This window comes from Psychrobacter sp. HII-4 (assembly GCF_904846595.1).
Taxonomy (GTDB): domain Bacteria; phylum Pseudomonadota; class Gammaproteobacteria; order Pseudomonadales; family Moraxellaceae; genus Psychrobacter; species Psychrobacter celer.
The window spans coordinates 57,672-115,342 of the sequence record NZ_CAJHBJ010000006.1 but is presented as its reverse complement, the minus strand read 5'-3'; the positions used below and the strand labels follow the sequence as shown (position 1 = coordinate 115,342).

Sequence of the window (57,671 nt, the reverse complement as noted above, 5' to 3'; positions counted from 1 at the left end):
TTGGTTAGCGGGCCAAGAAAGCCGATATCACCAGTCTCAGCACGACGCAAATCCATCCAGACGATAGCGGGACGTAGCGGCTGCTTGTCTTTATCAAGGCAAATCATGGTATAGCGCTGGGTGGCGAGACTGACGCCAGCGATTTGTTCAGGTTTAATGTCGCAGCTTTGCCACAGCTTTTGACAGGCCTCACATAGCTTTTGCCAGTAGTAGTCGGCGTGCTGCTCGGCGTAATTGGGCTGCTCGGAGAAATACGGCTCGATAGGCACGCGGGCTTTGGCAATCTCGCTGCCGAATTGATCAAAGATAAGCGCGCGCACGCTTTGGGTGCCGTTGTCGATGGCTAAGAAATAGATGGGGTCGTGAGAGGTGGTCATAGTAGTCCTTTACTATGGGGGATATTTATCAAAATCAGAACGTGCTATTGGTACAAGTTTTCCTTGCTTGCGACCGTCAGAGTTCTCGAGGCTACGCAGCTTTTGTTTTAAAAAAAAGTGCCCTAGCAGCTCTAATCCTTATAATAACTCGATAAGAAGCTAAGCTGCAGGCAGATGATAATAACGCTGCCATAACTCAGTATAGCGAGCGACTTCTTGCTGCCATTTTTGCTCATTCCAGCCCAGCTCCTGCTGGCAAATTTGCTTCAGTCTGGCGCTAATCAGTGGTGTCATCGCACCGTGCGGTAGGATTAAGCCTAAGCGCGTCCGCCGCAGTAGTAAATCATCTAAATGTATGACTTGTTCAAAGCGCGCGGCAAAGCGAATCTCCGCCCAAATAGTGTTGCTATCGGTGACATAAGCTAAGTCTTCTTCATGCGCCAGCTCAAGTAAAGTATCGAGCTGCAGACCATAGAATCCTTGCAAGCGCTGTTGTAGATCAGAGGGTAGCGTCGCAAACTTAGGATGGATGGGTGCTACTTTACTAAAGACCTGATCGCCATTTATCGCTTGGTTTTGAGTAGCAGAGTCATCAAGGTCGAGCACTTCTTGACATTTTGCCAGCACATCAAGCGCAATCAGGCGAAAGGTGGTCAGTTTGCCGCCACTGACGGTCACCAGATTATTATCGAGCCAAACGCTATGATCGCGCTTTTCTTTACTGGGGCTGACGCGTTTACCATTGCCGCTATCTGCTATCAGCGGTCGTACGCCGGCCCACGTGCTGATGATATCTTTGCGATTCAAGTCAGTCTCATTAAATAGCGAATTAGTCGCGTCTAATAAATAGTCGACCTCTTCATTGGTAATGCCGACCTCTTCGTCATTAAGTGGTGGATGATCTAAGTCGGTGGTGCCAAGTACCGTACGGTTCTCCCACGGGAAGACAAACACCGCTCGTTTATCAGCAGGATGCAAAAAGGTATAGGCTTGCGAGGTGGGTAAGCGCTCTTGACTGACGACTAAGTGACTACCGCGTGAGGGACGGATTTGCTGATGAAAGCTGTGCTCGCTCTGGGCGCGCGCCTGCCTACGCAGAGTATCGGCCCAAGCGCCGGTGGCACTGACCACCACTTTGGCGTGAACCTTATAGGCTTGCTCTTTATCTTTAGAAGCGGTGTCTTTTAAAGTTGCACCGACGACTAAGCCTTGCTCATTGGTAATTAATGACTCGGCTTTAAGATAATTAATAGCGTGCGCGCCGTCATGAGTGGCTTCGTCAAGTACGCGCATCACTAAGCGCGAATCATCGGTGACCGCATCGCTAAACTGGCTGGCACCCAAAAATTTATCTTGCTTGATATTAGGATTTAGACGTAAAAAAGCGTCTTTCTTAAAGTATTTAAAATAGCGCTTACCCGCTATTCTGTCATAGACGCGTAGCAAGGTATTAAATATCCAAGGCGGCGGAAACTTGCCTTTGTAGTGTGGCATGACGTAATGCATCTCGTTAACTAGACCGTCTGCTTCGCTTAGCATACGTTCACGCTCACGCACGCTAAGTAAAGTAGTCTTATAATCGCCTGAAGCTATGTAGCGCAGGCCGCCATGCACCATTTTGCTCGAGCGGCTGGAGGTGCCCCAAGCAAAGTCTTTTTGCTCGATAAGTAATACGGCAATGCCACGCCTTGCTGCCTCGCGGGCAATGCCGGCACCCGTGATACCGCCGCCGATGATAAGCATATCCCAAGGTTTAGATCGTGCTAGGGGCGCGAGTGCTTGCTGGCGTTGTGTGCTTTGGTTCATATATTACTCTTCTTAAATGACGTCATTCATTTAACGAACATAAATAGTTAAGCCATTTTGAAATCGGTTCGATATAGTGCTGCTGATATTGATTTTGTGCAGCCTCTGGAGTGACGAAGTCGCACAGCAAGCAAGGAAAATTTATATCAGTAGTACGGGATAGACAATCTATCTCTCATATCTATCTCTCATATTTTCAATTTCTATTCCTCAAGCAACACACCTGGATTCATACGCTGCTCAGGATCTAAGCTTTTGATCATATCATGAGTCACTTGAATCCCAAGCTCCCCTTTTTCAGCGGCAAGGTAAGGGGCATGATCGCGGCCAACGCCATGCTGATGTGAAATGGTGGCTTTACCATGGGCAAGGCTCATACTGGCCGCGTGTTTGATTTTTTGCCAGCGCTGTAAGGTAGTCGCGTGGTCTTTGGCGGCGCGGAAGAAATAAGTGGTATATAGACTTGCGCCTTGCTTATAGACATGCGAGATATGGGTAAAGGCCATCACCTCATCTCCTTCGTCCGCTAAGGCCGTTTTTACCGCGTCTTGCATTTGCGCCATTTGCTCGTCAATACGGCTCCAGTTGGTAGCGGTCTCAAAGGTATCGACCATGATGCCGCGCTCCCAAAGCGTGCCGCGCAGATATGGGAATTTAAAGCGCCCATGTGCCCATACGCTACCCATGATATTGGTGATCTTACCGGTGACACTACCGTGCTGTTTTAATAACTTATTAAATTGCATCAGCGCCAGTTTATTTTGCGCTTTATCGCCTGAGACGCCGTAAGTGAGCATCACTTTATCTGAGCTGAGTCCGCGCGCTTTTAGATAGGTACTAATCGCTAAAAACTGGCTTGGCGTCGTACCTAGATGCAAATGTGCATCAGTCTCGACGGCATTGCTTAGGCGTAGCATAGAGAGGCGAACATTGTTTTGCACCGCTTGTTTGAGTACCGCTTTGCCCGCTGCCCAGTTGGGTAAAAACGCCACTTTAAATAGCTCTTCTTCAGGTTGTGATTGCACGCGCATCTTGACTTCGGTAAAGATACCGGCGCGGCCCTCAGTACCCATCATCATCTCACGCAAATCAGGCCCTGCTGAGGATGCAGGAATGTCAGCAATCTCTAGCACGCCTTGCGGGGTGACTAAAGTACCGCCTGCAAACATTTGCTCGATGCGCCCGTAGCCCAAGGACTGCTGACCACTAGAGCGCGCGGCAATCCAGCCGCCAAGCGTCGATAGCTCCCACGACTGCGGATAATGACCTAGACGATAACCGTGCTCGCCTAATTGCGCCTCGACCGCTGGCCCTTGCGTACCGGCACCAAAAGTAGCAATCTGGCTCTCGGTATCCAAATCCATCAGCCGATCCATCTGACTCATAGCGATAGTCAATACCGGGCGCGCGCCCTGTTGCGGATTGATATGTCCGACTACGGAAGTACCACCGCCAAAAGGAATAACAATCAGATCGTGCTCTTGGGCAAGTTTTAATAACTGCTCGACCTCACTAGTCGATTCGGGGAAAGCCACGCCATCAGGGAAGGTCTCAAAGTCGCCGCTATGCATCGCAATCCAATCAGGGAAGCTCTGCCCACGGGCGTGTCTGAGTCTGATCTCTTGATCGGTCGAGACTATGTTTAGCTTGGTAATAGCTGCTGGCAGGCGCGATTTGGGCACCGTTTTTAGTACTTGCTGTAAGCTAACTGATTTGAGTTTTTTGGTTTTGCCGATATGCGATTTGATCAGTTTTGCGCCATGCGGCGAGACTCTTTTATTAATATTGACGTTACCCCAGCCATTCCAACGCGTTTGCTCGATGGGGGTGTTAAGAGAGGTATTGGTTTTTGCAGTTATGTCTAGATTGGCGTTATCGTTGTTGTCGCTATCAGAGATTTGCAGAGTAGAGGAGGGTTTAGCGTGTTTACGGGTAGGGAGTTTGAGTTTGCGCATAGAGACATACCTGTCGATTGTAATCACTGTACTTGTGGTTAGAGTGTAGCGGCTAGTTGGGTTAAATAGCTCAGCATAAATAGTGTTTATTAATCACCATACTAATGTTTTTGAATGATAGCAACAAAAAAAACTATTGTTTATAAGTTATAACTAGACATGCCCTTTTTGTGTTTGGATAACCCTTTAAACTTTACCCAAATCTTCTAAATCGACAAATTCCTTTTTACCATGAATAGTATACATTTTTCGATTGATATCTGGGTAATTGCAAATATCAATCGGCGGTCTGCTGCCGCCCATCAGGTAAACTGCGTCCATATCGCTATCGTTAATCATAGAATGCGCAGCACCATGCGCGGGGAAACCTACAAAATCACCAGCAGCTAATTGATAGCGCTCCTCTCCATAACGCAGTGAAAGCTGTCCAGATAATACATAAATGAACTCGTCTGATTCTTCATGATAATGATGCTGTGTGGTCTCATCACCCGGCTCAACACGCACAAGATGCAAACCAAATTTGGTCAGACCAGCGATATCACTCAACGAAACCGTGTGCCGAATAGCACGCTCATTGAACTGATGAACATGCTTGGTCTCAGGTATATTTTCGATATCAGATTTGGTTAGGATGTAGTCTTGAGTACTTTTGAGCGTCTCTTGCGGTAGCTCTTGGGATAACCCTTTTAATGGTTTAGTCATGGTTTGTCTCCGTTGTTTTATTTTATGCTTCACTTTATAGTAGCTATAAATGCATGGTTTTATTTGCTTAATTACGTATAAAATGCGATTAGTAAGCGCCCAGCTTCCTTATTATCGATATTGCTGCTTGTTCTTTTCTCACATTCGATACCGTCAAATCCAAATAACTGCGAATAACTGGCAAAACGACTAATAATCGTCAATAACTGCGAATAATTCATCATCTAATAGCCATTAATGGGCGCAAACTTGTTAAAATAGGGCACTAATTTTTCTTGATGGACATCGATTTATGACCACTACCGCTGCTATCCCTACTATCAAAGAAGATCGCATTTTAATCCTTGATTTTGGCTCGCAATATAGCCAGCTCATCGCTCGCCGTGTGCGCGACTCTGGCGTTTTTTGTGAGATGTTCCCTTATGATATCGACACTCAGCGTATCCATGACTTTGGTGCCAAAGGTGTCATCCTATCGGGCGGCCCTGAGAGTGTGCATGCGGAAAACAGCCCGCGTATCAATGACGCGGTATTTGATTTGGGCGTACCAGTACTTGGCATTTGCTACGGCATGCAGGCGATGGCAGATCGTTTCGGCGGTAAGGTACATGCCAGTGATATCCATGAATTTGGCGCAGCGACCATCAATGTCAATGGCCACTCAAAGCTTACTGATGGCATAGAAGATAGCGTCAGTGAAGACAAATCGACCACGCTAAACGTCTGGATGAGCCATGGTGACAAGGTCATCGAAGCGCCGCAAGGCTTTGATATTATCGCTAGTACGCCTAGCTGTCCGATTGCCATTATGGCCAATGATGATAAGCACTATTATGGTCTGCAGTTTCATCCCGAAGTCACTCATACCCTACAAGGTCAGGCGCTGCTAGGCCGCTTTGTGCATCAAATCTGCGACTGTGCTGGTGAGTGGACACCAGACAACATTGTCGATATGCGCGTGGCACAATTAAAAGAGCAAATCGGTAATAAACAAGTGCTGCTTGGGCTCTCAGGCGGCGTCGATAGCTCAGTGGTTGCGGCGCTACTGCATAAAGCCATTGGCGATCAGCTCACCTGTGTGTTTGTCGATAATGGCCTCTTGCGTCTGCACGAAGGTGATCAAGTGATGCAAGTGTTCGCCGAAAACATGGGCGTCAAAGTCATCCGTGTCGATGCTGAAGACTTGTTCCTAGACGCGCTAGCGGGCGAGTCTGACCCTGAAGCCAAACGTAAAATCATCGGTAAAACCTTTATCGATGTGTTTGCCAATAGCGCTCGTGAAATCAGCGCACAAAGCGATGGCAAAACCATTGAGTTCCTAGCACAAGGGACGATTTACCCTGACGTGATTGAGTCCGCCAAATCGCACCAAGGTAAGGCGCACGTGATTAAGAGCCACCATAACGTTGGTGGTCTACCAGATGACTTGGCGTTTGAATTGGTTGAGCCATTACGCGATCTATTTAAAGATGAAGTGCGTAAACTGGGTATTACCCTTGGTCTACCAGAGAAGATGATCTATCGTCATCCGTTCCCAGGCCCAGGTCTAGGCGTGCGTATCCTTGGCGAAGTGAAAAAAGAATATGCTGATATCCTGCGTCTTGCCGATGCGATCTTTATGCAGGAGCTGGAGCGCTCTGGCTGGTATGACAAAACCGCGCAAGCCTTTGCGGTATTTCAACCGATCAAGTCTGTCGGCGTGGTCGGTGATGGCCGCCGCTATGCGTGGGTGATTGCGCTACGCGCGGTTGAAACTGTCGACTTTATGACCGCGCGCTTTGCCCATCTGCCGTATGATTTGATTGAGACAGTATCGAATCGCATCATGAATGAAATCGCTGATGTCTCACGCGTGACTTATGATGTGTCGAGTAAGCCGCCTGCGACGATTGAGTGGGAATAATTATTCATATGCTATGATTGTAATATCAACGCAAAGGAGTGATGGACTATGAAACTGGTTCATGTGGGACAAAACGAGTGGATGTTTGAAGATGACGTTAGCGATAAGTCGGCTGACAATAGATCAAATGCGCTTGGCGCTGGTAGAGCGCTTAATCTTAAAATAAAAGCCTTTGTAGATGCCGAGGTAAAAAGAGGTCGTGATATCAACGATATTATGAATGAAGTCATGACCAAATTTCAGCATGAAATTGTGCAAGACTTTGATGAGCAGCCGCCAACCTCATTCCAAGTGATACAGATGACGCTGGAGAAAGACGGTTATGAAGTGGCTCGTGATATTGCTCAGTTTTTAGTATTAGAGAATATGAATGACCCTGATGCTTACTTTAACTTAGCATTTTTGTGTGAGCAGCATGATGACAGCTTTTTAGCACTATTGAGTAGCCGCGAATGTATGCGCCTATACTTAGAGTATTTCCCCAAAAACTTTAATTGGCAAAAAAGTAAGCTGCCATGGGGCATCATGGAGAACCGTCCCTTTTTGCGAGCGCTGTTTCAGCTGGCAAATGTCTATGCTGACAATATGAGCTTTGATGAAGCCTGCGAGCAGGGAGAAAGGCTGCTACAAGTTTGCCCTAATGACAACCTAGGTATGCGTGAAGCGCTGATAGAATGGTACATGTTTACCGAAGAGTATCAGAAAATAATTCGAATTTGCGACAACTATCCAGAGGATATGCTTGCAAATATCGCTTTCGGTAAGGTGCTGGCTTACTGTTATCAAGATAAATTAGATAAGGCTGAAAAAGAGTGGGATATCGCAAAAGATAACTTGCCTGAAGTGGCGCATGAAATTCTTAAAAAGCGTCATCCTAGACCACGCGGTATGGGTATCAATAGTTATGGTATCGAAATTGGTGGTAAAGAGCAGGCTTATCTCTACTGGCAAGATATGGGCGATTGGTGGGAAGAAAATACTACCGCTCAAACCCTGATTGAGAAAAAACGTACTGAGAAAAAGAAGAAAAAATAATTTGATTTAGCGGCACTTCTCTTTAGTTAAAACACTCAACTTGGTTGGGTGTTTTTTATTTTAAACATAAAAGTTTTACTCGATAAGTTTTGCTTCGATAGCAGCAACTTTGTTTATTAACTTATTATTAAATTCTAAATGGCCTAAAGAGTAGTGAGCTTTTCGATGACAGGTAGGACATAACGCAATAACGTTTTGAGGTAAGTCCGCACCACCATCTGCCAATCTAGTTAGATGATGAACTTCCAGATAAGGTCCAGATTTAGTTTCAAATGGCGCTGTCTCATTACATCCCTCGCATAAACCATTAGCTCTTTTTTTAGCATACAGCTTAATTGCTGTACTACGGTTTTGAATAGACTAAATTTTTTCTTGAGTGCTTGCGTGGGTTGGTGTTGAACTTAAGGCAATTTCTCGTAATTGCTGTAATGATTTACCTTTACTAGGCTTGTTGCAGTGCGCATAGAAATATCCTTTTTATTATTTATCAGTTTGAGTACTTAAGGAGATTAAGTTTAATAATTTGCTTTTTATAAAAGATAACAACTCAGACTAAGCGTTCTCAACTTGATTTTAGTTACTTAACGTTGTGGCTGACTTAGAATTGTAAGGGAGTCGAGATTAAGCATAAGGCTTTATTAACGAGTGCTACTTTTGCACCAGAATTAACATTCTGCATAAAAAAACAGCGCTTCTATCATAAGAAGCACTGTTTTGAGTGAACTGTTAAAGGACTTTAGATCAGGTAATTTACGCGTAGCAAATTCCTATGGTTAGCTGAATGTAAAACTGTTATGGATTTAAACGCGCTACTGGTATAAATTTTACTTGCGTGCTGCGTTCCCAGAGGCTGCGCAAAATTCATCCCAGTAGCGCTATGACATTTTTAGAGTGTATCGACTATATGGTTTTAATAGCCCTTATGGCTTTACTAGCACCTTACCGTTTTTACCTGATTGTAGTTTGCCATCGACGGCCTTTGTGATATCTGCCAAATCAAACACAGCCTCCACAGGCAGATGGAGCTTGCCACTGGTCGCGCGTTCGATTAGTTCATCGATTAAGCGCTGTTTATTATCCACGCTCATCTCTTGGCTGATTTTACTGCCCCAAAATCCTTTTACGATGGCTTGTTTAAAGATAAGATGCGTCGGATTGAGCGTCATGGGCTGGCCTGACATGATGCCAAAGGATGCCAAGGTGCCACCATGACCGAGCAGTGATAATAAGTCGCCACTGGCGTCGCCGCCGACTGAATCGACCGCTGCGCTGATTTTATTCTCGCCAAGGATGGCTTTGACTTGCTCTTTCCAGTCCTCATTATCAGTGCTGACGTTATTTTCTGCGCCGATTGCTTCTAGCTCTTTTATGGCATCGCTGCTACGTACCACATTGATAGTGTTGACGCCGCGCGCCGCTGCTAGCATGGCAAGCGATTTACCGACTGCGCCGTTCGCCGCGTTATGGATAATCCATTGTCCGCTTTTTACTTCTAAGAACTCTAATAGCATCAAGGCACTAAGCGGCATGGCGATTAATTGCGCGGCCATCTCATCATCCAGGCTCTCAGGGATGGCAAACACCATGTCCTCGTCAGCGACAAAATACTCCGCCCATGTCGCTTGCACGCTAGCGGCAGCAACGCGTTGCCCGACTTTTAACCCTTTAACGTCACTACCAACGGCGTCAATAATGCCCAGCGCTTCACTACCGCCGATCGCCGGCAGCTCGGGTTTAAAGCCATACTGACCGCGCACGGTGAGCAAGTCATGGTTGTGGATAGAGGCGAGCACGGTTTTTACACGCACCTCGGTGGGCTTAGGTTCTGGGATAGGGCGATCGCCGAGGCTGAGGACTTCGGTGGGTTTGCCAAATTCGTTATAAGTTGCGCTACGCATAGTAAATCCTTTTTGTCATTTATAAGGGTTTATAAGTGTTATTAGAGTGGGGCATGTCTTCAATTCACTCGATAGTCATCTAAATGGGCTAAAACTGGCTAAATCTTGCCAAACATCGTCAAATAGCTGATTAATATCCCGATATTGTCTACGCTATTTTTCTTGTTTGACGACAATTTATCACATTTTTATCGCCATTTTTGCAATGAAGACACGCCCTAGTATTTATTAAGAAAACAATTTAGAACTACCTTAACAAGGGGGTTGGATCACTGACAAGGCAACTTTGGTTACCTGATGTTGTGAGTGGTTTTAGCTATGAATTTTTTGAAAAATTACAAGGATTAATTATCAATACTCGCTTCATTGTCAAGGCTATTAGTTTCAGGGTTACTCATCTTAGGATCGATTACCTTAAACTTCTCATCGACCATATTAGTCAGTAAAGGCTCACCGTCATCATTAACCCGGAATAAGCCATATTCAGCCGCCTCAAAAGCCTCGGCATGACCTTCTTGAAAGAAAAAAGCGTTGGTCGCCAGTTTGAGTACACCATTACGGAGACGATAATAAATCGCCCTCTCATTTGTGCTTAAGTTGTCAGGCTTACTCTCTGCCAAGCGCTCAAACTGTCCGACATTATTATTATCCAAAGCGACGATGACATAGCCTTCCTCATGAGTAGGATGGCTGTCCGGATCTGTATTTAAGGCGGCAAATACCTCATTCTCTAGCGCATAACGTAGCGTCATATAGTCGCCCTGCATAAAGCCGCGTGGATCAACGGGCGCAAGCTCAAGCAGTACGGTATCACCAGTGGCTAAATGGGTCTCGTATTTGGCGACATTGAGAGTCATGACTACTAAGATAACGATTAAGCCAAACAGCGCAATAGTAATTCTAACCGCTCGTTTTTCAAGCCAGCCAATCGAGCTAAGCAGGGATAGGGATGAATTTTGAGCCATAGTCTTATTATTCATGACAAGCGCTCCTTATCAGTACTCGTTGCTAATGCCACGTTACTGACAAAGTAACGTTTGATCAGTAGCCAGCGCATCAGCAATAAGCCAACTCCGATAATAAGCATAGAAGCGGCTTTGAGTAATAATGACGTATCGAGCTGATAGTAATACCAAAATATATAGCTGACTAAGGCGATAATACCAAGCGCTAATAGCACTCGCTGACTATTGGCAAACGCTATGACAATAATAAGGCTAGTGGCGAGCAACCCTGAAACGTAAATCGATACCACTCCAAGCACGGCGGTAGCGCCGACTATAGTCAGTCCCGTTGCTGAGAGCAGTTGGATACGGTAGCGCTTCAAGATTAAGTAAGCGGCACATAAGCTAGCAAGGGCCAATAATCCTTGCGCTAAATAGTAGTTATAACGAAAAGGGTTACCGTCATTATCGAAGCTGCCACCATATTCAGCAACGATAAAATAGACCGAAACGCCAAGCAACACAAGGGCGCCTGCATAGCCAAACGCGCTAATAATAGATTGTGCATAGACTTGATGTGGACGAGGAACGCGCCGTAATAGCGGATAGCGTTGCAATTGCGTCACGATAGTCAAGAGCGCTAATACGCCTAAACTTAGCTCAGGGAACTGATAATAATTGAACAAATAGACCATAAGCCCAAGCACGAGGCTAGCACCTAGCAGTCGATATACCACATTGGGCATGATAAAAGTCAAATAGCTTTGAATAATCAAAAATAGCCAGACTGATAAGGGGCGCTCTACGGCATAAAAGAACAATCCAGCGGCGACATACAACTGTCCTGTGATACTGATAGCAAAGGCTGAATATTCAACGAATAGATTGCGATGTTTGCTTGCGGTATTAAAAAGCCAAAAGGCAAGAGCGCTTAAAGATAGACCTACTATAATAAGGCCTATAGCGCTTTTTAACACATTACTTTGAGCCAAAAATAAAGTCAAAAAACCTGTAAAAAACAAACTGGCTAACAAGCCACCGAAACCAATAAAAAGTTGCAGATACCAAGGGGTATGTTTCTGTGAGTCGTCATCTAAATGGTCGTTATATACGCTAAAATCCTTAGCGATTAGACCGATATTTTGCAGCGATGCCAGCGCTTGTTGGTCGTTTTTATTCATGATCGGCTCCTTTTTTATTCAAAGGAGTATTCATCGCTTGTAAGATTTTAAGGTCTTCAGAAGGAGAGTTATCTGATTTTATAACTTCAAATAACCACTTGATAGCATAAGTAACCATGCCAATCAGTAAAAGGGTTAAGACGAGTAGGCTGCCTGTATCAAAGTCACTAGGTAGTATGTTAACTGCCCAAGACATCACTACAATAATGAGAGAAAAGCAAAGGTAGGTCAGCATCAGTAGATCACTGCGCTGTCGATAAAAACGCCAATACATAAAGGCGCACCAGCCCGCCCAAAGCGATAAAGACAGGAGCGTCGCCAAAACACTATCCACATCAAAAACAGTAATAATAGCGAGGAAAGTGATAGCGATAGTGCTGATTAAACCGACAAGATAAGTACTCCAGTGCAAACCTGCTTGAGCTTGCAAGAGTATATCGTCGTAAGTCGTTTTGGAGCTTGAAAGGTTAGGACTAGCAATAGAAGTATCTGAACCAACAATCTCGCTATTAACTTGGCTAGCCATCGCACGTTTTTGACCCAAAAAGATAAGCCAAAGATTTAGGGCAACCAGATTGATCAGTGCCAATATCGCCACTCTTATAACATCTTGATAGCTACTATCAACGAACGATAGATCTACCACCTCCAAATAAAGCAATAGAAAAGTATTAAGCAGCCCAAGCCACAATAGCCACAGTGCCGGAAAGCGGGCAATAATGACCCAAGGGGTAATCAATACTGCCCAAGCAAAAAACAGCTGCCAAGTATCCGCGCCGGTCTGATATACCTGCCCAAATAGCGCCAGCAAACTACCCGTAATGATACTAGCGACCAGCAATAATAGCTGGCGAATAAAATGAAACCTGCGCCGAAAAGAGAGAGCCACGTAGAGCGCAATAGTGATAACCAGAGCGCCCTCGACCAAAGCGAATTTGCCTAGCTTACCCAAATTTTGCCAGTTATAAGCAATAAAAAACACCAGTGATAATACCAATGCCAGCGCACCGATAATCAGCAAGGCTTTATCAAAGAAGCTAAGCCATGTGCTTTTGCTGGGATAGACTTCTAGGTGTTTGGCAGCAGCCTCTGCATGCTTGAGAGGAAGTTTGTGTTGTTCAATCAGTTGTTCGATAGCACGCCGCGTTTGACTCATAGCGCCCTCTGTTTAACAGAATATTTAGCTTATCTTAGCGGTTTTTTTTAGGCGGCATTTATAGAGTTGAGTAAACAGAGGTAGGCGGGTGCAGCTAGAGGGTTTGAGGGTTTTAAGAGTAAACTAATAAAACTCAATACGGCTCAGCACGTGCTCTTGGATAAAGTAAGCGCAGATATACGCACTTGGCCATGCAAAAACAAAGGCCAACCCCCAAGAGTGTAGTAGCTCGCCAAAAAAGCCATCGACCAAGCCAACTTTTACTAGTAATAGGGCAGTTGAGATAATAAGCGACATCAGTAATGCCATCAGGCCGGTAAATATCAGACGGTAGTATTTGCGCCGTGTGCGTATTCTGATGATAGGAAAGTTTGTCATAGTGTTGGGTGTCCTACGCGATGTCGATAACAGTCAAAAACGCGATGACGCTACGACACTGAATTTTTAGCAGATTATATCGCGTGTTCAAATGTGGGTAAAATCGTTGTTACTAATGACCAAGTTCGTTATATCGTAATGAGTGTGCGCCATAAAAAACATTATTTGTAATAAGTCCGTTCGAAATAAAATCGATGTGCTCATATGAGTGGGCAACTGGTATAAATTTTCCTCGCTTGCTGTGTCTACGCTGACAGATGCGGCGCAAAATTCATACCAGCGGCACTGTATCGTCTTTAAAGTGAATTAACTATCAGTGCGAGCGATTCACGACAAAGCCTAGCGGCACTGATTACACTTATCCTACTGCTATGAGGCGCTCTAATAATGCAATTGTGCTTTCTTGTCTGACCTGCGCCACTCCTTGCCCTGCCCATAACGACAGATGCTCGGCGTCCAAACGCTTGGCTGCATCCGCCCGCATAAACTTGGTCATGGCATTGAGTTGCGGGTAGGGCGGTAGCGCATCTACACACTCAAATTGAGCAAAATCACGCAAATAATCGTTTAATAAACCACGTGCAAGCTTGCCTGAGAACAATCTGGTCAAGCGCGTCTCAGTACTGCGTAACCCTTGACTGGCATCAATGAGCGCTTGTTTATACGTATCATTAATACCGCATTGATCTGTGGTCAAAAATGCCGTTCCCATTTGCGCAAGTTCGGCTCCTGCCGCTTGTACTGCCTTGATATCCTGTCCCGTCATAATGCCACCTGCGGCAATCAACGGAATATCTGTGCACGCGCGCGTTTGGCTAATCAGCGTCAATAATCCTAGAGGATCGGTTTCACTTTGTGGCAACCAACCACCGCGATGACCGCCAGCTTCTGCTCCTTGTACACAAACTGCGTCTGCCCCAATCTCGCTCCATGCTTTCGCTTCTAATGGATGGTTTGCCGTACCGATGACGCGCGTGCCGACACGTTGCAGACGCTGAACTTGCTCGGCACTGATAATACCAAAGGTAAAGCTAGCGACAGGCACGGGGTTGTCATAGAGCACTTGTAACTGGTCTGCAAACCTCAGCGCTGGTCGCTCAGGCAATGAGATGTCTATCTGGTTTTTTTGATAATATTCGTCTAACCAAGCAGGAATGTCGCTAGTAAAGGTATTAGACTCATGCTCAGACAACACCATTAAATTAATCATAAAAGGACGGTCGGTGCGCGATTTGATGGTATTGATTTGCTCGTTTAACACCTCAGGCGATGTGGTGCCAGCACCCAATGAGCCAAGCCCACCAAAATCACTCACTGTCAGCGCCAGCTCAGGCGTAGTCGCTCCTGCCATTGGTGCTTGGATGATTGGATGGGTCAACTGCAGAGTATCTAGTAAGGACATGACGGGTCTCCTGTTGATTTTATACTAAACCAAAAAAGCACGATAAATGGCGGCAAATCGTCCAGCTACCTAGCCAGCCACCTAATAAAGTAACTGCGCTCGTTTGCTCGGCCATTTCGGCTTTTTTGGTGGTGTGGTTATGAGATAGCATGACTTACTGTAGCAAAGCTGGGTGCTCGGTGGGTGAGATAGTGCTTATTTAGTTGCTAAATAAGGATAGCAGAGGCACCGTAAATCGTCGTCAAACAAGCTCAAGAAAAAACGATATAAAACATAAAGCTTAATGCAAAAAAAGGTCAGATTTTAAACCTCGGTTGGACTCTGCGTTATCAAATAACGTGCCCACGTAGTCCGTGCGATAGTCCGTATTATTTGCCATGTTATTCTTCTTATGGACGATGTTGAGTAGTAATCTATGATTAGATATCACTATAGCACTTACTATACTTATTTATATAATGTCGTGTTGGCAAATAGTAGTCATAAGGTTACTCTATGGTGACTTACGCTACCGCTTAGATATAGTTAAGAAGGTGTTGAATATTCACAAACAGTTATCGCGCGATTGGTATTTCTTTGTCTTGCGTGCTGTGCTGACGCCGACAGATGCTACGCAACATAAACACCAGTAGCAGGTGGCACCACGTAACACCATGTCATACAGAGTATCTTGCATGCCCGTTTTATTGAGGATTGTCTATCTGGGCGCTATGCTTGCGGTGGCCATGGACGATCGGCATCACTGATGATCCACTCTGCCACGTAGCCTGTCGGCGGTAGCTGCCAGTCTGATTGTCCCATCACCTCTAGGATGCGCGCGGTTTTTATTACCTTGCCGCCTTCGGTGACGCCAGTACGCAGTAGGGCGGAGGAGCAGGGTTTGCCCTTGACCCACATTGACTGCTCGATATAGATCCAGCGCTCATCAAACCCCACCACTGTGGTCTTGAGCGTGACTTTATCAAAGGCGCGAATACGCTTGCGGTATTGGATGGTACTGCCAGCGACCACCAAGCCCCAACGCTGCTTGAGCAGCTGACGACCCAGCCCGCTTCGTACTGCAAAGTCCGTACGACCCAAGTCATACAGAGTGAGGACGCGGCCATTATTCATCTCAAGGAAGTTGTCGATATCTGACAGACGACAGCGAAAATGGATTTCGCTGGTATCTTTAAACGTTAAGGTATGGCCTCTTTTTGCTTGTAGCGCAGCATGCGCGATGGTGCTGGCATAACGAATAAATGGATACATAGGACAGTCTCAAAGGGTCAGTAGTCTTAAAAGACCAGTAGTCTCAAAAGACAGGGAGTCAGGTAAAAGGTAACGCTGGCGGGATACGATAAAATGCCGCCCGCTCGATTATCACGCCGCAGAGGGCACGCCAATGTGTTTAAAGTACGCACAGACGGTTTCGGGTAACCAATTGATATCAAATCGGGACTGTGTATACAGAGGCGTCGATTTGTCTTTGCTCGTGCGATAACGAATAAAGCCCACGTGCCCGCCGTGCTCGGTGTCCAAGATAGTGACAGTGTCTGATACGTCATTTTCTGTGGCGGTAAAGCCCAAGAAAGGATCGTCTTTGGCGCTGATGAGCAATAGTGGGCGGGTGACATTGATAAGGTGCGGCAGAGCGGAGGCACTATAGTAATAGTGATTGTTTGAGCGGTAGCCATGACGCGGCGCGGTAAAGATATGATCAAAGTCGCTGATACGATTGACGGCTTTGATGGAGTCAATCTCTTCCTTGGTGATATCGTTGGCCAGTGCTTTTTTGATAATGGGGTTGAGTAGATATGGCGTATAAATGCGATGGCTCAAAAAACTGTGCATACTAAGCGCCGCTGAGGACATATCGACAGGAGCTGAGATAACGGCGGCACCTTTGCAGAGTGCTTTATCACCATATTCACCCAAATATTTGGCGAGCGCGTTGCCGCCAAGCGATACGCCAACCGCATAAATATGAGCATAATGCGCTTGCAAGTTCTCTAACATATGATGCAGCTCTTCGGTGTCACCTGCATTATAAAACACCCGCCCATTGGCCGGGATACCGCCGCAGCTACGGAAGTGCGCGACGACGAAATGCCAGCCTTGCGCATGTATCTGATAGGCCAAAGCCCGTGCGTAATGACTATCACTGCTGCCTTCCATGCCATGAAATAGCACGATGAGTGGTGTTTTTTCTAGCGCGTCATCAGTATTCGCGTTTATAGGATGCGCATCGTAGAAGTCATAAGCGATATCGGTTTCACCCAGTGAGTCTTGTTTGATCACACGCCGATAAGTGGGCGTTTTGGGGGCAAAAAACTTGGGTAAGATACTTTGCAGATGTGGGTTGGTCAGCCAAAACGGTGGCTTAAAAGGGGCAGGCTTGAAGTCTTTGGGTAAATTGGCAGTCAGCATAATCGGTATCTTTTGGTAGCAGAGAGTAAGTGGGGAGAAAATATGAATGAATCATACCGATAGCTGCGCTCAAAACCAATCATTTTCAGTGAACGGTTGGTTACTCAAAATAATAAGTTGCTGCAATACTCATTCGTCTAACACCCGCCCATCCATTACTAGACGCGCTTTTAACGTCTCAATATCCGCCTCGGCAAGGGTGACAGTCAGCGTCACTTGCTTGCTATAAGTCACATCATCAATCTGGCCATTCAAATCTTCTATCACGTAGCGACACTGCGCTTCGGTAGCGAAGGTGGCGAGTATCTGCACTTGGGTTAGCGGCACATAAGGTAGCAATACCATCTCATCGACTGCCGCTTGCGCTGATCCGGCATAAGCGCGAGTGAGACCGCCCGCACCGAGCTTGATACCGCCAAAATAACGCACCACTATAATGATGACATTGCCGATAGACTTGTGCTGCAAGACATTCAATATGGGTCGTCCTGCGGTACCGCTAGGCTCGCCATCGTCGTCGAACCCTGCACTAGTCGTGTTATCAGGGTCGCCGATGATATAGGCCCAGCACCAATGGCGCGCATCAGGATATTGCTCGCGCAGTTGTTCCACGTGAAACATCGCTTGCTCACGCGTAGTCACGGGATAAGCGTAAGCAATAAAGTCGGATTTTTTGATGTGCAGGCGAGCGCTGACCGCACGTTTTAGCGTTTGATAGCTCATATTGTTTTTATGATATGCCTTTTGATGAACAACCTTAGTTTGGGTGGGATATGTTAAACTTGACTCATAAATACGGCTGCCACTATTTTCTATATTTGGCGTGCCCTGTACTTTTATTTCACTATAACAAAACCTCATAATATCAAAGGTAGCAAATAGTATGCGTTTAGATAAATTTATTAGTAAGGCCACGGAGCTGTCGCGTAAAGAGTCCAAAAAGATTCTGCACGCGGGTGAAGTGACGGTCAATGACGCTGTGATTAAAGACCCCGGCTTACATGTCGATATCGTCAATGATGATGTCATGTGGGCAGGCGAGCCTTTATCGGTGGCGACGGGCAATCGTTATATTTTATTGCATAAGCCTGAGGGCTTTGAATGTACCTTAAAGGTCAAGGAGTATCCCATTGTCACCGAGTTGATTGCCGTACCTGAGCTGGGCAGCTTACGTATCGCAGGACGCCTCGATGTCGATACCACAGGTGCGCTACTGATAAGCGATGATGGTGGTTGGATGCACCGCGTTACCAGTCCTAAGCACGAACATGCCAAAGTCTATGAGCTGACGTTGGCTGATCCTATGGATGAAGACGCACAACAAAATGCGATAAAAAAGGTCGCTGAAGGTATCTTGCTAGAAGGCGATTATGAGCCGACCAAACCGGCTATCCTTGAGTTTATCGATGAGACCCATGCGCGTCTAACGCTAGAGCAAGGTAAGTATCATCAAGTGAAACGTATGATGGGTTACTTTGGCAACAGGGTCACAGAGCTGCATCGCGCTAGCATCGGTCATATCACGTTAGAGGGCTTAGAGAAGGGCGATAGTCGCTTTTTGACTCCCGAGGAAGTTGAGAAGTTTTAATGTTTTTAGGCATCAACAAATAGTATCTAAGCATTAAACAGTAACTATGTTAAAACAGTATCTATGTTAAAACAGTATCTATGTTAAATAGTTGATAAATATAAAGCAGTTACTTATAGCAGTCACTTTTATAAAGTAGGCTGCTTTTTTTGGTCTGCAGTTTGCCATAATTTTTTATGGAGCTGTCTGTGTTGCCTATCTCTTAAAGTTGAGTAGCAGTTTTGCAAAATTGACCGCTTAAAGCTTTGCAACATCATTCTTTGTGCTAAAGTCTTGTGATTACTTTAATATACATATTTATATAATATAGTTATTTTATTAAAATCAATTGACCAAAGAAACCAATAGGTTGTAATAAATAGGATGCCTTCTGTGAAACTATCTGTATTAAAATCTGCTAGCTTGATTACCGCTATGTTATGGGCCACCACCGCTTGCGCGCAGTCTGACGCTACGGACGCTGTCAAGAGTGACACCAGCCCACAAGCGACTCAAATCACGCAAGCACATGGCACGCAAGCGAAGGGCACCGTCAAAGAGTCTATAGATAGTCAGTTGCGGCAACTGCTGACCCAAGCGGGTATCAAAACGCAAATTGACTCTATTGTGCCCTCCAAACTTCCCAATATGTATCAGGTCAACTTAGTAGGACAACTGCCCCTGCATATTACCGAAGATGGCAAATATGTGATTCAGGGTGAGCTACAAAAAAACCCAAGTCAGCGAGTAGTGACTACAACTCCCGCGCGTAGTAGCAGTACGCAAGTTGGTAAGCCTGCCAGTGCTAGCGTTAAGTCCGCTATCCTCGCCAATATGGATGCATTGAAAAACATGAGTGCCAAGACACCGTTCTTTTATACAGCAGTGCCGGGCGTGATTTGGGGTGCTACATTAGAAGGCGTGCCTTTTTTGCTGTCAGATGATGCGCAGTACATCACCGATGGCGAGATTTCAGTGATTGAGAATGGTCAGTTCATGGGTTTGGATGATGACTTTGAAAAAATAAAGAACCAGTCTGTTTTTACGAGTTTAGATGACAACCAACTGATTCATTATCCTGCCACCGCTCCTGAAAGGGCAATCATCTATGTCGCCACTGATGTCAATTGTCCATATTGCAGAAGATTTCATCAGCAATTGCCGATGCTGAATGCGAAGGGTGTAACGGTAAAAACCATCGGTTATCCGATATACGAAGAATCCCCTGAGCAAATGCGTGCCGTCTGGTGCCAGGAAGATGTTGATAGCCGTCGCACAGCTTTGGATCGAGCCATGCTACAGGGTGAGATAACGTCTGCCCCAGCCAGTTGTCAGGTCGATCATGTGACTCCTAACCGCGAAAAAGCGGCAGGGCTTGCGGTGATGGCGACCCCTGCGATATATCGTGAAGACGGTGTCCTTTACCAAGCTAGCTTTGAGAACCCTGAGTTTTTAGAGTTTTTGGGCGTAGAGTAATTATTTGCTCTTAAGTGGCTGTTAAGTGGCTTTGAGTATTTAGACGGCTACAATCCAAAGCGCGCTATAAATCATCGACTTATAGCGCGCTTTTTATGCGAATTAGTTTAGAGTCAGAGAGTTTTTTATAGAGGTCTGTATATAAATTAGATAGGGCGCTACTGACGTAAATTTTGCGTAGTCTCTGTCGGCGCAGGCACAGCAAACAAGGAAAATTAATGTCAGTAGAGCTTAATAAGTCCAGTAGCTATGGACAGTACTCATGGCACGCCCTTTAAGGTAACACCACATCGACGATTTTCCAATCAATCAGACCCTGACGCTGCATCTCGATAGTGAGTGGATAGCCTTTGACTTGTCCACTAATGGTAAAGCAATCGATACCGCAGTAGCTTAAGGTTGGTTGGTCACTGTCAGAGCCTTGCGTGGCTTGTTGTTCAAGTTCAGCCGCTTGTTTGTCCATGATCTGTTGCATTTGGTTTTTGACCACTGCATTGACATCGCCGCGCTGAATGATGAGATCTTGTATGAGATATTTTAGATCGACTTGATTGCTTGCAATAGCCCAAGCCGCTGCCAGCTCTTTGGTCGCGGTATTGGCTTGACCTTGGGTGTTGATGACGGTTTCGATGTTTTGTGCGGTAATGGCACCATTGACGGCCTTTATGATAAAGGTGTTGGCCGCTTGTATTAATGGCTCGCCGCCGAGCTCGGCCACCAACGGGTAGCTGCGTATGGTGGTCGCAAATTGATTGGTGAGCTGGGTTTGTAAGCTTGGCCTGACTTGCTCGTAGTCGATGGCGGCCGCAATCGCCGCACCGTCGTTGGCATCATAGGCGTTTTTGAGCTGATAGGCACTGTAGTAAGGCGAGCCTGCATAAACTGTCACCGCAATGACGATCAATAAAACCAACAGCTTTTTCATAAAAAATACTACCTTATCGCCAATCTAAAAGCCTAAATTTAAATGCGTACGAATATGGCGATAAATACTAGCATGAAGGCCTGCCAAAAAGGTATAAAAACCTTTGTGCTATTCTTAACGAACTCTGTTTTGGGAGCCCATCATCTTCTGTCCGACAATTTCGCCTCTAATGCGCTTGATAAATCACCTTGCCATCTCCATAAATAGCGCAAACTTTTAATAATTGATTTGGCTAAGCAGCACCCCGCCGCATTCGCTTGTACGATTCAGATGATTCTCTTCTTTGCTTTTTATTGTCTCGCCATGTTTCATGTGAAACAGCATTGCGAGTCTGAATAGCAACAGACGATAATTTCTATGGGTTGATGAATCGATCGATCGGCGGCCCTGCGAAGACGATAGGAGAGCCCATGAGTAAGCGCGATTTTTATGAAGTATTAGGTATCAGTAAAACCGCTGACAGCAAAGAAATTAAGCGAGCCTACCGCAAGCTGGCTATGAAATACCATCCAGATCGCAACTCTGATGACCCTGATGCCGAAGAAAAGTTCAAAGAAGCATCGATGGCGTATGAGGTGTTGAGCGATGAAGAAAAGCGCTCAGCCTATGATCGTATGGGTCATGCGGCGTTTGAAAACGGCATGGGCGGCGGCGGTTTTGGTGGCGGCGGCAACTTCCAAGACATCTTCGGTGATATCTTTGGCAATTTTGGCGATATCTTTGGTCAGTCGCGCGGCGGCGGTGGTCGCTCACGTCGCGGCTCGGACTTGCGTTATGTGATCGAGCTCACCCTCGAAGAAGCGGTACGCGGTACTAAAAAAGAAATCAGCTTTACCGCGCCTGCGCCTTGCGACACTTGTGACGGTAAAGGCGCAAAAGACGCCTCTGACGTGGTGACGTGTGAGATGTGTCATGGTCAAGGCCAAGTACGTATGCAGCAAGGCTTTTTTGCTGTACAGCAGTCCTGCCCGCAGTGTGGCGGCTCAGGTAAGCAAATCAAAAACCCATGCCCTGACTGTCATGGTAACGGCGTCAAGGACAAGTCACGCACGCTTGAAGTCTCTATCCCAGCCGGCGTCGATGATGGCGACCGAGTTCGTCTCGCAGGTGAAGGCGAAGCGGGTGGCGCTGGCGTACAAAATGGCGACCTGTATGTCGAGGTACGCGTCAAACCTCATGACGTCTTTACTCGCCAAGGCGCGGATCTGTATATGGACGTGCCCGTCAGCATCACTGATGCCGCTTTGGGTAAAGAAGTGGAAATCCCAACCTTGGATGGTAAAGTCAAAATCAAGGTCGCTGAAGGTACGCAAAGTGGCAAGCTATTACGCGTGCGCGGTAAAGGTGTAACGCCAGTACGCACTACCATGAAAGGTGATCTGATCTGCCGTGTGGTCATTGAGACGCCCGTGAACCTAACGCGTGAGCAAAAAGACCTATTGCGTCAATTCCAAGACACACTAGATGGTGATAGCAAGCATCAGCAGTCGCCGCACAAAAAATCTTTCTTTAAAAAGATCGGCGATCTATTTGATTGATCAAAGGGTTTTCATCACGTTGATCACGCATGTGGCTTAATGAATCAATAACAGACCCCTAGTGTTTCACGTGAAACGCTAGGGGTTTTTAATGGGTGTATAAAAAACCACCCATGCAGGGATATTTGCTAAACTTAGGATAAATGATCTATAAGCAACACCGTGCTAAAAACATAAATATCTAGGACAAAACATGACTCAACAAACCAAAAAACAAACGCAAGAACAAACCATCAAAGTCGGCGTCATCGGTGCTGGTGGCCGTATGGGGCGCATGCTCATCGAAGCGGTACAAGACAACCCACAAACGACACTGAGCGCCGCGATTGAACGTCAAGGCTCAAGCCTTGTCGGTGCAGATGCGGGCGAGGTCGCGGCGATTGGGCATTTAGAGGTGCAAATCGTCGATGATTTAAAGGCAGTGATTCATGACATCGATGTGCTGATTGATTTTAGCTTGCCCGATGCCACTGAGCAAAACATGCAAGTTTGTGCGGCAAATGACGTTGCGATGGTGATCGGCACCACAGGTTTTAATGAGCAGCAAGAGCAAGTGCTAAAAACTGCCAGCGAGCAAATCGCTATCGTCTACGCAGGCAACTATTCAACGGGCGTTAATTTATCGCTAAAGCTGCTCGGTATGGCAGCCAAAGCCTTTGGTGATGACGCCGATGTTGAGGTCATCGAAGCCCATCATAAGCACAAAATCGATGCACCATCGGGCACCGCCTACATGATGGCAGAAGCAGTGGCCGACGCGCGCGGACAGAGATTAAAAGACGTCGCTGTCTATGGCCGTGAAGGGCAGACCGGCGAGCGCGAAGCGGGTAGCATTGGCATTCATGCGATACGCGGCGGTGAGATCATCGGTGATCATACGGTGATGTTTATCGCTGATGGTGAAGTGGTCGAGATTACCCACCGCGCCCGTGCACGTATGACCTTTGCCGCTGGTGCAGTACGCGCCGCAACTTGGGTAATTGAGCAGGGCGCTGGGCAATATAATATGCAAGATGTACTGGGTCTGAATGACCAGTATTAGACCATTTAACGTGAGTGAGGTTGTTATGGAAAACAATGCCAGTATTACCATCAAAAATTTTAAAAGCTATAAAGATGCAACCTTACCTTTATCACCTTTGACTCTATTGATAGGGGCGAATGCGTCAGGCAAAAGTAACGCTATCGAGGCATTTCGCTTTTTAAGTTGGGTCGCTGGTGGTGAGCGTTTATCGACACTCAAAAATAGAGTTAATGATAGTGATAAAGTCGTTCGAGGCAGTATTAAAGATTTAGCGTTTAATTCAATGGAACGATTTGCCTTAATATTTCAAAACGAAGATATAGAATATGAAGGTGTCTTTAACGTTAGCTCGAATAGTATAGAGCTCAAGAGTGAAGTTATACGTTCACAAGAAAATAAAATATTTGTATTAAAATCTCTAAAGCCACCTTACTTTGATAAGATCTCAAAATTTCTTACTACGGATTTAATAGATGAAGTAAACAAAATTGCAAAACGTAATAATGGATTGGAGAACTTTCGCAGCTCTGACATAGATAATCATATTACTATTCATAAAAATAAGAATAGCGATATATCTGAATTTCTTATGGTTGATAAAAATATAGCTATATTAGACCATCTTCATGAGAATAAAAATAAGGCATGGGTTGACTTTTACGATATCCGAAAGTTTCTACAACAATCTTTCTTCTTCGATTTTATACCGAATAACATGCGCATTGATAGTATTTCAGATAGCAGCTTAAGACCAAACGGCTCTAATATCGCAGGCGTTTTATACGGTATTTGTGAAGAGAAAAAAAAGAAAGATAAGTTATTATTATTAGTCCAAAGTCTACCGGAACAAGATATTACAGATATCAAATTTTATAAAGACCATCGTGATCGTATAGAATTCGCTCTAGTAGAAAGCTTTGGTGGTGTTGATAATGAACGTACAATGGATTTACTATCAGACGGTACTCTAAAAGTATTAGGCATAGCAGCAGCACTACTGTCTGTGCCAGAAGGGTCAACGGCAATCATCGAAGAGATTGACAACAGTATTCACCCTACACGTGCACATGAAATATTGAGCTTAATGCGTCAGTATGCAGAAGAACGCAATATAAATCTATTGTTATCAACGCACAACCCTGCATTGATGGATGCATTACCTGACGAGGCGCTGGCGGATGTTGTCTTTTGCTATAGAGATCCGAAAGAGGGTGATAGTAAGTTGGTTAGATTGGGTGACTTAGATGACTATCTGGGCCTAGTAGCTCAAGGAACGCTTGGCGACTTAGTGACTCAAGGTATCGTTGAACGTTTTATCAAGCATCCAACAACCAGTGAGCAACGTAAACAGCAAGCGCTCAGTTGGCTTAATCAGCTACAAGGAGCTGATTAAATGACAGACATTTGCATATTGGATACGACTATTTTACTGAATATTTTAGATGTACCTAATCGAAACAACGAAAAAAACAATGTCATGGCCGATTTTAAAACTTATATAGAATCGGATTGTCGATTTATCATACCATTCGTAGTAGCGGTCGAGGTTGGTAATCATATTAGCCAAAATGGTGATGGGACCATGCGTCGACAAGCTGCTACAAGATTTGTTGATATGATGCAAAAGACATTTAATGGTGATTTACCATTTGAGATAAGTAATTTTGAATTGAAGTTGGAATGGCAGAAGTGGATTACTGAGTTTGTCGATAAAGCAGGACAGAACAAAACACCTCATAAACCCAATGAAGGTATGAGTTTGACAGACTTGTCTATTATCAAAGAGTATGAAGATATTCAGGCCAAGAACAAAGCAAACAGGCGCACACACGTAGAAGTGTTTATTTGGTCACTTGACTCGGATTTAACTGCTTATGGACGCTCTTGTTAAAAAATTAACAACGCCATTACTGGTTACAGCCGCAAGTATTATACTGAGCACTTCGGCTATCGCTGCTGTTTCTCAAACCTATGTGATTGACACTTACGGCGGTGCCACGCTCCTGCCAACAGTAAGGCAACAACTCAATAGTAGCGCTGATGGCGGCACCGTCAGCATCTACCAAGGTAAGCTAGTACTAATAACAACACCCCGCAATTATCAAATGATACAGCAGCTACTCACGCAGATTGACCGTCAGCCACAAGCGCTCACAGTCGCTGTGCGTGTTGGCAATAGCAGCAGCGTTCAGGATAATACTCGGCAGGGTCAGGTTATTATTACCAGTCGCGGTATCCAAGGTGCAGGCGTAATCAATCAATATAACCGCCAGCAACAAGGTAGTAGCTTGTATCAAGTACAAACGCTGTCTGGCAGCGCCGCTAGTATCAGTACAGGCACGCTCTATTCATTGACGCAGAACTATCGTGCCACTATTCAACCGAATTATCATTATCCCATTGACCGTCAGCCAAACGCGCAGATTATTATTCAGCAGCGGGTACTACTGCCAACGACGCAAGGCATTGCTGTCACACCGCGTCTACTACCGAATGGTCAAGTCGAAGTGAGGTTGTCACAAGTTGAAGAGCGACTGGCGCGATCCAACTCATCCTACAATAGGTACGGCACGAGCAGTAATAGCATTCAAAGTCAAAGTCTGAACAGTACAATCATTGTGCCGCGCGGACAATGGGTGACGATCGGTGAGATTTCACAACGCTCAGTCAATAGCAGCAGTCGAACGGTCAAGAGCACTAACACGGTACCGATTGAGTTGTTGGTTCAATAGCTCATTACGCAAATGGCTAAATACAAAAAAGCGCGGTGCTGTTATTCATAGCACCGCGCTTCTCTATAGATAGTAGTCGTAAAGACTAGTCAATATAAACTACTTCAAGCGGCGGAAAGCCATTAAACTCGACTGAAGAATACGAGTTGGTATAAGCGCCCGTGGTCAGCCAATAGATTTTATCGCCAATCTCCAGCTCTTCTGGTAGCTGATAGCCCGCTTCTTCGTACATGATGTCGGTTGAGTCGCACGTCGGGCCTGCCAGTACTACGGTGCCTTCGCTTGTTGACGTTTCCATTTTTGGCGTATACACAGGATATTTGATGGCTTCGCCTAGCGTCTCGATCAAGCCTTGGAATAAACCAACATCCGTATATACCCAGCGCGCCAAATCAGTGTCTGACTTACGAGAGATTAGTACCACATCACTGACCAAGACACCAGAACCACCGACGAGTGAACGGCCTGGTTCTAAAATAATCTCAGGCATCTCGTCATCATTATAATCATCAGTCAAATAGCTGGTAATCTCTTCTGCATAGACCTTAATAGGATTGACTTCGCTGATATAGTTGGTTGGGAAGCCGCCACCTAGATTGATCATCTGTAGCTTGATGCCTTCTTCGTTCTTCATCCAGTCAAACATATATTTAACTTTGGCTAATGCATCATCCCAAGCGGCCACGTCTTTTTGCTGGCTGCCGACATGGAACGAGATGCCATAAGGCACCACACCCAGCTCACGTGCCTGAATGAGTAGATCAATCGCCATATTGGGATGGCAACCAAACTTGCGCGACAGCGGCCATTCAGCGGTTTCTGACCCTTGTACTAAGATGCGTACAAACACTTTAGAACCCGGTGCATGTTTGGCGATATTTTTAAGATCGGCTTCTGAATCAGTCGCATATAGCTCGATGCCTTTATCAAAAGCATACTTAACATGGTCGGCTTTTTTGATGGTGTTACCATAAGAAATGCGCGATGGTTCAACGCCGCAATTAAGCACGCGGTCCAGCTCATAGATGGAAGCACAGTCAAAGTTTGAACCCAGCTCTGCCAATAGATCGATGACTTCAACCGCTGGGCTGGCCTTCATGGCATAGTGGATTTTTGCTTTTGGAAACAGACTGACCATCTCATGATACTTGGCTTTGATACGACTAAGATCCACCACCAAAAATGGGGTTTCGCGACCTTCAGCGGCTTTGGTAAATTTCTGCCAAGCGGCAGAGTCAAAATATTGGTCAATTTTGATCATCGTCATATAAAAAACCTTTGGTAAAAGCGAATAGCAAATATGCTTGGCTTATGCGTTAGTGGTTTGCGGCTGTTGTTCAGCAGCATGTGCGCCTTGTTTTTCGCGGATTTTGATTACTTTACGTACTTTATCGCGTGCTCTTGTTTGCTTGAGACGAGACAAATAATCGACAAAAATGACCCCATTTAAGTGGTCCATTTCGTGCTGGATACATACTGCGAGCAGGCCTTCGACCTCTTCGTCTATCTTGTCGCCGTTTTCGTCTAGGGCTTCGATGCGAACCTTGGTCGGACGCTCGACTTTGTCATAGACATCTGGCACTGATAGACAGCCTTCTTCGTACGGTTGTTTTTCTTCAACCAGTGGCGTCACTTTTGGGTTGATAAACACGCGCGGCTGGCTTTTATCTTCAGATAAATCCATGACGATTAGCTGAATATGGCGATCCACTTGACTGGCTGCCAAACCGATACCTTGGGCATCATACATGGTTTCAATCATATCGGCGATCAAGGTTTTGATTTCAGCAGTCACTTCCTTGACAGGCTCAGCGATCGTACGCAAGCGCGGATCTGGATAGTTTAAAATAGGGAGTAATGCCATAATGCTTACCTCAATGCTAAGGATAAAGTAGGGTATATATTATAAGGTAAATGGGGACAAAAGTAATGCTTATCAATACTTTCCCCTTATGTTCGCGGGCATTAGAATTTATGCCGGTACATACAAAAGCCCTGCTAATCGCAAGGCTTTTGGGTAAGATACATACTTTTGCTCGATGAGTTTTGCTTGATTGATTTTGCTCAAAACTATCTTTTTTATCAATGCAGTTTTATCAAGTTATCTGTACCAAATTAGCTAAGATGCGTTTCTTATACGCGGCGCTTAGTGACAATCATCTCATACAAGAACAGTAAGATGATGGCACCAATGACAGAGAAGATAAGACCTATAAAGCCGCCGTCAGCATCGATACCGATAAGCCCTGCAATAAAGCCACCGAGCATCGCCCCGACGATACCTAATACAATCGTCATAATCCAGCCCATGGGATCGCTACCTGGCTTGATAGCACGTGCCAATAACCCTGCAACCAAACCGACGATAATCATCCAAATAAAGCTCATATTATTCTCCTAATTTTTTATCATTTATAATTGTGTGATGTGCTTTGATGAATTTATTGTAGTCATTCTAAGGATTGAATAGTAAGCACAAAATGTTATCTGTGTATGGGCTATGTGAGGAAAAACCGCTGTTTGCTATCAAGCAGATGAAATAGGTAAACGGAAGGTTACAAAGGTAGTAAAGTCGCTAACGGGTGGCGAAGATATGTGCTGAAGCAAAAAACGATAAACATCAGACGAAAAAGCGCCGTTTATCATCTATAAACGGCGCAGGTGATAGGCGGCTTATAACAGTGTTAAATACAATAAATCAGATATAGCCAATTGACAATAAAACGGTGATATACGTTTAAACGCGCTACTGGTATCAATTTGACTTGTGTGCTGAGCCTATCGCTTGCGCAGGGCGGTGAGTAGTCGCTGATGAATTCCTTCAAAGCCGCCATTAGACATAATGACGATGGCATCACCTGACTGCGCATACGCACAGAGATGCTCAATAATACCCTCAATACTACAAAGTACTTGCTGATGACCAATGGTACTATCCTCGGCCATCGCGGTATCAATAACTTCTTTAAGCCCCCACTCCAGCCCAGACGGCTCATACCAGAGCGTATCGTCGGCTAGCGCCGCTGACTGTGCAAGGCTTTCTTGATGAATGCCCATCTTCATGGTGTTGCTACGCGGCTCGATGATGGCCCAAATGCGTCGGTCCGCCAGCTTCTTTTTGGCACCGTCTAAGGTAGTGGTGATCGCAGTTGGATGATGGGCAAAGTCATCGAAAACCAAGATATCATCGACATTACCAATCAGTTCCATACGGCGCTTGATACCTGCAAAGTCTGATAGAGCAGCACATGCGGTCTCTACACTCACGCCCACATCGTAGGCGGCGGCGACTGCGACGAGGGCATTGTTGACATTATGCATACCGCTCATCGACCACTCTACAATCGCTGCTGCGTTATCGGCAGGATAGCTGAGCTGAAAACGACTACCGTCAGCGGTTAATAGCTTAGCATGCCAGTCACTACCATCCGTGACGCTGTCTGAGGCAGTGATAGTTGTATCATCAATCGCGGTGCGCCAGACGGGCGTCCAGACACCTTTTGCCAAGGTGTCCTCTAGGCTGGCTGTGGCGGCAGGCATGATGATTTTACCCGTACTAGGAATCATGCGCACCATATGATGGAACTGCGTTTGAATCGCATTGAGATCGGCAAAGATATCGGCATGATCAAACTCAAGGTTGTTTAAGATAGCCGTACGCGGACGATAATGGACAAACTTAGAGCGCTTATCAAAGAATGCAGAGTCATACTCATCGGCTTCGATGACAAAATAGCCGCCGTTTTTATCCTCACTGTCTTTATTCGCTGTAAGTTTGTCTGCACCAAGATAGCTGCTGTGGGCAAACACTTGCTGCAAGTGCGTATCAGGCGTATCGACCAGTGGCACGCCGCCGATCAAAAACCCTGCATCGATACCAGCATAGTGCAGTATCCAAGCGAGCATCGTCGTGGTCGTGGTCTTGCCGTGCGTACCGGCTACCGCGATGACGTGACGAGACTGCAATACTTGCTCAGACAAAAACTGCGGACCTGAGGTGTAGCGCAGTCCTTCGTTTAGCAGGTACTCGATGACATCCATACCGCGTTTCATGGCATTGCCTACCACCACTAAGTCTGGCGCCGGCTGTAAATGCTCGATCAGGTATCCTTCTTCGATGACGACGCCGGCATTTTGTAGTTGGGTCGACATCGGCGGATAGACATTGGCGTCGGAGCCGGTAACCTTGTGCCCAAGCGCCCGCGCCAGCAATGCCAGCGATCCCATAAAAGTACCACAAATGCCAAGGATATGAATATGCATAGACGTTCCGTACGTGCTGAAGTAAAAAGTGGACTCTCAAGCCGGTAGACCCAAAGACATAAGGTCTATCGGGGCAAACTGACTGGCTGAACCTTGCTGTCTAGACTTGCTGATTAGAGTTCGTCTGCAAGGGTGAATGTGCAAACGTTTGGTGCCCAAGAGTGGGATTCATTGTAAAGTAAACGTCGTTCGATGACCAATAAAAAACACCTAATGGGTAGGCGCAGTATTGAGGCTTTATCATAACAGGCATGAGTCAGCAACAAACGGATACGCTATTTACGCGATAAAACATAATCATCATCGAGCTGTTCGTCATTGTCCATCAATATCAGATGATTGTCTTGAATACGGTAGGTCTCTATGTTTTCTTGCTCATAAACGATGGTAATGAGGTCGTTATCTTGACGATAAATGCCAGACTCAATCGTCGGGACTTTGGGCTGGGAAGGGTTTTTATACAGACTGGTTTTTAGGACGGAGCCATCGGCAAATAGGTTTAGGGTGATATCGATACTGTCACAAAAAGAGCAGGGCACCATACCGCCGTAGTCGCCTATTAACGTGGCTTGTAGCGAGCCATAATTGGCGGTGCCTCCATCCCTATCTACAGTGTCAATGCTGCTATCGGCAGTTGATTGCGCTGCCATGATCAGTGAGCGACCTTCTACGGCGTCGAGCTCGTCGGCATCAGCCTTAGATTTAGATAGGCTGTCTGCCAGATCGACGGTAGATGGGCTGCTGTCTGCAGCGTTATTGACCGGCGCAACCTTAGTACTCACTTCTTTATTGGTATTAGAAGAGGCGCTATCGCAGCCAATCACCAACACGCAAAGCGGTATACCTAAGAGCAGACGATGAAAGCGTCTGATCGTCGATACATTAAAAGAGCAACTAGGCGCACGGTATATCATGGTCACACCAAAAACAGTTTTTTAAACAACATCTGAAAAGACTGCCTATCATATCGGCAAGTTCAGGGTATTGTCAAAATCGAGAAGTAATGAAAAAACCAGACAAACCATCAAAAACCATGATTTTTATGAGGCGATTATCATGTGACTCATCGTTGGTTTTGAGGTAGATAAACAGCGTTCAATCGCTTGGCAATTCTTTAAAGCGGCGTATGTCACGCAGGTCTGCTTATCAGCAAATAGAATAAGCTGTGACAAGATATCAAAGGTTTAGAATATCTTTGTAGCGTTTTTGTTATTGGTTATTTTTATAGAATTATGCCATACCGATAGGCGTATCGGTATGGCATGGGGATAATATGGGGATAAAGAGGACTATTTAGAGGCGATAGGACGTACGATACGCCACAACACCAAACCGTGGACGACCAGCAATAGGCTAAACAAAATCAAAGACTGCTCAGGGATGCTCAGTCCCATAAACGTCCAGTCGATAGCGGCGCACTCACCAGAGCCTGCAAAAACTTCTTTAAACACCTGCAAAATAGGTAAGGTATCTAGCCAGTAGTCTAGCCCCGGACCACAAGAAGGCACTTGATCAGCAGGTAGGTGCTGTAGCCAGACGTGACGGCCTGCCACCACAGTCGACCAGCCAATACCCACCAAGCTACCTAGCCATAATACCAGACGCACCGCCATAGATTTGGGGTGAAATAAAGCCGCCATCAGGGCAAACACGCCCATCACAATCAGCCCGATACGCTGAAAAATACAAAGCGGGCAAGGGGTAAACCCCATATAGCGCTGCAAAAAGAACAGCGCAAAGCTCATGCCTATCACGGCCATAACGACCAAAAATACTTGTAGATTGCGGTAGGTGGTCAGCGGTAGCATGGGACAGTCACTCTTATTAGGTCGTTGTCTAAGGTATCAAACCAGTGGTTAAGTTGGTTGCTAGCGGTATTGTTGTAAAAAGTCCATAAAGTCTTCTGTCTCGGCAGACTCAATCTCTGCTTGTTGCAAAATAGACTTTTCTGCCAATACCTCATATTTGGCTTGGGCGTTGGGGCTCAAGGTCTGCTGCAACAACGCGTCACGATGCTGCTCTGCCAAGGTAAAGCCAAGTTGCCATAAGCTGCCCAAGCGTTTGCTATCGGCATTGACTTGCGCCGAAATCGTCGATTCTGGATGACTGGCTTTGCCTTGCATCAAGGCCACGGCTGCTCGGTAGTCATTGCCACCGTAGTGCGCGTCAAATAGCTCGGCAAGTGGTTGCATACGATCTAAATGCATAAGCATCCAGCTCTCAAGCGATTGCTCTTCGCCATTATTGATGATGTGCAAGCCCTCGCGGCGACCTTCGTTTACCACGCGCTCAAGGTTGATTGCCAGCGCTTCTTCTTCCTCAGGGAGCAAGTCAGGCGAGTCATTTAGCAGACAGTACAGCGCCATGACTTCTAAAAAACAAGCGCTAGAGAGACGGATACCGACATCGCTATACGGGTCGAGATCGATGGCGCGAAACTCGACATAGGCGATACCGCGGCGCTCTAGTGCCTCGGTTGGCGTCTCACCGCTCATGGCGATTTGTTTGGGGCGAATAGGACTATAGTACTCGTTTTCTATTTGTAAAATATGATTGTTAATCTGAATAGGATTGCCGTCTGCATCATCCAAACCCAGTTTTTTAAAGCTCTCATGCGGCGTCTGAATCGCGCGGCGCAATCCTTTGATATACTCAGGCAAGTTGTTGTAGCGGATGTCGAGCTGCTCTTGTACGCTGTTGGTATAGCCAAGTTTGCCCATCCGTAGGCTGGTGGCGGTAGGTCTGTAGTAGGTCGAGTCATTGAGGCGCTCTAGGTCATGCTCGCGCCCCGCCAAAAAACACGGACAAACGCTGGGGCTGGCTCCCAATAGATACAGCACCAAGCTGGTTAGGCGCTTAAAATTACGGATCAGTCCAAGATACTTATCGTTTTTAAACTCCGTCAGCGTCAGATTTTGCGCCGCTGGCGTCTTTGCTTGCCAAGCCGCAAACAAATCATCACCAAACGACAAATTATAATGCAAGCCTGCGATGGTCTGCATACGGCGACCATAGCGGATACCAAGCCCGCTGCGATACAGTGTTTTTAACTTGCCCGTATTAGAGCTGCCATAGTCGGCCAGCGGAATATCTTCATCGTTTGATGACAGCATGCACGGCATGGATAACGGCCACATCAGCTCACCCTCAGGCATACCTTGATAAACCAGCAAATGCAGCTGGCGCAGCATGTTTAAGGTTTCTTTGGGAGAGGTTTTTGGGTCAGTGATCAGCTCAAGCAGACTTTCTGAGTAATCTGTGGTAATAAACGGATGAGTAAGTTTGGAGCCCAGTTTGGCTGGATGCGGGGTTTGTGCCAAAAAACCATCAGGTTTAACACGCAAGCCTTCTTTTTCGATACCGCGGAGCATCCCAGTCAGATGCTGATGGTCAAACCAATTGGGGATTTCAAAGTTCACAAAGCTACTCGCAAAATTACTCATAATAGGCATCTATTGTTATTGATTATGGCAGACCAAAACACGACGGGCGTTTGACCATAAAAGAGGTAAATATAAGGATAAAGAATTTGGTCAGTTTAGCTCAAAGCAGTCCTGAAAACCACGGACAATTACAAATACGATAAGCTTTATCCAAGGCGGTTTTGGCTGGTTTTACTAAAAAAATTGACACACAAATCACAGAAAAAAGCAGTCTGGTTTACTGCCCATTTAGCGAATGGGCAGGCACGAGACGAAAAAGCACCTATAGATAAGATAGAAGCCTTATCCATAGGTGCTTGGACCGTCGTTTTCAAACCGCAAAAAAGCGTCATTTAGATAGAGAATGACGAGCCGCAGCCACACGTCGTGGTGGCGTTGGGGTTGGTCACGATAAAACGCGCCCCCTCTAAGCCCTCGGTGTAGTCAACGGTAGAGCCTTGCAGGTATTGATAGCTCATCGAGTCGACGACCAAGGTCACATCGCCATTATCAAAATTGGCGTCGTCTTCGTTTAGGTCATTGGCAAAATTAAAGCCATAAGAAAATCCTGAGCAGCCGCCACCGGTGACATAGACGCGCAGCATCAAGGTGTCATCGCCTTCTTCTTCGCGCAGGCGGCGCACTTTTTGAGCGGCGCTGTCCGTTAGGTTTAAAACCGTTGGGTCTACAGGCTGGGCGGCGCTTGGGTTAAATTGATTGGCTGATTCGTTCATATCTACCTCAGTTACTAGGATCAAAGGCTGTCGTCCTGTTTGGGTTTGCAAGCACAGTCATGCAAAAAAAGATACGCACGGCGTTTGATTCAATGGAATGCTGTCATTATGGCAAAGCGATGCGCGCGTTATCAATCCTCGTTATCATTATAATACGAGTGTCATCACTCACGCGCTAAATACATGCTCGGCCACGGGCACTTATGGTATCGCAGTATATCATAATGGGGGTGTTGATTCGTTTGTCAAGAGCGACGCTTGGTTATGCGCTATTAATAAACAAAACTGCCTTTGCGATGCTGCCGTACGACTTCACCGAGGCGACTATGTTTACCGACCCCGTTTAGAGATTCTGTTTAGCGATGATAGCCCTCATAGCAATCAAGATTTGCTTTTAAAATAGTGATTTAATCGTTTGCCTATCGGTGAGGCGTTTGAAATAATAGCCGCCAGTAAACATGCCAGACGTGTGTTTTTTATTGCCTTGAGTTTTATATTATTGTTGAGATGAAGAGATTATATGATCGAATTTAAAGACGTAAGCGTACGCCGTGATGGTCGAGAGTTGTTTGCAGGGGCAAGCTTTCAGCTCCATCCCGGTCATAAAGTCGGCCTAACGGGCAATAATGGCACCGGCAAATCTACCTTGTTTGCGCTACTGCTTACGCAAATGGGTACGGGGGACACCGAGGTCACGCTGGACAAAGGCGAGGTGAGTATCCCTGATAGTTGGCAGGTGGCGCACATGGCGCAGGAGGTCGGAGCCAGTGATCAGACGGCGATTGATTACGTGTTGAGCGGTGATGAGCAGTGGTACGAGATTAATGCCGCGCTCAGTGATTTAAGCGCTGTCAGTGATGAGCAAATTGGGGTGTTGCATCAGCAGTTCGATGAAATCGATGGCTACCGTACACCGACCAAAGCGGCACAAATCATGGCAGGCCTTGGGTTTAATACCAGTCAGCACGAGCTGCCTGTCTCAGGGTTTTCGGGTGGCTGGCGCATGCGCTTAAACCTCGCCAAAACCTTGATGAGCCGCGCTGATTTGATGCTGCTCGATGAGCCGACCAACCATTTGGACTTAGATGCCATTCTATGGCTTGAGACTTGGATCAATGCTTATACTGGACTGGTCATCGTCATCTCGCATGACCAAGCGTTTTTGGATGCTACCGTCGGTCATATCTTGCATGTCGAGCAGCAAAAAATCACCCTTTATACCGGTAATTATCAACAGTTCATTCGCACCCGTCACGAGCGCATGGCGCAGCAGCAGCAAGCGTTTGAAAAACAGCAAGCGACTCGCGCCCACTTGGATGACTTTATTCGTCGTTTCCGTGCCAAAGCCAGTAAAGCGAAACAGGCACAAAGCCGTATCAAGCAGCTTGAGCGTATGGCAGAGCTGTCGCCGATGATAGCGGACAACCCATTCTCTTTTCGCTTTTATGAGCCAGCCAATATGAGCTCGCCGCTGATTGAGATGACACACGCCGATATTGGCTATAGCGATACGCCTTTGCTTCGTAACGCCAATGTGCAGGTCACGCCTGATACGCGTCTTGGGCTACTGGGTATGAATGGCGCCGGTAAGTCGACCTTGATTAAAGCCTTGGTCGGCGAGCTGAAGATTTTGTCAGGCACTTACCGCGTGTCCGATACCTTAAAACTTGGCTACTTTAACCAGCATCAAATGGACGCTTTAGATGCGGCGGCCACCCCGCTACAGATGATGCGCCGCCTAGCTGGTAAGACATCAGACGCCGATTTGCGTTCGTTTCTCGGTAGCTTTGATTTTCGTGGTGATCGTATCGATACGCCAAGTGAGCTGTTCTCTGGTGGCGAGCGCGCTCGTCTGACGCTGGCTTTGATTGTCTGGCAGCGTCCAAACGTGCTGGTCCTCGATGAGCCGACCAACCATTTGGACTTGCAAATGCGTCAGGCGCTGACCCTGGCCTTACAAGGCTTTAAGGGAGCGGTGGTGCTGGTCTCGCATGATCGTGAGCTGATTGCCAATGTCTGTGATGAGCTATATTTGGTGCATGACGGGAAAATCGATGCGTTCGATGGTGATATCAGCGACTACGGAAAATGGCTGAGCGAGAAGCGCAAACAAGAAAATAGCTCAGACAAAGCAGCAGGCAAGAAAAAAAGCAAAAAAGAGAGTAAAAAGTTTGTTTCACGTGAAACATACGATAGCCTAGCAAATACAGCAGCGCCTACTGCAGCAGCCAAAGATAACCCTACATCGCCTGCTTTGAGCAAAGAAGATCAGCGCAAAATGGCCGCGGAACAGCGTAAACTGACTGCACCGGTTCGCCGCGAGATTGAAGATACCGAAAAAGTATTGGCTAAGACTGAAACGGCGCTGACAGCCATAGAAGAAAAGCTTGCCGATACCAGTCTGTATGAAGAAAGCCGAAAAGCGGACTTGCTAAAACTGCTGGATGAGCAAAGCACCCTACAGCAGCAGCAAAGCGCTAATGAAGAAAAATTACTGCTGGCCATGACAACGCTGGAAGAGATGGAAGCGGGTTTTGAATAGAGCCGTACCTATAGTCAGCTGAATGTAAAACTGTTATGGATTGAAACGCGCGACTGGTATAAATTTTACTTGCGTGCTGCGTTCCCAGAGGCTGCGCAACCTACGTTTAAAAATAGCATCCCAGTGGCGCTATGACATTTTTAGAGTGTATCGACTATAGATAAAGCGCCACACATAAAAAAAGGGAGAGCATAGGCTCTCCCTTTTGTTTCACATTATTCTTTACGGTATTTACCATCACCATAAGACAGTATCTCCATGGTAGTGGTGCACAATTGGCAGTTGATTTGACCAGCAGCGGCTTTCGACAAATCTAAAATACGGCCTCGTATAAAAGGCCCTCTATCCGTGATTTTGACGATCACGCTTTGCTTTGTCTTTTGATTGGTCACTTGTACCTTAGTACCGAAGGGCAGCGTACGATGCGCAGCGGTCAAGGCATTCATATCAAAAATACTGCCACTGGCAGTACGCTTTCCGTGAAACTTGCTACCATAATAACTGGTGTTACCTGCAAAAACGCTGGTGCTTAGTAGCAGTGACAAGGTGATAACCAAAGACTTGATTAAATACGACATTCAATACCTTTATACAGTTTATAAAATAGACAGATAACCTTGCCTATATCATCGATACTCCCTGTGAGTATCAAAGTTATATTCATTTTATAGCACATAAATTGTCGTATCCTTACGGCTCTGTTAAAAAACGCCCCAGTTCAAATAAGGGGTAGAATACGAGAAAATCATTTTGATAGTTCAGGCAGTTTTGTATATTCAGTTTTCTAAACGTTGATTTATATGGCATCACACTGTGGAAAACTATCATGAAGTTAAGTGAATAAATGTGTTTGCTCATAAACATAACAGCGTTATCGCATCAAAAATGAATAATGATAATGATTGAATTTATATAGAATTTGGGCCTTTATCTTCAGGGAAGTCATAGGGAACCCTTGAGCTACAAGGGGTGGTGCCATATGTTTAATAGCTGGAATATCAGTAAAAGCAGCCTAAAATAGCTTTTAATTTAATGTAAAAAATCTTGCTATATTCTTACAATTTTGTAAAATACATAGGATTGAACATTATTTCATAATATTGAATAGTCACTAAAAATATTTTGAGTAAAGGTTTGATAATTCGTTTTTTATCACTCTTTAAGGAAGTTGTATGTTGAAAAAAATTGCAATTGCTTCAGTTGTTGCTGCCATGATTCCATTTAGCGCAGCTCATGCCGATCTTGGTTCTAAATTTAAAACTGCAGAAACTGGTCGCACTATCGAGCAGATTTATAAGCAGTGTGGTATTGGTGGTGCTTTGTTTGGTAATTCTAGCCCTATCTTAGCTATTATCTCTAACGTGACTTGGGATTTAGGTACTACGGCTGCTACTTCTGACTCTATGTCTCCTGAAACTTGCCAAGGTGGTAACGTTAGAGCTGCGGTTTTGATTAAAGAAGCCTTCCCAAGTGTTGAAAAAGATCTAGCTTCAGGCCAAGGTGCTCATTTATCAGCATTACAAAACGTTGCTAACTGTGATTCGGCCGCTAGTGTACGTGCACAGTATGGTCAATATGCACAGACTTCTGCATATCGCACTGCTACCCAAGATCAAAATGCAGAAGCGCTATTCAGCATCGTTAAAACAAGCTGTGCTATCTAAAGCTTGTCAGTTTTAACGTATTAAGTCATTGGTTTAATGATTAAGCTTTTGACTGTTTAATGATAAAAACACGTAAACCTAGTGCTTACGTGTTTTTTATTGCTTATGTGTTTATGGTGCTAATAAAAAATGCAAAAAATATTTTTGTGCGTAGCTTGTCTTGCTGTACCTACTGTCTATGCCGCTGAACCCTACCTAATGAATTCGGTAATGGATTCGATAGTAGTTGAAGAAAAAGACAATAGTCTTTTTACTCACGATGGGAATGCTGATAATAATGAGACTTCTGAACCACGCATGCTTGCTAACGGACAGGATATTTCATTAGCGAAAGAGCAGCGCATGCAGATGCCTAGTGATAAAACCATTATTGAAGAAAAACGACAACTCAGTAAAAACACAGCTACCACTTCTGCCAAGCTAAAAACATTATCTAAGCACTCTCAATGGCAACATTTACTATTTTACAAAAATGGCAAAGCTGAAGTTATTTCACCAGATTTTTATTTAACCAATCCAAAATCACGCTCAAAACGCAATTTTGATCCTTATGCAGAGCTGATGGCAACGATAGAGCAGGCAAGTAATGAGAGCGTTGTTTGTAAGTATCCAGCCAGATATTTATGGCTTAATCACCATTTACCCGAACTAAATAGTAATCTAAAAGATTGCCCGCTGCTGCCAGATCCTAATCAAGAGATAAGCCTAATCTTAGTCAGTAATTACTTAAAAAACCCAGCCTCTTCGTTCGGTCATGTATTGGTAAAGTCCAGTATGGCTGCAGAGGCTGAAGACATTATGAACAAAGAAGTCAAAGTGCTTTCAAGCGAGGATTTGCTTAATAATTCATACAACTTTGGCGCGCGCATTCCAGCCAATGAGAACGGAGCAATGTACGCTATTAAGGGGCTCTTTGGACTCTACGATGCGGGTTTTTCGGAGACGGAATTTTTTAAGCAAGATGCCGTGTACTCCAAAAACGAGCAACGAGATATGTGGGAATATGTGCTAAATCTTGAAGCATTTGAAACGCAATTACTCAACTACCATTTATACGAAGCAAAATCCGCTCGATTTGATTATTACTTCATCAAACAAAACTGTGGTTATCGTTCAGGAGAAATATTAGAGCTGATAAGCGATGTAAAAACGACTGAGCGCATAGGCCCTTGGTACGCGCCAGATTATATATTTGATCAGTTGTTAGAGCATGATAGTGGCACAGGATCGTTAGTTTCCTCGGTACGTTACCTGCCTTCTGAGCAAACACAGTTGCGAGAGAAGTTTGTACAACTATCAAAGCCAATACAAAATATTGTTAATGAAGTCATTCGTACAGAAAATACCGCACCGCTTGCCACGCTGAATACCGATGACAGAGCACTTGCGCTTGATTTTCTAATCTTACATCGCACTTATAAAATATCACAAGACAATACTCCAGAGCAGCTAGCGTTTAAAAATGAATTATTGAGCCAACGTTTTGCGCTACCAGCCAGTGATGGTTTAGCTAAGCTGGCTGTACCTAATAAAGCGTCACCCGCACTCAGTAACAAAACAACGCAAACCAAAGTAATTTTATCTGATGAGCGTGCGCAGGTGGGATTATCACTATTTGTGAAAGATCCTCTAAACGCTTACACTGATATTGATAAACGGTTTGAAGCAGTACAAGCCTCTTTGGGTTATGATTTTGATGATAGCAAATGGACGCTGACAGACTTTGTCTTTTTAGACATGCAGCAGATCGAAAACTTGAGACAACCGTTATCAGGCGAACCCAAATTGTCTTGGCAATTAAAAACAGGCGCGCGCACAGACTTGTTTACTGGTAGCAACCACAGTCCTTATGCGCAAGCTGGCATGGGAGCCGGTGCAAAATTTGGTAAGCACATGCTTGGTTATGGTATGGTAAATGCGACAGTCCACGATCAAGATCGGCATGCAGACATAGGGGTTGAGTTTGGTTTGCGCGCTAAACATGATACTCAAAGTGCTGAGTTGTCTTATAGTGCCTCTAAACGAGAGGGACGTGCCTCCATTGCCCTCACCAAATTGACATTACGGCAACAGTTATCAAAGAACAATGATGCCAGAATTATAGTGACACACGCTAAGATAGAGACACACGCTGATTATGATGCTTTAAGCGGTTTAGATAATACAAATGCTAGTATCGCTTGGCATCATTATTGGTAATATCTTAAAGATCAAAGTTATATTTATAGGCAAAGAAATGAAATATTGCTGCATCATCCCTATATTATGTATTAAGTAAATCGTTAATAATAAATGCGATAAGGAAAAAATAATATGGCAGAAAAAAACTACTACGACATTTTGGGGGTCAAAAAAGACGCCTCAGACGCTGATATCAAAAAAAAATACCGTAAACTGGTTCGTCAGTATCACCCCGATGTGAGCGACGACCCAAACGCGGATAATAAAATTGCTGAAATCAACAACGCTTATGAAACGCTTAGAGATAAAGACAAGCGTGCGCAATATGATGCTATGCTAGACAACCCCTTTGCCGGTCAAGGCGGCGCTGGTGGCTTTGGCGGGTTTGATGGTCAGTCGGCAGGCGGACAAGGTGGTTTTCGCTGGGAGGATATCAAAGATCAGTTTGGTGATGGACAAGCCTTTGGCGATGGCGGCTTTCGCTTTGATGATATATTTTCGGCCTTTGGTCGCGGCGCGCGTGGCTCAGCTGGTGGACAGGCAGGAGGCCGCACGCAAGGTAGCGGCTTCGAGCAATTTGGGGGTGGCTTTGGCGCGCAGGATAATAAAGGCCAAGATCAGCACGCCGAGATTGCGGTGGACTTGGCCTCAGTCTATAGCGGTGACGACTATAGCATCAAACTAAACGTGCCGGTACGCCAGCCCGATGGCAGCGTGGATTATGAAAATAAAACCCTTAAGATTAAAATCCCAAAAGGCATCACTGATGGCAAGCAAATCCGCCTAGCAGGTCAAGGCTCAGCTGGCATGGGTGGCGGAAAAAACGGTGATTTGTTTTTAAAGGTGAAAATTCGCCACGACCCCAATATCCGTATCGAGGGTGCTGATGTCTATCAGACAGTAAATATCACGCCATGGGAAGCGGCATTGGGTGGCAAAATCAATGTCAGTACGCCCGCTGGCACCCTTGGCGTGACCATTCCCAAAAACAGTAAATCTGGCAGCAATTTACGTCTAAAAGGTAAGGGCATCCCTGCCAAACAAGCGGGCGACTTATACTTAACTCTCAATATCGTCAACCCTGATATCACTGATAGCAATAGAGAGGCTGTGACAAAAGCCTATGAGCAGCTAAAGCAAGCCTTTGCTGATACCAGTATTAATCGCTGATAGCTGCCGCGCTGCTATCGACAGAGATCAGCGAAAAGCGATAACGGGGAGAGATGAAAACGATCACGATGACATAAAGCACAAATAAGGATAGCAACCAAAAGAGGATAATAATAATGAAACACTCGCCTGAATTTACCGATATTATCATGAGCTTGGATGAGCTGGTATCTGCCTGTGGTCAAGAGCGTCAATGGGTCATCGAGCTGATGGAAGAAAACATCATCGAGTACGACGTGCCAGAGCGTGAGCAGTTTACCGGCTATCAGCTCACCACGGTGCGCCGCGCCTCTCGTCTGAGCCGTGACTTTGATGCCAGTGTGCCAGCGATCGGCCTGATACTGGAGCTATTAGAAGAAGTCGAGCAGCTGCGTCAGCTCAAACGTCAGCTAGAAGGACAGACGCCAATCATTGAAGTGGATACCGAGCATCTAAAGTAACCAAACCATTGATAAAGCACCGCTCATAAAAAAGGCCTCATTGCGATCATTGAGGCCTTTTATTTTACAGTGTGTGATGTACAGATACGGATTGCGCCGGCTTAACGCGCGTATTTAGGGTCGGCTGCCGCAGTAAACAAGACGTCAGTTGACGAGTTGAGCGCGGTCTCGGCCGAGTCTTGAATCACGCCGATGATAAAGCCGATAGCAACCACTTGCATGGCAATGTCATTGGGGATACTAAAGAGGCTTGCAGCCAGAGGAATCAGCAATAACGACCCACCAGCGACCCCAGAGGCACCGCAAGCACTAATGGTCGCGACCAAACTCAATAAGAGCGCAGAGGCAAAGCTCACCTCGATACCGAGCGTATGCGCTGCCGCCAGCGTCAAGACGTTGATGGTAATCGCCGCCCCTGCCATATTGATAGTTGCACCAAGTGGAATGGTGACAGAGTAAGTGTCTTCGTGTAGGCCCAGTTTGCGTGCAAGGTTCATGTTTACAGGGATGTTGGCCGCCGAACTACGCGTAAAGAATGCTGTAATCCCTGACTCACGCAGGCAAGTAAATACCAGTGGATAAGGGTTTTTGCCAGTTTTAACAAGGACGATAATAGGGTTGGCGACTAAAGCGATAAATAACATACAACCGACTAGCACCATTAGGATACGCGCATAACCTGCCAATGATGCAAATCCCGTCGCAGCGACCGTGTTGGCAACCAAACCTAAGATACCAAAAGGAGCGAGAGCGATGACCCATTTCACCACTTGTGAGATGGCATCAGCAAAATCGCCCACAACGGTACGCGCGGTGTCGCTGGCTTGACGCAGGGCAAAACCGATGATAATCGCCCAAGCCAAGATACCGATATAGTTGGCCTCAGCGATGGCATTGACAGGGTTTGCCACCAGATTCATCAGCAAGTTGGTCAATACTTCTTTGAGGTTGGCCGGTGGTACTTGCTCGACAGTTGTGTTGACGAGTACCAGCTCAGTTGGGAATAAAAAGCTGGCACCGACAGCAGTCAATGCTGCCAAAAATGTGCCAAACATATACATGATGAGCACTGGTTTGACATACACTTCGTTGCCACTACGATGCTGACTAATCGCCGCCATCACCAGTACAAAGACCAATATCGGCGCGACTGCTTTTAGTGCACCGACAAATAGCGTCCCCAACAATCCTAAGGCGATACCAACGCTTGGTGCTAGCCAGCCTATTAGCACCCCTAATATTAAACCGATAATAATGAGCGGTACCAGCCCTATACGCTGGTACATCGCAATCAATGAACGCATTTGTACACCCTCGAGTTAGTCAGTCAGAAGTAAATAAATCATAAAAATAGAAAAACAATCGGAGGATAGTAGCATTTTTTCGGATACTCGCCTACCAGTCAGACTGGACGCGGCAAATCAGACGGCAACCAACCACGCTGTAAAAACCATAAAAAGGGTAGGTAAAATAAAGAAAAGGCAGGCAGGCGCGCGGGGAAAACTGAGCGAGGCGACTGATAAAATAAAGCTAATGAGATAAAGTTAAGATAGCAAAGTTAAGATGAAAAAGCTGGAAAACAAACCAGCAGACAGCCCGCAAGTAACATGTATAGCAGTAGCGTTGTGTCGTCTTTAGAACAAATCAACTGTATAAGCTACACCGTATAGTGCGTCAGCTCATAGCCGAGCTGTTTATAATGCTTATATTTATGACGGCCTTCTTGCATACTTTTGGCATCAGGTTTTATCAGCTCAAGTATTCGAGTGGGTTCGGCAGGACTGGTCGCGGCTATAAAATCGCTGACAGGCTGCAATGTGGTATTGAGAACGATACCTGAGAAGTCCGCTGGCATATAACTGCCGAGCATGACGGGCGCTGATACTGCCACTTCGATATCGGAGGTATCAGGCTTTGCGGCATCAGACTCCATCGTATCAGGTTCTATGGAGTGAGGATCGCGGCCCAAAAGGCGCTGGTGCGGGATAAAGCTGGTCGCGTCGTGCGTCCATAGCGCTTCATCAAGCGAGCTGAGGAATGCCTCATCTTGAGACAAAATCAGTAGCGATTGGCTGCTTTTATTGAGCGCCGTTTGGGTCAGCTGACAAATAAAGCCCAAGATTTCTTGGGCTTTACGCTCGCTTAATACATAAAAACTTACGTTCATAAATTGGTCGTCATCACTGCATTAAGCGTTGTTTGCGCTGTTTTTTAAGTACTGCATAAATAAAGGCACAGGGCGACCGGTTGCCGCTTTATCTTTGCCTGAGTTCCATGCGGTGCCTGCGATGTCTAGGTGCGCCCATGGCTGACCTTCTTCGACGAAGCGTGATAAGAAGCAAGCTGCAGTCACAGCACCTGCGCCTTTACCACCGATGTTTTGCATATCAGCGATGGGTGAGTCAAGCTGCGCCTGATAGTCGTCATCTAATGGCATGTGCCAGATGAGGTCACCTGATGAGTAGCTGGCGTTTTCTAATTCAAACAACACATCTTCATCATTACTAAAGACCGCTGAGCGTACATGCCCTAAGGCCACCACGCAAGCGCCCGTCAACGTCGCCACATCGATGATGGCTTTTGGCTGGTAGCGCTGGACATAGCATAAGGTATCGGCCAACACCAAACGACCTTCAGCATCGGTGTTTAAGATTTCAACCGATTTGCCGTTCATGGCTTTAACGATATCACCAGGACGCGTGGCCTCACCTGATGGCATGTTTTCTGCACAAGCGAGTGCCCCCACGACATTAATTGGTAGACGCGCCTCGCACAGCGCTTTGATGGTACCCAATACAGACGCTGAGCCGCCCATATCGAACTTCATCTCATCCATGGCCGCGCCTGGCTTGATAGAGATACCGCCTGAGTCAAAGGTCACGCCTTTACCGACCAACACGATAGGCGCATCGTCATGGCTGCTATCAGTGTTTTTGTCTGATTTTTTGCTAGGCAGTTTGGTGGGGAGCTTATCAGCCAACGCTTTTAGACCACCGGTGACTTTTGCACTGCTATTGCCGGCTGTATAAGTATCAGTCGCGCCTGCTTTGGCACTAAAGTTAGACTTGCCGCGATACTCGAGTAGTACCAATTTGCCTTCTTTGCTAGAGCCTCTAGCCACCGCTAAAAAGCAGTTCATGCCAAGCGCCGACATCTCATCTTCGCCCAGCACCGTCACTTTTAGGAGGTCAGGATAGGTCTTTGCAAGCGCTTGGGCTTGTTCTGCCATATACGCTGGAAAGCAGATATTGCCTGGCTCATTGGCGACGTCACGAGTCAAGCTTTGACCGGCGAACACCGCTTGCGCGAAGTCTAGCGCTGGCTGCAATGCTGCATCGGCCAACAAATACACATCTGTAAGTACCGGTGTGGTTTGCTCAGACTTGTATTTATCAAAACGATAGCTGGCCGCTAGTAGATTTAGCGCAAATTGGCCAAAGTGGTTTTCTTCTAGATCATCGCCGAGCGCGACCGTGATAGAGGCGACGCGTTTTTGCGTATTGCTATAGATGGTTTTGGCGATTTTTTGTAGGGCAGTGTGGTTGAGCTTGTCGGTATTACCGACACCGACCAACAATAACTGAACTGGGTTTTGCTTGGTGGTTTTTTTGTCACCGGCCAATGCCAAATCAGCAACGGTTTCGCAGGCTTTACCACTAAAGTGTGACACTTCCATCAATTGCTCAATACGAGCGCTATAGTCAGCTAGCGCAGACTCAGCGAAGAGGTTTTTTTTGTCATCCACCAACACCACCAAACAAGCCGCGTCTTTACTCTTCGCTTCTTTTTTGAGGATTTTTTGGGTATGGGTTTTGGGGAGTTGCTGAGTTAATTTGATATTCATATAGTTATCCTTATTTGAATGGTCAATAGATACCGCCTTTTAATCGGGGTACGAAACAATCAGATTGTTAAACAACTGGATTGCTAAATAGCTAAGCTGTTCAATCAGTTAAATCAATTATCACCGAGCCAAGCGGCCGTTTATCACCAGCTTAATTTTTCGTAAGCTTAATGTCTCACAGACTCAGTGCAATAGCCGCACGACAAATGACTGCCAGACGCTGCCTGAGATTATGTGTATGGTTCGAGGTGATAAGGTGATAAAAACATAGAGTCATCTTGCCCAGCCGATATCTGATCGCTATGCTCAAACCAACGATAAAATCCAAGGTTAAGCCATTGGTTCAGTCAAAACTTCAGTCAAAGCATTGGAAGGTTGGGCGCTTGTTGTAGTGTAGCATATCAGGTAATCAGCGTGCTGTCGGCATCGGTTAAGTAATGTTTTCGTATATATTTGCTGCGCGATCTTAAGAGCAAATGCTGCATAAACCACCGCCTCAATCTTAGCAAGGGTTAGGTAATGTTTTAGCACATTTTTCACAGCCATTTTTTGCCAAAACATGCTAGCATTAACGGTTATATCCAAGGCTTATATTTGTGTAGTATCGCTAACGATACTACTGTTAGTTGTTATTATCCGTTAACTATCGGCGAGCGGTACAAATCTGCCGCCCAAAAAAAGCCATTATAATAGCCAAATAAGCGCCACGCCTGAGCCAGCGCTCTATCATACAGCACGCGCATACCAACTGTTTAAGAGTCCCTATTGTGATATTACGCCGCTACATGACCCAACAAGTTGCCTCGACCACCGCTTTGGTGTTGGGGTTTTTAGTGGTGATGATGCTCGGTGGGCGCTTGATTCGTTACTTTGGGATAGCCGCTGAAGGTCGTTTAGACATCAGTTTGTTATTTACCATTATCGGCTACAATCTGCCGTACTTTTTAGAGCTTATCTTGCCATTGGCGTTTTTTATTGCGCTGATGCTGGTATTTGGCCGTCTATATGTCGATCAAGAAATGGCAGTCATCAATGCCAGCGGTGTGTCGCGTGGTAAGCTGGCACGCTTGATGACGCCATTTATCCTCGCGCTGTTTGTCGGCGAGGCGGCGTTGTCTATCGTTGGTAAGCCGTGGGGGGTGCGCTCATCTGAGGCGGTGTGGCAACAGCAAGCCTTGACCAGTGCCTTTGATTTGATTCGCCCAAAAGAGTTTATCAGTAGTGGTAATTATCATCTGTATGTCGGCAGTCTGAGCGAGGACAAAAAGCAGCTGCAAGATGTGATATTGATCCAATCAGAAAAACCAAAAAAAGGCAGTCAGCCCAAAAACGCGGCGGCCAATACAGCAAAAAATGAGCGTGATCAAAGCGCCGCGGTCTCTGTCGATAATCGCATCGACCCCAAAACCGCTGAGCAGTTGGATATTCCAGAGCTGCCAGAGACACTCGTCAATCATGATATCAGCAAAGACACCATTACCTTAGCCAAACGTGCCGAGCAGGTCGATACAGGGAGCCGCGGCGTGACGCAATTGGATTTGTTTCAAGGACGACGATACGAAGTCGGCGCAGGGAGTCTAAAGTACAATCAAGTAGGCTTTGATCGCTACCGTATCAGCTTGACTGAGTCTGCCAAAGACGTCATCACCGAGGACAATATCGAAACCCAAGCCATCGGGCCGTTGTGGCAAGCGGCAACCGGTAGCGGCAGTACACAAGTGAGCACGGTCGAGGCCAAGCGCGCTGCGCAAGGTGAGCTCGGTTATCGTTTTGCGCTGCCTTGGCTGATGATTATCGCGCCGATGCTGGCGGTACCCCTGGCACAAGTGCGTCCCCGTCAAGGTCGCTGGTTGCGTTTGTTTCCCGCTATTTTATTGTTTGTCAGCTGCGCACTGGGTATCATTTCGCTCAAAAATGCGGTGAGTAAAGGCAGCGTCAGCGTGTGGGCGTATGCGTGGCTAATCTTAGGGTTTATGGCGTTGGCGCTGTATATGAACTGGGGCAGCCGTGTGCAGCATCGCCTGCGCTTTCGCCAACCTCAGCAGCCGCAAACAGTGGCCGACAGTCGCGCCAATCCAAATGACAACACGTCAGGAGGGCAATCGTAATGCGCTCCTTATTTGCCAAAACCCCAAGCGCCGAGCCACTGGCCCAAAAACCCGGTCAACTAACAGTGCTCGGTCGCTATGTCAGACGCAATGCGCTGCTTGCTATCATCGGGGCCGTTGTCGGTCTATGGGCCTTGCAGCTTATTTTTTCTTACTTATCCGAGCTTGATTCGCTCGATGATAGCTATACGATGAGTGAGGCGATTAAGTATATCTTTTATCGCTCGCCTTACTTTTTAGAGCAATTTATTCCGACAGGGGCGCTACTTGGGGCTGTCGTAGGTTTGGGGCTGCTGGCCAACAAAAGCGAGCTGGTCGTCATGCGTGCCGCTGGCGTCAGTATCTATCGCATCGTCGGTTGGGTGCTACAACCCGCTCTGATTTTTGTGCTACTTGCCTTAGCGATCAATCAGTTTGTCTTGCCACACTCCAATCAGTTGGCAAAGGAAATCAATGATGAGGACAGCCGCTCGCTTGTAACCTCGGTACGCGGCTACTGGACGGTGCAGCCACGCTTTGAAAATGCACAAGATGGCAGTACAAAGCCTGCTGGCAGCGATATTTTATATATCGATTATGCCGACGTACAAGGCAACATCGGTGAGGTGAAGCGCTGGCATTTGGACAATGATGGCAATTTGCAAACCGCTATTCATGCCAAAGATGGGCAATATGTCGGCCGGCAAGCTCTAGATAGCAGCAGCGGCACGCCGAGCGGACAGTATCGTTACGAGTGGCAGCTCAATGACATGACCACGCTTAGTATCAACCAAGGCTTTGAGAGTAGTCAAGCCGTCTTCGCCTCCGATACGCTCAGTTTGCCATTTGCCCCAGAGTCGGTGTATCTACTGACGCGTAAGGCAGAGGATTTGTCTCTGACGCAACTATATGAGCATCGTCAGTTTATGCGAGGGCAGGGCAATCGCTCTTTAGAGCATGAGCTGGCATTTTGGCAAAAGCTGCTGTCGCCGCTATCGATTTTATCGCTGGTGATCGTTGCTTGCTCATTTGTCTTTGGCTCGCTGCGTACGCACAGCCTGGGTCTGCGTATCGTCGTGGCGCTACTGTTTGGTTTGCTATTTAGCTATGTGCAAGATTTGGTCGGCTTTGTCTCATTAGCGACAGGATTTTCGCCATTATTGATGGTGCTATTACCGATAATTGGTAGCGCCGCCTTGGGATTTTATCTGATAAAACGGCAGATGTAAGACAATGTGGTAAGTGGTATGCCATCTTTAATGCCCTAAGCAAGAGAATAAAAAAACAAAAACCCCGCTAACATGCTGATGTGTTGGCGGGATTTTTGTTTGTGCAGCTTTTAAGTTACTGAAGCTTATTCTTTGGTCGCCATAGTAATGGTATAGGTTTTGCCCTGTTTGACCTTTTCGCTATTACCAAACACTTCGGTAAACGAGCGCTTCATAAACTGGCGCAAACCATTGATGGTCACCACATAAAACCGCCCACCTTGACGCATACGCGCATAGGCATCGAGGAAGTATAGATAGTGCTGCTCTTTGCCGACTTTGGCTGGCAAGTTTGACATTACAAGGCTAAAATCTTTGTCCGCTGCCACATGATTGAAGCCGTTTGATAAATGCACATCGACATTTTTTAGACCATTCTTTTCGCAGTTACGGCGCGCATATTCTACCGCCATAAAGTCTTTATCAATAAGTGTATGCTGACCGTTCGGGCACTCACGCGCTGCCGTCATGCCGAGCACGCCATAGCCACAGCCCAAGTCGATCGAATCATCATCCGCCCGAAAATCCACATAATCGAGCAGCATTAGGCTACCGTCATCGAGCTTTTGCGGTGAAAAAATACCCCAAGTGGTCGCAAAATCAAACGGCTTACCCAGTACCTCTTGCTGAAAATGAATGTCTTCGCGCCAGTGTTCAGCATTTTTTAGCAGGTCGGCAGGGGGACGATGGTTTGTAGAGTGGCTCATGGGATTCTCGGATAGTAGATAGGTAAAAGGTTAACAAGCTATGGCAGGTATTGTAGCGAGAAAAGGGTCAGTTTGCAGCTAGGGATTGATAAAGCAGATTCTATACTTTGCCGCCTCTATCTCAGATTGTGCTCTGCATATCAAATCTACAATCTCGCTTTCACCACATAAGTATAGGTTTGAGTCACAAAGTTTTTTAATTTTACTTTCGCAAACGCTTTTTTAAAAAGTAATCAAACACAAACGGGCCAAATGGCAAAAATGAGCCGAGCACGCCAGCCGGCATGGCCCATAGCGGCAGCTTTATTTTGCTGGCTGTGAGCAGCAGCATCAGGATATAAGCGATAAATAGTGCCCCATGCGCCATACCGATATATGTCACCGCCTCAGAAATGCCGAGCATATATTTTAGTGGCATAGCGATACCAAGCAATAATAAAAAAGACGTGCCTTCTAAATAACCCGTTATGGTCAAGTTTTTGAGGGCAGCATGCTGTCCTTTGGTGAGCGTAGGCTGCAAAGATGGCTGAGCTTGCGACACGTTATATTCCTCTTACAATCTTCAATAAATAGTCAGTTTTTATGTTGACCGTTCAATATTAGCCGCGTGGATGATGTTCGGCATGCAATTTTTGCAGTCTCGCTGTCGCCACATGGGTATAGATTTGCGTCGTGGACAAGTCACTGTGTCCAAGCAATAGCTGTACGCTGCGCAAGTCGGCACCGTGGTTGAGCAAATGGGTGGCAAAGGCATGGCGCAGCGTATGCGGTGAGAGTTCTTTATCGATACTGGCTACTTTGGCATAACGCTTGATAAGATACCAAAAGTTTTGCCGCGTCATATAGCCGCCTTGCGCCGTCAAAAACACTGCTTGGCAATTGCCTGACTTGAGATGTGCAATCAGCTCGCCACGCCCGTGAGACAGATAGTCCTCTAGCGCATCGCTTGCATATTCACCAAGGGGCACCAGCCGTGTTTTATTGCCTTTACCAGTGATTTGCAACCAACCTGAGTTCAGGTTGACTTGCTCAAGCGATAAATTGATCAGCTCACTGACGCGCAGGCCGCAGGCATAGAGCACCTCTAACATGGCCTTGTCCCGTAGGCCAAGCGCGGTGCTGGTATCGGGCGCGGCAAGGAGGTTTTCGATATCGGCTTCGCTCAAATCCTTTGGTAATGGTCGTCCAAGCTTTGGGCTTTTGATACGCTCGCACGGATTGTCCTCGCGCAGGTTGCTCGCTATCATCCATAGATAGAACTGGCGCAGGCTTGAGAGCATGCGCGCTTGGGTGCGCGGGGTTTTGTCCTCTATAGCGAGGGTAGATAGGCAGTGCAGCACGTCATCCGCTTGCCATTTGGTCAATGGCGCGGTGTTGGTCAGCTCACAGGTACGTAGGTCGCGCACATAAGCATTACGGGTACGTGTTGCCAGACCACGTGCCAGCATGGCTTGGCGAAACTCGGTGATATAGGCGGGCTCGTCATCGACTGCCAGCGCTTTGGGTTGCCTTTGCTGTACGGCGCGGTCACGGCTCATAGGGTGCTCGGATATAGGTCAGATATAAGTTAACCACTTTTTTTCTTCACCACATAACGATACAGCGTCGCGCTTGCTGGCGTGGTGTCATCGCCATCAATAGTGATTTCATCGGGATCAGCGTCTAGGTTGATGTTTTCTGCCAGTGTTTCTTGAGTCATCAGCTCATGACCCAGATGACGACAGAAATTTGGAATGTCGCGGGTGGTAGCAGGGTCAGTGGCCAGTATCTCAATCACCTCACCGCTATCTGCTTTTCGGATGACTCGGTGCAGCATCATCACAGGCTCAGGACAGATCAGCCCTTGCGTATCTAGGTGATGGTCAATGTCAGTATTTGGTATTGAAGTGGTCATAGTCATTATCGTAAAGCTAAGTAGGTAGGTTAAAGAATGGATCGTTTGTTTAATCGCTTACTGAGGTGTACTGTCTAGATCGTCTACGGCTGCTGTCTCTTTGTCAGTGTTTGCCACGTCTAAGAAGTTAAAAAAGCGCTTGAAACTGACTTTAAACAAAAACGCCACACCCACCCAGCAAGACAGTCCTAGCCAAGCCGTATCAGCAAATAACAAACCGCCGAGTAGCACGATGCTTGAGACGCCGATGGTCATGATTACCATTGATGCTTGGTTTAGGCGATAACGATAAATAATAAAGGCATCATAAAGGCTGACAGGAATGGTCAGCGCCACCAAGGCATAAGGCAGGTTATAAAATAACTGATAAAGCAGCTGACTGTCATGAAAGGCCTTGATGCTAGCGATGGTGCCAAAGACCACAAAAGCAAAAATGGCCGCATAAATCAGATAAATCGCCAGCTGGTTGGCTCGCTGTGCGCCCTTGATACGAGCGATAGCAAGCGGCGCAAAACCATGTCGCGACTTATTGGATACAGGTTGGTTTAAAGCGGTGGTCATAATCATCAGTCGTATATATTGGTTTAGAGGATGGGCGTGGCAATACCTAAGCGTTAAATACTAGCCGTCCGTTTGTGCGCGACTACCTGCGCGTCACTGCTTGAGGACACGCACTAGTCAGGCTTGATCGCATCAATAGCCAAGCTGCTATTTGGATCGGCAAAATACGTCGACATCAAAATACAAGCAGAGATATCATCAATCGGGTCGCGCTCGTTTTGGATCCAGCCATTCTCCCACGCGATTTCGCGCGCTGCTACCGACGTCAGACGCTCATCACACAGCGTCACAGTCACTGGTAGGCGCTGCTCCATGACTCTATGCGCCAGCCGCCGCGCAAATTTGTGCGCCCGTTTAGAGAGCATGGAGCTGCTACCGTCCATATTGAGTGGTAAGCCGACCACCACCTTTGCCACGCCCCATACTTTTATGATACCCAGTAAGTTGTCCCAGTCAGGTTGACCATTGTTCATCGCCAAGATATCAAAGGCGCGAGCCGTCTCAGTAATGGTATTGCCTAAAGCCATGCCCATTTTTTTGACACCATAATCTAGCGCTAAGATCAGATGCGGCTTGACACTCGGTTCGGTAGCGCACGGCTCGGTTGTATTATTATCGATATCGGTGGCGACATGGGGTGCTTGCGCGCCCTCATCGTCTCTCATCTCTGCGTTATCATTCATAAAAGAACGGTCTACCATAATCAAAAAATTTTCCTGTGTTGCAGCTTAGTAGCGAGCTTTGGTGTCTGGGTTTGGCTGAGTCACTGCAATCAAGCATGGCCGATATCGCTGCTTAAGTAGTCGAAATTTACGCCAAGTTTGTCAGCAGCGATCTGCCAGCGCTCCGCAAACGGGGTATCAAACAACAAGTTAAGATCCGCTGGGCACACCAGCCAGTCACCACTTGCAAGCTCACGCTCTAACTGGTCTTTGCCCCAGCTGGCATGCCCCAAGCACAGATGATAGTGACCAACGCCTTGGCCTGCGGCGATACGCTTGAGGATATCTTGGCTGGTGGTGATACAGACATTCTCTGAAATAGCAAACGACGATGCCCACTCCGGCTGGCCAGTATGCAGCACAAAACCGACCTCAGGATACATCGGCCCGCCTTCTAAGGCCACGTCTTCCATCACTTGCGGGTCGGTCACTTCGATGCTCAGATTCTCTAATAGCTTGCCCACGCGCGACTGCTCTAAGGGGCGATTGACCATCAGACCAAGCGCGCCATGCGCATCGTGACGACAGATATAAATCAGCGCCTGCTCAAACCGTGGGTCTGGCAGCTCTGGTGCCGCGATTAAGAAATGATGGGTCAAATTGGCTTTAGACATAGAAGCAACTGCAACCTAATAATAAAATCAACAATAAAAAGATAAAGACATTACTACATTAAAAACACAACCACACTGGCAAGAGAAGGTTATATGGCGATGATGACCAAAAAAATCAACCAAAGCAAATATTTAGCAGCGGTTTGGTTTTAGTGGTCTCGCTCTCAATGGTTTTTTAGCCCTGCGCTCGCTGTTTTAAAATAGGCTAACGATATCCCCCTATGCAGAGCAGAGAGGGTACTGTGCAGGATAGCAAACGCCTTATTTGACATCCGTTAGTAAGCTACGAGCGTGATCACGAGTGACCTCCGTGATGGTCACGCCGCCCGACATGCGTGCCAGCTCATCGACTTGCGCGCTATCTGTCAAGATGACCAGCTCACTTTCGGTTTGCTCGTCATGATGTTTTTGTACCAAGATATGTTGGTGCGCTTGCGCGGCGACCTGTGCTTGGTGCGTGATGGCCAGTAGCTGCTGAGTCTGCCCCAGTTTACGCAGGAGCTCACCGACCACCTGCGCGGTGCCGCCACTGATACCGACATCGACCTCGTCAAAGACCAACATAGGCTTGGCAGCATCATTGTCCGCATTGATGGCTTGTAGCACTTGCATCACCAGTGCCATCCGCGACAGCTCCCCACCTGAAGCGATTTTATGCAGCGGCTGCATGGGCATACCGACATTGGCGCTAAACAACAAATCGATATCATGACAACCTTGCGCATTATATTGGCTTGGGTCGGGTTTTTTGGTAAAGACAAACTCACAGCGCGCATTGGGTAGCGCTAGTGGCTGCAGCTGCTGGACCAGTTGTTTGCTGATATGTGGCGCGGCTTTTTCGCGTGCTTTTTGGAGTTTGGTGGCCAGCAGCAGATATTGCTGCCACGCTTGCTCGATTTGCGCGGCCATGGCATCACTACTTGGTTCGTTTTCTAATTGTTCTAATTGCGCTTGCCAGTGGTTGGCTTCCTCAATCAAATCAACAGCGGGTAAGGCGTGCTTGCGCGAGAGGCGATGACCGAGGCTGATGAGATTGTCTAAGGTTTGCAAGCGCTCAGAGTCGGGAAGTTGTTGTTCGGCATAGTCTGATAGTAATCCTATGACTTCGGTTATTTGCTGCTGAGCCAGATGTAGCTGCTCTGAGGCTTGCTCAAACGTCTGACTGACTCCCAGTTGATTATCACACAGCTTGATCGCTTGTCCAAGCAGGGTCATGACGTCTGGCTCATCGGTGTCGTTGTCGAGCAGATGCAGGCCATGACTGGCTTCCATCATCAAAGCTTCAATATTAGACAGCTCTTCGTGCTCCGCTTCGATGTCGGTATAATCAACAGCGAGGAGCGGCTCGATGTCTGCCAGCTGGCTTTGTAACAGCTGGATACGGTCATGGCGCAGCGCTTCGCGGCTGGCAATCTCATCAGCGCGGCGTTTTAGCTGCTGATAGTGTTGATAGCTGCTCGCGGTTTGCGCAGCCAGTGTGGTGGTTTGTGCCATGGCATCCAACCACTGCACCACAAACTGCGGCTTTAGCAGTGCTTGCTGGGCGTGCTGGCTATGAATATTGACCAACAGTGTACCGAGGCTCTTTAGCTCAGCTAAGCTGACGGGCGTACCATTTAACCAAGCCTTTGAGCGCCCTGTTTGGCTAAGCTGGCGACGAATCAACACATCTGGCTCATCTAAGGCGCGATCATGCTCGGCAAACCACTCTGCGACAAGTGCATTGTTTGCCACATCAAACTGAGCATAGATATCGGCATGTGCCGCCCCATGTCTGATCATGGCGCTGTCGGCTCGCTCACCTGCACACAACGACAGCGCATCAAGCAGTAGCGACTTACCGGCACCTGTCTCACCGGTGATGACGTTAAAGCCTTCCGCCATACTCAGCTCATGCTGAGCGATCAATGCAAACTGATGTAAAGTGAGTGATACTAGCATCAACGCCTCTCATGACAGACAATGAGTTTCACCGATTCTTTAGATGAAGTCATCGCTAAAATAGAATAAATACAACGATAAAATGGCTCGTTTATGGTACTCAATAGACTATAGTGATTGGCAAATATTATGGTGGCAAACGCCGCTAAATACAAATTATAAAGCCGCGCAATAACATAAATCTCTGCAGCCCGCTTTGGATAAAGTCAGTGGCCCACCGGTGGCACCTCTTGCGCCTGCCGCAATATTTTCCTTGCCCCTGTAACAAACTTTATAGATATAATGTGGTAGCATAATCTCACATAATGACAAACGCTTGCTAGCTTGTTTTATGCTTGTCGTCTGATAATGATAAGTCATCTTATCGTAATATCTCATCGATACCATAGTCGGCATACGCGGGTAGGTATCTTAAGTTGTCAACCAGATGTCAATCAGATATTAAGGCTGACGTCAGTATGTGCGAGAGTCTATGGCCTCGATTGGGCAAAGACTGTCACTCGATCGAATACAGCACATTTATATAGTAGGCTAGGCCGCTTGCAATGCTGATTCATAAAGTCATTTCATCTGTACTTATTTTTTAGTTTTACCATAATTATTTGATAAGGAAGCCACTATGACAGCGGCGCAATTTACCAATGTAACAGTCAATGCTCATGCGACGGTCTCTTATGATGGTCGTTGCTCAAGCCATACCATTATGTTTGAGGATGGACGTCATAAGACGCTAGGCATCATCTTACCTTGTGATAATTTGGTGGAGCATTATCATTTTAGTACCAATACTTCTGAGCGTATCGAGATCACCAGCGGGGAGTGCGAGGTCAAAATAAATGGTGAGGAAGCGTTTAGCTACTACCGTGCAGGCCAGTCATTTGTGGTCGAAGGCAACAGCGGCTTTAACCTCAGAACCGAAGAGATCGTACAGTATATCTGTCATTTAGAAGGCTAAAGACGCATACACTAAGCCAGTGGCGCAAGTCCGCGCCTACCTGCATTTTGCTAGATAATCTACATATAGTCTCCTTAGCAAAATCAACCAAATTACGTACTCATCAAGCGTCACCCCAAGTAAAAACCTCAATCGATCGCGGATAAACCATATCAGTCGGTATGGTTTATTTGTTTTTGATGAGGCTACACTGTTTTTTTATTGTTGTTTTTTATCGTTACTTCTTATCGCTTTAGCGATATCCATTTGAT

Annotated in this window: 54 protein-coding genes (1 of these 54 only partly in view); 18 read left to right on the top strand and 36 right to left on the bottom strand. The window is 46.4% G+C overall.

From position 1 onward, the window contains the following. The 5 genes from JMX98_RS05400 to JMX98_RS05380 all read right to left on the bottom strand — a co-directional run. Positions 1 to 377, bottom strand: partial view of an FGGY-family carbohydrate kinase gene (locus tag JMX98_RS05400; RefSeq protein WP_201585145.1) — the 5' portion only. It extends 1,189 nt beyond the left edge of the window; 377 of the gene's 1,566 nt are visible here — the first part of the coding sequence; it begins with the start codon at positions 375 to 377; the stop codon falls past the left edge of the window. Between the two features lie 159 nt (positions 378 to 536). Continuing rightward, positions 537 to 2,183: a glycerol-3-phosphate dehydrogenase/oxidase gene (locus tag JMX98_RS05395; RefSeq protein WP_201585143.1), complete on the bottom strand. Its 1,647-nt coding sequence runs from the start codon at positions 2,181 to 2,183 to the stop codon at positions 537 to 539. Positions 2,184 to 2,386: 203 nt separating this feature from the next. Next, positions 2,387 to 4,138 (bottom strand): FAD-binding oxidoreductase, encoded by a 1,752-nt coding sequence (locus tag JMX98_RS05390; protein WP_201585142.1) that lies wholly within the window; start codon positions 4,136 to 4,138, stop codon positions 2,387 to 2,389. Between the two features lie 186 nt (positions 4,139 to 4,324). Continuing rightward, complete coding sequence (locus tag JMX98_RS05385; protein ID WP_201585141.1) at positions 4,325 to 4,843, bottom strand: cupin domain-containing protein; 519 nt, start codon at positions 4,841 to 4,843, stop codon at positions 4,325 to 4,327. Positions 4,844 to 4,914: 71 nt separating this feature from the next. Beyond that, positions 4,915 to 5,067: a hypothetical protein gene (locus JMX98_RS05380; protein ID WP_201585140.1), complete on the bottom strand. Its 153-nt coding sequence runs from the start codon at positions 5,065 to 5,067 to the stop codon at positions 4,915 to 4,917. A gap of 68 nt (positions 5,068 to 5,135) precedes the next feature. Here JMX98_RS05380 and guaA point away from each other — a divergent pair, with 68 nt between their 5' ends. After that, positions 5,136 to 6,746 (top strand): glutamine-hydrolyzing GMP synthase, encoded by a 1,611-nt coding sequence (guaA, locus tag JMX98_RS05375; RefSeq protein ID WP_201585139.1) that lies wholly within the window; start codon positions 5,136 to 5,138, stop codon positions 6,744 to 6,746. Positions 6,747 to 6,794: 48 nt separating this feature from the next. Next, positions 6,795 to 7,781 carry a tetratricopeptide repeat protein gene (locus tag JMX98_RS05370; protein WP_201585138.1) on the top strand — a complete coding sequence of 329 codons (987 nt, stop codon included), beginning with the start codon at positions 6,795 to 6,797 and terminating at the stop codon, positions 7,779 to 7,781. Between the two features lie 75 nt (positions 7,782 to 7,856). Here JMX98_RS05370 and JMX98_RS05365 read toward each other — a convergent pair whose 3' ends face one another. The 10 genes from JMX98_RS05365 to JMX98_RS05320 form a co-directional block, all read right to left on the bottom strand. After that, entirely contained in the window at positions 7,857 to 8,111 is a 255-nt protein-coding gene (locus JMX98_RS05365; RefSeq protein ID WP_320157760.1) for an HNH endonuclease signature motif containing protein, read from the bottom strand. 590 nt (positions 8,112 to 8,701) lie between these two features. Next, complete coding sequence (locus JMX98_RS05360) at positions 8,702 to 9,679, bottom strand: zinc-binding dehydrogenase (protein WP_201585136.1); 978 nt, start codon at positions 9,677 to 9,679, stop codon at positions 8,702 to 8,704. A gap of 344 nt (positions 9,680 to 10,023) precedes the next feature. Beyond that, positions 10,024 to 10,659 (bottom strand): GDYXXLXY domain-containing protein, encoded by a 636-nt coding sequence (locus JMX98_RS05355; RefSeq protein WP_201585134.1) that lies wholly within the window; start codon positions 10,657 to 10,659, stop codon positions 10,024 to 10,026. Then, positions 10,656 to 11,804 carry a DUF4401 domain-containing protein gene (locus JMX98_RS05350; RefSeq protein WP_201585132.1) on the bottom strand — a complete coding sequence of 383 codons (1,149 nt, stop codon included), beginning with the start codon at positions 11,802 to 11,804 and terminating at the stop codon, positions 10,656 to 10,658. The genes JMX98_RS05355 and JMX98_RS05350 overlap by 4 nt, the downstream gene beginning before the upstream one ends. After that, complete coding sequence (locus tag JMX98_RS05345) at positions 11,797 to 12,960, bottom strand: DUF2157 domain-containing protein (RefSeq protein WP_201585130.1); 1,164 nt, start codon at positions 12,958 to 12,960, stop codon at positions 11,797 to 11,799. Before JMX98_RS05345 ends, JMX98_RS05350 begins: the two co-directional genes overlap by 8 nt. A 123-nt stretch (positions 12,961 to 13,083) precedes the next feature. Continuing rightward, positions 13,084 to 13,338, bottom strand: a complete 255-nt coding sequence (locus JMX98_RS05340) for a DUF2798 domain-containing protein (protein WP_201585128.1) — start codon at positions 13,336 to 13,338, stop codon at positions 13,084 to 13,086. 358 nt (positions 13,339 to 13,696) lie between these two features. After that, complete coding sequence (locus JMX98_RS05335) at positions 13,697 to 14,740, bottom strand: NAD(P)H-dependent flavin oxidoreductase (protein WP_201585126.1); 1,044 nt, start codon at positions 14,738 to 14,740, stop codon at positions 13,697 to 13,699. A 708-nt stretch (positions 14,741 to 15,448) separates the two neighbouring features. Next, a complete protein-coding gene (locus tag JMX98_RS05330; RefSeq protein WP_201585124.1) occupies positions 15,449 to 15,991 on the bottom strand; it encodes an acyl-CoA thioesterase in 543 nt (180 codons plus the stop codon). A gap of 111 nt (positions 15,992 to 16,102) precedes the next feature. Then, positions 16,103 to 17,149: a YheT family hydrolase gene (locus JMX98_RS05325; RefSeq protein WP_201585122.1), complete on the bottom strand. Its 1,047-nt coding sequence runs from the start codon at positions 17,147 to 17,149 to the stop codon at positions 16,103 to 16,105. 129 nt (positions 17,150 to 17,278) lie between these two features. Continuing rightward, complete coding sequence (locus tag JMX98_RS05320; RefSeq protein ID WP_201585121.1) at positions 17,279 to 17,872, bottom strand: YigZ family protein; 594 nt, start codon at positions 17,870 to 17,872, stop codon at positions 17,279 to 17,281. Positions 17,873 to 18,032: 160 nt separating this feature from the next. Between JMX98_RS05320 and JMX98_RS05315 the strand changes: the two genes are divergently transcribed. Continuing rightward, positions 18,033 to 18,737 (top strand): pseudouridine synthase, encoded by a 705-nt coding sequence (locus tag JMX98_RS05315; protein WP_201585120.1) that lies wholly within the window; start codon positions 18,033 to 18,035, stop codon positions 18,735 to 18,737. 372 nt (positions 18,738 to 19,109) lie between these two features. Next, entirely contained in the window at positions 19,110 to 20,192 is a 1,083-nt protein-coding gene (locus tag JMX98_RS05310; RefSeq protein ID WP_201585119.1) for a disulfide isomerase DsbC N-terminal domain-containing protein, read from the top strand. Between the two features lie 274 nt (positions 20,193 to 20,466). Here JMX98_RS05310 and JMX98_RS05305 read toward each other — a convergent pair whose 3' ends face one another. Further along, positions 20,467 to 21,117: a DUF2939 domain-containing protein gene (locus JMX98_RS05305; protein WP_201585118.1), complete on the bottom strand. Its 651-nt coding sequence runs from the start codon at positions 21,115 to 21,117 to the stop codon at positions 20,467 to 20,469. 410 nt (positions 21,118 to 21,527) lie between these two features. On the opposite strand from JMX98_RS05305, the gene dnaJ reads away from it, so the two are divergent. From dnaJ to JMX98_RS05280, 5 genes are all read left to right on the top strand, one after another. Continuing rightward, entirely contained in the window at positions 21,528 to 22,655 is a 1,128-nt protein-coding gene (gene dnaJ, locus JMX98_RS05300) for a molecular chaperone DnaJ (protein WP_201585117.1), read from the top strand. A gap of 193 nt (positions 22,656 to 22,848) precedes the next feature. Further along, positions 22,849 to 23,697 (top strand): 4-hydroxy-tetrahydrodipicolinate reductase, encoded by an 849-nt coding sequence (gene dapB / locus JMX98_RS05295; RefSeq protein ID WP_201585116.1) that lies wholly within the window; start codon positions 22,849 to 22,851, stop codon positions 23,695 to 23,697. A 25-nt stretch (positions 23,698 to 23,722) separates the two neighbouring features. Next, a complete protein-coding gene (locus JMX98_RS05290; protein WP_201585114.1) occupies positions 23,723 to 25,072 on the top strand; it encodes an AAA family ATPase in 1,350 nt (449 codons plus the stop codon). Then, positions 25,073 to 25,570: a hypothetical protein gene (locus JMX98_RS05285; protein ID WP_201585112.1), complete on the top strand. Its 498-nt coding sequence runs from the start codon at positions 25,073 to 25,075 to the stop codon at positions 25,568 to 25,570. Next, positions 25,554 to 26,411 carry a hypothetical protein gene (locus tag JMX98_RS05280; protein WP_201585110.1) on the top strand — a complete coding sequence of 286 codons (858 nt, stop codon included), beginning with the start codon at positions 25,554 to 25,556 and terminating at the stop codon, positions 26,409 to 26,411. The genes JMX98_RS05285 and JMX98_RS05280 overlap by 17 nt, the downstream gene beginning before the upstream one ends. Before the next feature lie 85 nt (positions 26,412 to 26,496). Here JMX98_RS05280 and JMX98_RS05275 read toward each other — a convergent pair whose 3' ends face one another. The 8 genes from JMX98_RS05275 to erpA form a co-directional block, all read right to left on the bottom strand. Then, the gene (locus tag JMX98_RS05275; protein ID WP_201585153.1) at positions 26,497 to 27,672 is read right to left on the bottom strand and encodes a type III PLP-dependent enzyme; all 1,176 of its coding nucleotides are present in this window, start codon (positions 27,670 to 27,672) and stop codon (positions 26,497 to 26,499) included. A gap of 48 nt (positions 27,673 to 27,720) precedes the next feature. Beyond that, complete coding sequence (def, locus tag JMX98_RS05270; protein ID WP_105244481.1) at positions 27,721 to 28,275, bottom strand: peptide deformylase; 555 nt, start codon at positions 28,273 to 28,275, stop codon at positions 27,721 to 27,723. A gap of 269 nt (positions 28,276 to 28,544) precedes the next feature. Then, positions 28,545 to 28,799, bottom strand: coding sequence for a GlsB/YeaQ/YmgE family stress response membrane protein (locus JMX98_RS05265; protein ID WP_198336133.1), 255 nt, complete (start codon positions 28,797 to 28,799; stop codon positions 28,545 to 28,547). A 390-nt stretch (positions 28,800 to 29,189) separates the two neighbouring features. After that, on the bottom strand, positions 29,190 to 30,674 hold the full coding sequence (gene mpl / locus JMX98_RS05260) for a UDP-N-acetylmuramate:L-alanyl-gamma-D-glutamyl-meso-diaminopimelate ligase (protein WP_201585108.1): 1,485 nt from the start codon (positions 30,672 to 30,674) through the stop codon (positions 29,190 to 29,192). A 275-nt stretch (positions 30,675 to 30,949) separates the two neighbouring features. Next, positions 30,950 to 31,588 carry a copper resistance protein NlpE N-terminal domain-containing protein gene (locus JMX98_RS05255; RefSeq protein WP_227680040.1) on the bottom strand — a complete coding sequence of 213 codons (639 nt, stop codon included), beginning with the start codon at positions 31,586 to 31,588 and terminating at the stop codon, positions 30,950 to 30,952. A gap of 375 nt (positions 31,589 to 31,963) precedes the next feature. Further along, complete coding sequence (locus JMX98_RS05250) at positions 31,964 to 32,482, bottom strand: disulfide bond formation protein B (protein ID WP_192994504.1); 519 nt, start codon at positions 32,480 to 32,482, stop codon at positions 31,964 to 31,966. Positions 32,483 to 32,542: 60 nt separating this feature from the next. Continuing rightward, positions 32,543 to 34,117, bottom strand: a complete 1,575-nt coding sequence (gene gshA / locus JMX98_RS05245) for a glutamate--cysteine ligase (RefSeq protein ID WP_201585106.1) — start codon at positions 34,115 to 34,117, stop codon at positions 32,543 to 32,545. Positions 34,118 to 34,449: 332 nt separating this feature from the next. Further along, entirely contained in the window at positions 34,450 to 34,830 is a 381-nt protein-coding gene (gene erpA, locus JMX98_RS05240; protein ID WP_105244487.1) for an iron-sulfur cluster insertion protein ErpA, read from the bottom strand. A 203-nt stretch (positions 34,831 to 35,033) separates the two neighbouring features. Between erpA and JMX98_RS05235 the strand changes: the two genes are divergently transcribed. Together JMX98_RS05235 and JMX98_RS05230 are read left to right on the top strand one after the other, a co-directional pair. Continuing rightward, positions 35,034 to 35,177, top strand: a complete 144-nt coding sequence (locus JMX98_RS05235) for a hypothetical protein (RefSeq protein WP_201585104.1) — start codon at positions 35,034 to 35,036, stop codon at positions 35,175 to 35,177. A 173-nt stretch (positions 35,178 to 35,350) separates the two neighbouring features. After that, on the top strand, positions 35,351 to 37,372 hold the full coding sequence (locus JMX98_RS05230; protein ID WP_201585102.1) for an ATP-binding cassette domain-containing protein: 2,022 nt from the start codon (positions 35,351 to 35,353) through the stop codon (positions 37,370 to 37,372). 215 nt (positions 37,373 to 37,587) lie between these two features. On the opposite strand, the gene JMX98_RS05225 is transcribed toward JMX98_RS05230, so the two are convergent. Beyond that, the gene (locus JMX98_RS05225) at positions 37,588 to 37,950 is read right to left on the bottom strand and encodes a septal ring lytic transglycosylase RlpA family protein (RefSeq protein ID WP_192994510.1); all 363 of its coding nucleotides are present in this window, start codon (positions 37,948 to 37,950) and stop codon (positions 37,588 to 37,590) included. 594 nt (positions 37,951 to 38,544) lie between these two features. On the opposite strand from JMX98_RS05225, the gene JMX98_RS05220 reads away from it, so the two are divergent. The 4 genes from JMX98_RS05220 (at position 38,545) to JMX98_RS05205 (ending at position 42,827) form a co-directional block, all read left to right on the top strand. Continuing rightward, positions 38,545 to 39,036: a DUF3015 family protein gene (locus JMX98_RS05220; protein WP_201585101.1), complete on the top strand. Its 492-nt coding sequence runs from the start codon at positions 38,545 to 38,547 to the stop codon at positions 39,034 to 39,036. A 210-nt stretch (positions 39,037 to 39,246) separates the two neighbouring features. Next, positions 39,247 to 41,235: a DUF4105 domain-containing protein gene (locus JMX98_RS05215; RefSeq protein WP_201585100.1), complete on the top strand. Its 1,989-nt coding sequence runs from the start codon at positions 39,247 to 39,249 to the stop codon at positions 41,233 to 41,235. Positions 41,236 to 41,349: 114 nt separating this feature from the next. Further along, the gene (locus JMX98_RS05210; protein ID WP_201585099.1) at positions 41,350 to 42,387 is read left to right on the top strand and encodes a DnaJ C-terminal domain-containing protein; all 1,038 of its coding nucleotides are present in this window, start codon (positions 41,350 to 41,352) and stop codon (positions 42,385 to 42,387) included. A 116-nt stretch (positions 42,388 to 42,503) separates the two neighbouring features. Continuing rightward, entirely contained in the window at positions 42,504 to 42,827 is a 324-nt protein-coding gene (locus JMX98_RS05205; protein ID WP_075101342.1) for a chaperone modulator CbpM, read from the top strand. A gap of 101 nt (positions 42,828 to 42,928) precedes the next feature. Here the strand turns inward: JMX98_RS05205 and sstT are convergent, their stop codons facing one another. From sstT to JMX98_RS05190, 3 genes are all read right to left on the bottom strand, one after another. Further along, a complete protein-coding gene (sstT, locus tag JMX98_RS05200; protein WP_201585098.1) occupies positions 42,929 to 44,131 on the bottom strand; it encodes a serine/threonine transporter SstT in 1,203 nt (400 codons plus the stop codon). 353 nt (positions 44,132 to 44,484) lie between these two features. Further along, positions 44,485 to 44,994: a DNA polymerase III subunit chi gene (locus tag JMX98_RS05195; protein WP_201585097.1), complete on the bottom strand. Its 510-nt coding sequence runs from the start codon at positions 44,992 to 44,994 to the stop codon at positions 44,485 to 44,487. Between the two features lie 21 nt (positions 44,995 to 45,015). Beyond that, a complete protein-coding gene (locus tag JMX98_RS05190; protein WP_201585095.1) occupies positions 45,016 to 46,671 on the bottom strand; it encodes a leucyl aminopeptidase in 1,656 nt (551 codons plus the stop codon). Positions 46,672 to 47,456: 785 nt separating this feature from the next. On the opposite strand from JMX98_RS05190, the gene JMX98_RS05185 reads away from it, so the two are divergent. Together JMX98_RS05185 and lptG are read left to right on the top strand one after the other, a co-directional pair. After that, entirely contained in the window at positions 47,457 to 48,779 is a 1,323-nt protein-coding gene (locus tag JMX98_RS05185) for an LPS export ABC transporter permease LptF (RefSeq protein ID WP_201585093.1), read from the top strand. Continuing rightward, complete coding sequence (lptG, locus tag JMX98_RS05180) at positions 48,779 to 49,987, top strand: LPS export ABC transporter permease LptG (protein ID WP_201585091.1); 1,209 nt, start codon at positions 48,779 to 48,781, stop codon at positions 49,985 to 49,987. Before JMX98_RS05185 ends, lptG begins: the two co-directional genes overlap by 1 nt. 125 nt (positions 49,988 to 50,112) lie before the next feature. Here lptG and JMX98_RS05175 read toward each other — a convergent pair whose 3' ends face one another. From JMX98_RS05175 to recN, 8 genes are all read right to left on the bottom strand, one after another. Then, positions 50,113 to 50,733, bottom strand: a complete 621-nt coding sequence (locus JMX98_RS05175; protein WP_201585089.1) for a class I SAM-dependent methyltransferase — start codon at positions 50,731 to 50,733, stop codon at positions 50,113 to 50,115. A 202-nt stretch (positions 50,734 to 50,935) separates the two neighbouring features. After that, positions 50,936 to 51,274 (bottom strand): DUF3817 domain-containing protein, encoded by a 339-nt coding sequence (locus tag JMX98_RS05170; RefSeq protein WP_201585087.1) that lies wholly within the window; start codon positions 51,272 to 51,274, stop codon positions 50,936 to 50,938. 58 nt (positions 51,275 to 51,332) lie between these two features. After that, a complete protein-coding gene (gene xerD / locus JMX98_RS05165; protein ID WP_201585085.1) occupies positions 51,333 to 52,271 on the bottom strand; it encodes a site-specific tyrosine recombinase XerD in 939 nt (312 codons plus the stop codon). A gap of 29 nt (positions 52,272 to 52,300) precedes the next feature. After that, positions 52,301 to 52,627, bottom strand: a complete 327-nt coding sequence (tusA, locus tag JMX98_RS05160; RefSeq protein ID WP_201585083.1) for a sulfurtransferase TusA — start codon at positions 52,625 to 52,627, stop codon at positions 52,301 to 52,303. A 57-nt stretch (positions 52,628 to 52,684) separates the two neighbouring features. Beyond that, positions 52,685 to 53,188, bottom strand: a complete 504-nt coding sequence (locus JMX98_RS05155; RefSeq protein ID WP_105244503.1) for a hypothetical protein — start codon at positions 53,186 to 53,188, stop codon at positions 52,685 to 52,687. 113 nt (positions 53,189 to 53,301) lie between these two features. Then, on the bottom strand, positions 53,302 to 53,889 hold the full coding sequence (ruvX, locus tag JMX98_RS05150) for a Holliday junction resolvase RuvX (protein WP_227680039.1): 588 nt from the start codon (positions 53,887 to 53,889) through the stop codon (positions 53,302 to 53,304). 71 nt (positions 53,890 to 53,960) lie between these two features. After that, complete coding sequence (locus tag JMX98_RS05145; RefSeq protein ID WP_201585081.1) at positions 53,961 to 54,524, bottom strand: YqgE/AlgH family protein; 564 nt, start codon at positions 54,522 to 54,524, stop codon at positions 53,961 to 53,963. Positions 54,525 to 54,785: 261 nt separating this feature from the next. Further along, on the bottom strand, positions 54,786 to 56,465 hold the full coding sequence (gene recN / locus JMX98_RS05140; protein WP_201585079.1) for a DNA repair protein RecN: 1,680 nt from the start codon (positions 56,463 to 56,465) through the stop codon (positions 54,786 to 54,788). A gap of 619 nt (positions 56,466 to 57,084) precedes the next feature. On the opposite strand from recN, the gene JMX98_RS05135 reads away from it, so the two are divergent. Continuing rightward, a complete protein-coding gene (locus JMX98_RS05135; protein WP_075101358.1) occupies positions 57,085 to 57,420 on the top strand; it encodes a pyrimidine/purine nucleoside phosphorylase in 336 nt (111 codons plus the stop codon). The last annotated feature ends 251 nt before the right edge of the window (positions 57,421 to 57,671 follow it).

What these genes read in the sequence shown, in the direction of transcription:
- JMX98_RS05395 (WP_201585143.1), bottom strand. Translation starts at nt 2,183, where the DNA reads ATGAACCAAAGCACACAACGCCAGCAAGCACTCGCGCCCCTAGCACGA.
- JMX98_RS05390 (WP_201585142.1), bottom strand. Translation starts at nt 4,138, where the DNA reads ATGCGCAAACTCAAACTCCCTACCCGTAAACACGCTAAACCCTCCTCT.
- JMX98_RS05385 (WP_201585141.1), bottom strand. Translation starts at nt 4,843, where the DNA reads ATGACTAAACCATTAAAAGGGTTATCCCAAGAGCTACCGCAAGAGACG.
- JMX98_RS05380 (WP_201585140.1), bottom strand. Translation starts at nt 5,067, where the DNA reads ATGATGAATTATTCGCAGTTATTGACGATTATTAGTCGTTTTGCCAGT.
- guaA (WP_201585139.1), top strand. Translation starts at nt 5,136, where the DNA reads ATGACCACTACCGCTGCTATCCCTACTATCAAAGAAGATCGCATTTTA.
- JMX98_RS05370 (WP_201585138.1), top strand. Translation starts at nt 6,795, where the DNA reads ATGAAACTGGTTCATGTGGGACAAAACGAGTGGATGTTTGAAGATGAC.
- JMX98_RS05360 (WP_201585136.1), bottom strand. Translation starts at nt 9,679, where the DNA reads ATGCGTAGCGCAACTTATAACGAATTTGGCAAACCCACCGAAGTCCTC.
- JMX98_RS05355 (WP_201585134.1), bottom strand. Translation starts at nt 10,659, where the DNA reads ATGAATAATAAGACTATGGCTCAAAATTCATCCCTATCCCTGCTTAGC.
- JMX98_RS05350 (WP_201585132.1), bottom strand. Translation starts at nt 11,804, where the DNA reads ATGAATAAAAACGACCAACAAGCGCTGGCATCGCTGCAAAATATCGGT.
- JMX98_RS05345 (WP_201585130.1), bottom strand. Translation starts at nt 12,960, where the DNA reads ATGAGTCAAACGCGGCGTGCTATCGAACAACTGATTGAACAACACAAA.
- JMX98_RS05340 (WP_201585128.1), bottom strand. Translation starts at nt 13,338, where the DNA reads ATGACAAACTTTCCTATCATCAGAATACGCACACGGCGCAAATACTAC.
- JMX98_RS05335 (WP_201585126.1), bottom strand. Translation starts at nt 14,740, where the DNA reads ATGTCCTTACTAGATACTCTGCAGTTGACCCATCCAATCATCCAAGCA.
- JMX98_RS05330 (WP_201585124.1), bottom strand. Translation starts at nt 15,991, where the DNA reads ATGTATCCATTTATTCGTTATGCCAGCACCATCGCGCATGCTGCGCTA.
- JMX98_RS05325 (WP_201585122.1), bottom strand. Translation starts at nt 17,149, where the DNA reads ATGCTGACTGCCAATTTACCCAAAGACTTCAAGCCTGCCCCTTTTAAG.
- JMX98_RS05320 (WP_201585121.1), bottom strand. Translation starts at nt 17,872, where the DNA reads ATGAGCTATCAAACGCTAAAACGTGCGGTCAGCGCTCGCCTGCACATC.
- JMX98_RS05315 (WP_201585120.1), top strand. Translation starts at nt 18,033, where the DNA reads ATGCGTTTAGATAAATTTATTAGTAAGGCCACGGAGCTGTCGCGTAAA.
- JMX98_RS05305 (WP_201585118.1), bottom strand. Translation starts at nt 21,117, where the DNA reads ATGAAAAAGCTGTTGGTTTTATTGATCGTCATTGCGGTGACAGTTTAT.
- dnaJ (WP_201585117.1), top strand. Translation starts at nt 21,528, where the DNA reads ATGAGTAAGCGCGATTTTTATGAAGTATTAGGTATCAGTAAAACCGCT.
- dapB (WP_201585116.1), top strand. Translation starts at nt 22,849, where the DNA reads ATGACTCAACAAACCAAAAAACAAACGCAAGAACAAACCATCAAAGTC.
- JMX98_RS05290 (WP_201585114.1), top strand. Translation starts at nt 23,723, where the DNA reads ATGGAAAACAATGCCAGTATTACCATCAAAAATTTTAAAAGCTATAAA.
- JMX98_RS05285 (WP_201585112.1), top strand. Translation starts at nt 25,073, where the DNA reads ATGACAGACATTTGCATATTGGATACGACTATTTTACTGAATATTTTA.
- JMX98_RS05280 (WP_201585110.1), top strand. Translation starts at nt 25,554, where the DNA reads ATGGACGCTCTTGTTAAAAAATTAACAACGCCATTACTGGTTACAGCC.
- JMX98_RS05275 (WP_201585153.1), bottom strand. Translation starts at nt 27,672, where the DNA reads ATGATCAAAATTGACCAATATTTTGACTCTGCCGCTTGGCAGAAATTT.
- def (WP_105244481.1), bottom strand. Translation starts at nt 28,275, where the DNA reads ATGGCATTACTCCCTATTTTAAACTATCCAGATCCGCGCTTGCGTACG.
- JMX98_RS05265 (WP_198336133.1), bottom strand. Translation starts at nt 28,799, where the DNA reads ATGAGCTTTATTTGGATGATTATCGTCGGTTTGGTTGCAGGGTTATTG.
- mpl (WP_201585108.1), bottom strand. Translation starts at nt 30,674, where the DNA reads ATGCATATTCATATCCTTGGCATTTGTGGTACTTTTATGGGATCGCTG.
- JMX98_RS05255 (WP_227680040.1), bottom strand. Translation starts at nt 31,588, where the DNA reads ATGATATACCGTGCGCCTAGTTGCTCTTTTAATGTATCGACGATCAGA.
- JMX98_RS05250 (WP_192994504.1), bottom strand. Translation starts at nt 32,482, where the DNA reads ATGCTACCGCTGACCACCTACCGCAATCTACAAGTATTTTTGGTCGTT.
- gshA (WP_201585106.1), bottom strand. Translation starts at nt 34,117, where the DNA reads ATGAGTAATTTTGCGAGTAGCTTTGTGAACTTTGAAATCCCCAATTGG.
- erpA (WP_105244487.1), bottom strand. Translation starts at nt 34,830, where the DNA reads ATGAACGAATCAGCCAATCAATTTAACCCAAGCGCCGCCCAGCCTGTA.
- JMX98_RS05235 (WP_201585104.1), top strand. Translation starts at nt 35,034, where the DNA reads ATGGTATCGCAGTATATCATAATGGGGGTGTTGATTCGTTTGTCAAGA.
- JMX98_RS05230 (WP_201585102.1), top strand. Translation starts at nt 35,351, where the DNA reads ATGATCGAATTTAAAGACGTAAGCGTACGCCGTGATGGTCGAGAGTTG.
- JMX98_RS05225 (WP_192994510.1), bottom strand. Translation starts at nt 37,950, where the DNA reads ATGTCGTATTTAATCAAGTCTTTGGTTATCACCTTGTCACTGCTACTA.
- JMX98_RS05220 (WP_201585101.1), top strand. Translation starts at nt 38,545, where the DNA reads ATGTTGAAAAAAATTGCAATTGCTTCAGTTGTTGCTGCCATGATTCCA.
- JMX98_RS05215 (WP_201585100.1), top strand. Translation starts at nt 39,247, where the DNA reads ATGGATTCGATAGTAGTTGAAGAAAAAGACAATAGTCTTTTTACTCAC.
- JMX98_RS05210 (WP_201585099.1), top strand. Translation starts at nt 41,350, where the DNA reads ATGGCAGAAAAAAACTACTACGACATTTTGGGGGTCAAAAAAGACGCC.
- JMX98_RS05205 (WP_075101342.1), top strand. Translation starts at nt 42,504, where the DNA reads ATGAAACACTCGCCTGAATTTACCGATATTATCATGAGCTTGGATGAG.
- sstT (WP_201585098.1), bottom strand. Translation starts at nt 44,131, where the DNA reads ATGCGTTCATTGATTGCGATGTACCAGCGTATAGGGCTGGTACCGCTC.
- JMX98_RS05195 (WP_201585097.1), bottom strand. Translation starts at nt 44,994, where the DNA reads ATGAACGTAAGTTTTTATGTATTAAGCGAGCGTAAAGCCCAAGAAATC.
- JMX98_RS05190 (WP_201585095.1), bottom strand. Translation starts at nt 46,671, where the DNA reads ATGAATATCAAATTAACTCAGCAACTCCCCAAAACCCATACCCAAAAA.
- JMX98_RS05185 (WP_201585093.1), top strand. Translation starts at nt 47,457, where the DNA reads ATGACCCAACAAGTTGCCTCGACCACCGCTTTGGTGTTGGGGTTTTTA.
- lptG (WP_201585091.1), top strand. Translation starts at nt 48,779, where the DNA reads ATGCGCTCCTTATTTGCCAAAACCCCAAGCGCCGAGCCACTGGCCCAA.
- JMX98_RS05175 (WP_201585089.1), bottom strand. Translation starts at nt 50,733, where the DNA reads ATGAGCCACTCTACAAACCATCGTCCCCCTGCCGACCTGCTAAAAAAT.
- xerD (WP_201585085.1), bottom strand. Translation starts at nt 52,271, where the DNA reads ATGAGCCGTGACCGCGCCGTACAGCAAAGGCAACCCAAAGCGCTGGCA.
- tusA (WP_201585083.1), bottom strand. Translation starts at nt 52,627, where the DNA reads ATGACCACTTCAATACCAAATACTGACATTGACCATCACCTAGATACG.
- JMX98_RS05155 (WP_105244503.1), bottom strand. Translation starts at nt 53,188, where the DNA reads ATGACCACCGCTTTAAACCAACCTGTATCCAATAAGTCGCGACATGGT.
- ruvX (WP_227680039.1), bottom strand. Translation starts at nt 53,889, where the DNA reads ATGGTAGACCGTTCTTTTATGAATGATAACGCAGAGATGAGAGACGAT.
- JMX98_RS05145 (WP_201585081.1), bottom strand. Translation starts at nt 54,524, where the DNA reads ATGTCTAAAGCCAATTTGACCCATCATTTCTTAATCGCGGCACCAGAG.
- recN (WP_201585079.1), bottom strand. Translation starts at nt 56,465, where the DNA reads ATGCTAGTATCACTCACTTTACATCAGTTTGCATTGATCGCTCAGCAT.
- JMX98_RS05135 (WP_075101358.1), top strand. Translation starts at nt 57,085, where the DNA reads ATGACAGCGGCGCAATTTACCAATGTAACAGTCAATGCTCATGCGACG.